Origin of the sequence: Actinoplanes sp. M2I2 (assembly GCF_023544445.1) — a bacterium.
Taxonomy (GTDB): Bacteria; Actinomycetota; Actinomycetes; order Mycobacteriales; family Micromonosporaceae; genus Actinoplanes.
The window spans coordinates 278,403-334,542 of the sequence record NZ_JALPVJ010000001.1; the positions used below are offsets into that span (position 1 = coordinate 278,403).

A 56,140-nucleotide genomic window follows, 5' to 3' on the forward strand; every position below is an offset into this window, starting at 1 on the left:
CGGACCGTCGGGCTCCACGGAGAGATGAGCGCGGTCGCCGACGTGCCGCACCACCTGGTCGGCCAGATAGGCGGCGTTGACCGCCACCGAACCGGGCCCGGCGAGGCCCAGGCCGGCCAGCCGGGTGAGCGCGCGGTCGAGCAGGGCCACGTTGCCGACCGGGCAGAGGGCCTTGGGCACCAGCTCGGTGAGCGGGCGCAGCCGGCGACCCTCACCGGCGGCGAGGATCACTCCGGCGACGGCGCTCACGGCCGATTCTCCCCGGCGCCGGCCGCACCCTCGGCCGGGCCGGGGGCTGCTTCGCCGGGGGCTGCTTCGCCGGGGGCTGCTTCGCCGGGGGCTGCTTCGCCGGGGGCTGCTTCGCCGGGGGCTGCTTCGCCGGGGGCTGCTTCGCCGGGGGCTGCTTCGCCGGGAGCTGCGTCGTCGGGAGTGGTGGCTCGCTGTGGGGCGAGGTCGTATCGGGACAGGAGCTTGATCGTGTTGGCGGTCAGGCGGGGGAGGGCGTCCACCGGGAACCAGCCCACGTCGACGATCTCGCCGCCGTCGATGTGCAGCTCGATCTGCGACGCCGGGACCGTGCCGAACCAGACGGTGTCGACCACGCCGATGGGGTGGACGATCGCGTTGGGCACGCCGGGTGTCAGATCGTCCGGGGAGACGCGGACGCCGGTCTCCTCGAAGAGCTCGCGGGCCGCACCGACGGCAGCCGGCTCCCGGCGCTTCAGCAGGCCCGCGGGCAGGCTCCAACCGCCCTTGGACGGCTGCCGCAGCAGCAACAGGTTGCCGGTCTCTGAGTCGCGGATCACGGCGACCGCGCCCACCAGATACTTCGGAGCGACCAGGATGACGACGGCCCGGCGCAGGGAGCCCGGCATGCGATAGAACGCCTGATATGCGTACGCCCGCACGCGCCGAGGAAAACTCACGACGGTAAGGCTAGCGGGGCGCCGCAGGCGTCTCGGCAGTGGCTCAGTCTGGGTGGTCGACCAGGGCGATGAGCTGCTCGACCACCGTGTCCGGCTCGAGGGTGCGCTCACACACCGCCACCAGCATCGTCTCGAGGTCGGGATAGCCGAGTTCCTCGGCCAGGCGGCGCAGCGGGACCTCGCTGGCCAGGCCCCGGTCGTGCTTGCGGAGCGTCAGCCCGATCGTCGCCCGGCCCAGGCGGACCTTGTCGGCGATGCTGATGCCCGGTTCGTTCTTCTCGTCGAAGTACCGGTTGATCTGCATCTGGGCCTGGCTGGACTTGACGAAGCCGAGCCACTCGCGGCGCGGGCCGCGCGGAGCGTTCGGCTCCACCTCCATATGCCCGTCGGTCTCGGAGAAGATCTCGACCACGTCGCCGTCGCGCAGCTGCGAGCTGAGCGGGGCCAGGCGGCCGTTGATCGTCGACGCCAGGCACTGATCGCCCTTCTGCGGGCTCAGCTCGTAGGCCAGGTCGACCGGGGTGGAGCCGCTGGGCAGCTCGAACGCGTGCCCGTGGGCGAAGACGGTGATCTGGGCCTCGGCCAGGTCGCAGCGCAACGAGGCGAGGAACTGGGCGGCGTCGGTGGTGTCCTGCTGCCAGTCGAGCACGCGTTTGAGCCAGGTCAGCTGGTCGGCGCCCGAGGCCTCGGCCGTCTCGGCGTACTTGGGGTAGCGGTAGGTCGTGGCGACGCCGTACTCCGAGTAGCGGTGCATCGCCTCGGTGCGGATCAGCACCTCGACCAGGCGGCCGTCCGGGCCGGTCACCGTGGTGTGCAGGGAGCGGTAGAGGTTGTTCTTGGGGGAGGCGATGAAGTCCTTGAACCGGCCGGCGACCGGGCGCCAGCGGCCGTGGATCGCCCCCAGCGCGGCGTAACAGTCGGTCTCGGGGCCATCGACGATCACCGCGATGCGGGGCAGGTCGAACGGGACGCTGTGGCCGCCGGCCACCGTGTCCTTCCAGATCGAGTAGTAGTGCCGCGGCCGGGGAGTGACCTCGGCGGTCACACGCTGACGCCGGAGGGCCGTCCGCGCCTTGCCGGTGACCTCGTCGAGGTAATCCGACCAGCCCGGGCGGTTGCGGACGTGCTCGTCGATGCGCGCGAAGGAGTCGGGCTCGAGGTGGAAGAGCACCACGTCGTCGAGGTCGCGCTTGAGCGCCTGGATGCCGAGCCGGTCACACAGCGGGACCAGCACGTCGAGGGTGGCGGTGGCGATGCGGGCGCGCGAGGCGGGGGAGCGGGCGTCGAGCGTACGCATGTTGTGCAGCCGGTCGGCCAGCTTGATCACGAGGACGCGGACGTCCTTGCCCGCGGCCACGATCATCTTGCGGATCGTCTCGGCCTCGGCAGCCTTGCCGTAGAACGCCTTGTCGAACTTGGTCACCCCGTCGACCAGGTGGGTCACCTCGGGACCGAAGTCGCCGTGCAGGGCCTCAAGCGTGTAGCTCGTGTCCTCGACCGTGTCGTGCAGCAGCGCGGCGACCAGGGTGGTCGTGTCCATGCCGAGCTCGGCGCAGATCTGGGCGACCGCGAGCGGATGGGTGATGTAGGGCTCGCCCGACTTGCGCATCTGCCCGCGATGCATGTTTTCGGCGATCGCGTAGCTGCGCCGCAGGACGCCCGCGTCCGCCGCCGGATGAACTTGGCGGTGGGCCCGGGTCAGCGTCGTCACCGGATCGTCGTCGTTGCCGGGGAAACTCAGGAACGAGCGCAAACGCTGAGTGAGCGACAGCTCTCGCTGGGACGTTGGCAGGGCGCGTCCAAGGGCGGCGCCGTGGCCGGCGTCGACGTCCACTGGACACCCCCTCACCACTGGGCCGCCGGAGCTCGCGCGGGGGACCGCGGAAACCGGTGGCCAAATCGTCGTGAAGCCCCGCGAACCACGCCCGGGAATCCACTTGCCTTACAGCCTAAGCGAGCGAGCGTCATCCGAACGGTCAGTTACCGATGAGCGAACGGCCGAGTCTTTTCCGGACGCGGCTGCCTCGGCCCTGGTGAGCAGGGAAGTGAAGCGCGCCGCGCCACGAACCGGTGACACCCAGTCGCCAGAAGTTTCCACCAGCCGGGTGTCGGGGCGTTCGAGCCAGGCGAGGATCCGTTCTGTCTCCTCGGCCGAGGCCGCCGGCACCGGGCCGCGTCCGGGAAGGACTGTCTCCGCTGTCAAGCGTACGGCGTCGAGAGTGGGACGAGGATGCTCGCGCGGCGGCGACGTGGCCGCGGCGGCCAGCCGGCCGTGCCGGACGACGGAGATCTCCCAGCCGCCGACGGTGTCGCGCCGGGCGGCGACGATCTCGGACAGCCGGGTCAGCGCGGTCAGCTTCTGCATGCGGACGGTGGCCCGGAGCAGGGCGATCAGCCGGGACCTGAGGACGGCGGCCTCCTCGTAGCGGCGCTTGTCGGACAGCTCGTCGATGCGGGTCATCAGGGCCTCGACGACCTGCGAGGGATCACCGTCGAGGGCGGTGCGGAACGGCAGCGCGGCCGTTTCCTCGTACGCCTCCGGGGTGATCTTGTGTTCGCAGGGGGCGGGGCAGCGGCCCAGCTCGGCCAGCGCGCACGCCGGCGTCGGGGTGCGGACCGAGAGCTTGTGGCTGCACTGGCGCAGCGGGACCGCGTCGTAGACCCCGGCCGCGGCCAGCTCGGCCGTCCGGCGGGACGAGAACGGGCCCAGATAGGCGGCGCCGTCGTCGGCCAGCGCGCGAACCACCGACAGCCGCGGGTAGGCCTCGGCGGTCAGCTTCAGCCAGACGACCCGTTCGGGATATTTCGACCGGCGGTTGTACGGCGGGGCGTGCGCGGCGATCAGCCGGAGCTCGCGCACCTCGGCCTCCAGCGAGTGGGCGCATTCGACCGCCTCGACCCGGGTGGCCGCGCCGAGCATCTCGGAGATGCGCGCGCGTTTCTCACTGGCGGTGAAATAGCTGCGTACGCGGGTGGCGATGTCTTTGGAGGTGCCCACGTAGAGGGCCCGGTCGTCGGCGGCCCGGAAGACGTAGACGCCTGGGGCGTGCGGGAGCCCGTCGGCCAGGTGGCGCTGGCGGCGCTGGGTGGGCGTGACCGCCTTGGCGAACTCGATCGCGTCACCCAGCGTGTGCACCCGGAAGCTGCCCAGCCGCTCGATCAGGCCGTGCAGCACGTCGACCGTGGCCCGGGCGTCGTCGAGCGCACGGTGGGTGGGCTGGACGGCGGCCCGGAAGAACTGGGCCAGCGTGCCGAGCTTGCGGTTGGGCACCTCGTCGCGGGTGAGCGCCCGGCGGGCCACGGCGGCCGTGTCGAGCACCCGCGGCTGCGGCCAGGTGTAGCCGTGCCGCGCGCACGCCGCCTTGAGGAAGCCGACGTCGTAGGGGGCGTTGTGGGCCACCAGCACCGAGCCGCGCAGGAACTCGAGCAGGCTCGGCAGCACCGCCTCGATCGGTGGGGCCGGGGCCAGCATCGCCTCGGTGATGCCGGTCAGGACGGTGATGAACGGGGGCAGCCGCTCGCCCGGGTTGACCAGCGTCGCGAAGACGCCCAGCTCCTGCCCGGCGCGCACCTTGACCGCGCCGATCTCGGTGATGCCGCCGCCGTCGGCCGCGCCGCCGGTCGTCTCGAGGTCGAGCACCACGAAAGTGGTGTCGGCCAGGGAGAGCGCCGCCGGGTCGACCGTCCCGTCGGCGCTGAGAAGCGTGTCCAGAGTGCCCTGGACATATGCCGGTTGTGCCACGGCGGGGAGATTAGAGAGGGGGTACGACAAGAACGCGCGCGCTCCCCGGAAAACATCACTTGCTTCGACAAGCTTTTCTCCTGGACACGGTGGGAGAATGGGGAGATGTCCGAGCTTCTGCCGTCCGACGACCGCCCCGATCCGGAGGCGGCCGTCCTGGATGCGGAGGTCGCGCTCGAACCCGTTCTCCCGGAGCCGGTCCGTCTGCGGATCACCACCCTGACGGCGGCGGCCCTGCCCGCCCTGCCGGCCGACGAGATGCCGGCGCAGATGCGCAAGGTCGCCCGGTTCGCCCCCAACCGGCGCGCCCGGCTCGGCGGCCGCGAGATAGCCGCCCAGCTCGCCGCCGACCCGCTGTTCCGCCAGCGCATCAGCGGCCGGGTCGTCACCGAGACCGGCGACCTCGGCGCGGCCGTCGCCTCGGGCATGGCCCCCGCCGCGGCCGACCCGGTCGAGGTGGCCGCCCTGGCCTACCTGACCCGGCCCGAGGGCTGGCGCGAGCTGGTCGAGAAGGCCGGCCGGACGGTCCAGGCCGAGGCCGACAGCGCGGCGATCGCCGCCCAGGTGCGCGACGCCGAGCAGCGCGCCGCCCGGGCCGAGCACGACCGCGCGGTGGCCAAGGTCGAGGCCGACAAGCTCCGGGACGAGCTGGCCCGGGTCCGCGAGGAGCTCGGCCAGCTGCGGGAGGAGTCGCGGGCCACCACCAAGGCCCTGCGCGAGTCGCAGGCCGCCCAGAAACGCGCGAGCGACCTGCTGGCCACCGAGAAGGGACGCGCGTCGCGCGTCGCGGCCGACCACGACTCCGAGGTACGCCGCCTCAAGACCCGCCTCGCCGAGGCCGAGGCGCTGGCCGCGACGGGCAAGCAGGCGGCCAAGGACGCCCGGGCGGCCGACGACGCCCGGCTGTGGCTGCTGATCGAGACCATCGGCCAGGCCGCCTCGGGTCTGCGGCGCGAGCTCGCGCTCAACCCGTCCGACCGGATGCCCGCCGATTTCGTCGCCGACGCCGCCGCCGACCGGCCGGGCACGCCCGAGCGGTCGCAGGCGCGGGCCCAGGACACCGACGACCCCGGCCGGCTCGATCAGCTGCTCGCCCTGCCCCGGGCCCACCTGATCGTCGACGGCTACAACGTGACCAAGCGCGGCTTCGCCGAGATGTCGCTCGAACAGCAGCGCAAACGCCTGATCACCGGGCTGGGCGGCATCGCGGCCCAGACCGGCGACGAGGTGACCGTGGTCTTCGACGGGGCCGAGCGGGTGCACGGGCTGCCGCCGGCGCCGCGGAACGTGCGCGTCCTCTTCTCGCGCAAGGGCGACACCGCGGACGAGCTGATCCGCCAGCTGGTGCGGGGCGAGCCGGCCGGGCGCCCGATCGTGGTCATCTCCTCCGACCGCGAGGTCGCCGACGGCGTACGCCGCCATGGCGCGTACCCGATGGGGGCGGACTCTCTGCTACGTCGGCTCTCGCGGTCCTGACCTGCGGTTTCCGGTTTTTGTCATACCCCACCCCTAGCGTGATGGTCACCGATGGTGGTCGGCCCGCGACGATGCTTCCCCCTATGACGTCGCGCCGCCACCCGGGGAGGAGGAGTGATGATCGTCGACTGCGGTCGCTGCGACAAACCGGGCCCCGCTCAGGGGCAGCCTGCCGAGTGCCACGGCTGCCTGGTCGGGACCCTCATGAACACGCCCGACGGCATCGAGGACCTGACGCCGGGTGAGCTCCGGGCCATCGAGGTGTTCGAGCTGGCCGGCTTCGAGGTCGAGCTGCTCGAGACGCCCGACCCGCCGGTGGTCGTCCCCATGTATCCGCGAGCGCGTCACGTGGCGTGATCACGGGTCTCTAGGATGGGCGGTCACGGTGCGTTGGGGAGGTGCGGATGAATCGGCTCTGGGCGGCCGGCACGCTGGTCGTGCTGCTGGTTGCGCTCGCCGTCGTGGCGTACCTGATGATTCCGTGGCACCGTCCGCCCGCCCCGCGCGCCGATCAGATCGACGCCCTGAGCCGGTTGCCCGGCGACAAGGTGGCCCGGGCCCGCGAGTTCCGCTCCGAGCTGCGGCCCGGCAGCTACGCGTCGATGGCTCTGGGCCTGGTCATCGCCCTGGTCGTCGGCCTCACCCCGCTCGGCGCGTGGCTGGTCACCCAGGCCGGACGGCCGTTCGGCGGCCACTGGCTGGCCCAGGCGGTCCTCGGCGGCTTCGCGGTGGTGCTGGTGTCCGAGGTGGTCACGCTGCCGCTCGCGGCCTGGCGGCACACGATCGTCGTGCGCTACGGCATCTCCACGCAGTCGTGGGGAGCCTGGGGCGCCGACCTGCTGAAGTCGTGGGCGGTCGGCGCGGTCATCGGGGGTCTGGCGCTGGCCGGCTTCTACACGGTGACGCACTTCGCGCCGCGCTGGTGGTGGGCGTTCGGCGCGGCCGGGGCGGCCGGCCTGGTGGTGCTGCTCTCGTTCGTGCTGCCGGTGCTGGTCGAGCCGGTCTTCAACAAGTTCACGCCGATGCCCGACGGTCCCTTGCGCACCGAGCTGATCGAGCTGGCGGCCCGTGACGGCGTACCGGTGAAGGACGTCCTCGTGGCCGACGCGTCCCGCCGCACCAAGGCCGTCAACGCCTATGTCTCCGGCCTGGGGCCGACCCGCCGCATCGTCGTCTACGACACCATGCTCACCGAGGCCGAACCGGCCGAGGTCGTCTCGGTCGCCGCGCACGAGCTCGGCCACGCCAAGGACGGCGACGTTCTCACCGGCACGATCCTGGGCGCTCTGGGCACGGCGGCCGCGGTGATCGCGCTCTTCCTGCTGGGCTCGTGGGGCTGGCTGCTCGACCGGGCCGAGGTCGGCTCGATCGGGGAACCGCGCGCCATCGGTCTGCTGATCGCGCTGGTGACGATCGCCGGGCTGATCGCCGGTCCGGCCCAGGCGTTCGTGTCGAGGCGCATCGAGGCCCGCGCCGACCGGCACGCGCTCGATCTCACCGGCGACCCGTCGACGTTCGAGGCCATGCAGCGCCGCCTGGGCACCGTCAACCTGTCCGACCCCGACCCGCCCGCCTGGGAGCACGCCATGTTCGCCTCGCACCCGTCCACGGTCGAGCGGATGGCGGCCGCGCGCGCCTACGCCCGGGGCGCCCGCTGATGGGCCGCACCCTGCTGGTCACCAACGACTTCCCGCCGCGCCCCGGTGGCATCCAGCAGTTCGTGCACAACCTCGCCGTGCGCCAGCCGGCCGGCTCGGTGGTCGTCTACGCCTCCACCTGGCGTGGGACGGACGAGTTCGACGCCCGGCAACCGTTCGAGGTCGTCCGCGAAGAGACCGGCGTCCTGCTGCCGACGCCCGCGGTGGCACGGCGGGCGGCCGAGATCGCGCGTGCCCATGACTGCGACCGCGTCTGGTTCGGCGCGGCCGCCCCGCTCGGTCTGCTGGCCGAGGGGCTGCGCCGCCGGGCCGGCATCGAACGCGCCGTGGCCCTCACCCACGGCCACGAGATCGGCTGGGCTGCCCTTCCCGGCGCCCGCACCCTGCTGCGCCGCATAGCCAGGGGCAACGACGTCATCACCTACCTCGGCGACTATCAGCGCACCCGCCTCGACCGCGCGCTGCACGGCCTCACCTCGCTCGAGCGCCTGGCCCCCGGCGTCGACATCGAGGCCTTCCACCCCGGTGTCGACGGCAGCGAGGTTCGCGCCCGCCACGGGCTGACCGGCCGGCCGGTGATCGTCTGCGTCTCGCGCCTGGTCCCGCGCAAGGGTCAGGACATGCTGATCCGCGCCCTGCCCGCGATCCGCCGCCGTGTCCCCGGCGCCGCCCTGCTGCTGGTGAGCGGCGGGCCGTACCGCAAGACACTGGCCCGGCTGGCCCGCGAGCACGATGTCGAGCGTGATGTCGTCTTCACCGGTTCGGTCCCGTGGTCCGAGCTGCCGGCCCACTACGCCGCCGGTGACGTCTACGCCATGCCGTGCCGCACGCGAGCCGCCGGTCTCGACGTCGAGGGCCTCGGCATCGTCTATCTGGAAGCCTCGGCCACCGGTCTGCCGGTCGTCGGCGGCGATTCCGGCGGCGCGCCCGACGCGGTCCGCGAGGGCGAGACCGGCTACGTGGTCGGCGGCCAGGACGTCGAGGCGATCGCCGCGCGTCTCACCGACCTCCTCACCGACCAGGCCAAGGCCAAGTCCATGGGCGCGGCCGGCCGGGCCTGGGTCGAACGGGAGTGGCGCTGGGAGACCCAGGCGGCCCGCCTCACCAAGCTGCTCGCCCCAGCCTGACCGAACGCCACTTCCGACGCGGACGTCGCGTCTGTGCGGCGTGTGTGGTGGCCCGGCCGGCCCGGCCCCGCCCGGTCCGGCCCTCGCCCGGTCTGGCCCCCGCCCGGTCTGGCCCCCGCCCGGTCCGGCCCCCGCCCGGTCTGGCCTCGTCGCGTCCGGTGAAGGCGTGTCAGAGTGGGCCTATGGATTCGATAGGTCTTGCGGCGATCGCGGTCGTGCTGGTTGTCGGCGTTGTGGTGGGACTGTGGCGCCGGCGCACCGATGGCCGCCTGCGAGACGTGACTCCGGTCGCCGTAGGAATGCCGCGGAGTGCGGTCGTCTCCGCAGACGGGCCGCTCCTCATGCGGGACACCGGCCCGCAGTCACCAGGTGGCATGCGATCGGGTCCAGGCAGGTCGGAACCCGGGCCGTATGTAAATGCCTACGTGTCAAAGGCCGGACCGTCGACAGGTGACGAGCGACCGGGCTCGGAGCGGGCGCGGCTTGGGGAGCCGCGAAAGGGCGAATCCGGGCGATCGTCCGGAAGCGGGCAACCGGCGCCGGAACGGGTGTCGGACGGCGATGAGCTGGCGTCGGACGGCGATGAGCTGGTGTCGGCCGGGGACGGGCTGGGGCCGCAGCTGGTGTCGGCCGAGGACGGGCTCGGGTCGCTGCGGGTGTCGGCTGGTGATGGGTCGGAGTCGCAGCGGGCTTCGGGCGGGGGTGACCTGGGATCGCAGCGGTTGTCGAGTGGGGCGGAGCAGTCTGTGGTGGGTGGTGGCCGCGGGGTGTCGGCCGATGTGCGTGAGGAGCCGGGCGTGATCGAGGAGAACGGCGCCGACCCGAGTGCCGCCGGGGAGCGGCTGGATGCCGCGCTTCTGCGGGACCTCGGGGTCGGCGAAGCCAGGGCGACGCTGTTGCAGTTCTCGTCGGCGTTCTGTGCGCCTTGCCGGGCGGTGCGGCGGGTCAGCTCCGAGGTCGCCGATCTGGTCCCCGGTGTGCAGCACGTCGAGGTCGATGCCGAAAGCCACCTCGACGCGGTACGGGCCCTGGGCATCTGGCGCACCCCTACTCTCCTGGTGCTCGACGCGGACGGCCGCGTGGCCAAGCGCGCCACCGGCGTTCCGGGTAAGCCGCAGCTGATCGCTGCGCTCGGCGACGTCCTCTGACCGGCGCCGCCGGGCCGGCTCGCCGACGCCCGGCCGCGGTGGTGCGCCGGCGGGCTCCGGCGGGCGGGGAAGCCGTCACATGCCGGTGGTCTCGATCAGTTCGGGTGGTCGGGTCGGCTGCGCGGGGGTCGCGGGTGTGGCGCGGGTCAGGTTGCGGGTGCCGGGGATCAGCAGTTGGGACGCGGCTGCCAGGAACAGGACGGCGGCGCAGGCGGTGAGGACCTTGGAGGTGCCGTAGGCGGCTTCCAGGGGGCCGGCCAGCACGTTGCCGACGGGCATGGCCAGGAACGACGCCAGGTAGTCCCAGGAGGAGACCCGGCCCAGCATGCGCTGGGGGACGTGGTCCTGGACGGCGGTCTCCCAGGCCACGTCGAAGAAGATCAGGCCCGCGTAGCCGATGAGGGCGCCGGCGATGACCGCGATCAGTTCGGCGGGCCAGACGTAGGCCAGCGCCCACAACGGCATCAGCAGGAGGGTCAGCCAGCCGGCCCGGAGCAGGCGGCGGGGCTTGTAGCGCAGCGCGATGGCGGCGCCGATCAGGCCGCCCAGGCCTTCGGCGGCGGCGATGAAGCCGGCGGCGGAGGGGCCACCCAGGCGTTCGATGGCCACCACCTGCACCAGCACCAGGATCACGCCGTTGGCGATGTGGTAGACCGAGGCGCCGAACAGGCCGGCGATCAGCCAGTCGCGCCGGGCGATCTCGCGCCAGCCCTCGGCCAGTTCGCTCAGCATCGAGGTGCGGGCGCCGCGCTCGGCGCGGACGCGCAGCATCAGGGCGGCGACCATCGAGGCCAGGAAGCTCAGCGCGTTGACGGTGAAGCCGGCCGAGGCGCCGAACGCCGCGACCGTGACCCCGCCCAGGGCCGGGCCGGCCACCTGGCTGCCGGTCTGCAGCATGCTGAGGGTGGCGTTGGCCGATTGGCGCTTCTTGGCCGGCACCAGCAGGGGGCGCAGCGCCCCGAACGCGGGATCGAAGAAGCTCGCCGCCCCGGTCGAGACGGCGGCCAGGGCGCAGAGCAGCACCTGGTGGTAGCCGTCGCCGGCGAACATCGCCGCCATCGCGCCGGCCGCGAGCAGCCGGACGAGGTCGGAGGCGACCATGACGCGTTGCGGCTGGAGGCGGTCGGCCCAGACGCCGCCGAACAGGGTGCAGACCAGCCGGGCGACGATCGACGAGGCCATGACCAGGCCGAGGTCGCCGGGACCGCCGCCGCCCTGGATGACGGCGACCGCGAGCGCGACTGTCTGAAAGCCGTTGCCGATCCACGAGAGGGTCTGGCCGGTGGCGAGCAGGTGGAAGTCGGGGAGGCGCATGTCGGCCAAACTAATTCACCGTCTAACTATTAGCAATCTAAAAATTAGACGGTGGCATAATGCTGGGATGGCCAAGGGCGAGGACCGGCAGCAGGACAGCGTCGATCATCATGTGGCGAGATGGTCGGTGTTCTGGGAGAACGAACCGGCCTTCGCCCCCGAGGTCGAGGGAGCGCTGGTACGGATGAACTTCATCCAGCGGGAGGCCCGGCGCGCCGACGCCGTCGCCTTCGCCCAAGCGCAGGAGCTCACGGCCGAGGACTACAAGACGCTGCACGTGCTGATGATCCAGCCGTGGCCCATCGAGGCGACGCCGGCGCAACTGGCCGAGGCGGCCAAGGTGACCCGGGCCGCCATGACCAGCCGGCTCGATCGGCTCTTCGCCGCCGACCTGGTGACCCGCGAGAACGACGAGACCGACCGGCGCCGGGTGCTCATCCGGCCGACCGCAGCCGGCCGGGCGCTCTGGAACAAGTACATCTTCGAGGGCATGGCCCGTGATCAGCGTCTGCTGAGGGCTCTCTCGCACGACGAGCTCATCCAGCTCAACGGGCTGCTGCGCAAGGTGGTGCGCGACCTGGAAAGTTGACCGCCGCGCCCGTGATGCCTCTCACCAGGGCTTTCCGCAGGCGAGGTGCGACGCTGTGGGGCATGGAACTGGATCCCCGCGGACAGCGTTTCGCGGCGACGTTGACCAGCATCGTCCTGGTCGTGGTGCTGGCGACGGGCTGGGGATGGCTGGCGCTGGCCCAGGCGGTCGTCTTCGCGATCACCGCCGCCGATCCGCGGCGAGGCCCCTACGCGTACGCCTATCGGGCCCTGCTGCTCCCGAGGCTGGGGCCGCCGGCCGAGCGGGAGCCGGCAACGCCCGTACGGTTCGCGCAGTTGGTCGGTTTGAGCTTTCTGGCTGTCGCGAGTGTCGGTTATCTCTCGGGGCTGACCGTGCTCGGTGTCGTCTTCACCGCGTTCGGGCTGCTCGCGGCCTTCCTCAACGCGGCGTTCGGGCTGTGCCTGGGCTGCGAGGCCTACCTCTCGATCAAGCGCCTCAGCGGCCCGCGCAGCGCCTGAGCAGCCGCGCAGCGCCTGAGCAGCCGCGCAGCGCCTGAGCAGCCGCGCAGCGCCTGAGCAGCCGCGCAGCGCCTGAGCAGCCGCGCAGCGCCTGAGCAGCCGCGCAGCGCCTGAGCGGAGGGGACGCTGATCGACCCCGGGAAACACGACACGCCCGGTGGGGGGACCGGGCGCTGACGTCGTGGGGGAGTGGGGAGGATCAGAACTTGGGAGCGTCGGGCGCCTCGAGCAGGCCCAGCCGGAGCGCCGTCATCAGCGCCTGCGCCCGGTTGGCCGCGCCCAGCTTCTCGTAGAGCTTGGAGATGTGGGTCTTGGCCGTGGACTCCGACACGAACAGCTGCTTGGCGATGCCCGCCACGCTCATGCCGTCGGCCAGCAGGCGCAGCACCTGACCCTCGCGCGGGGACAACTGCGGGCCCGAGGGGGCGAGCCGCCGCTTCATGGCCTCGGCCAGGTCGGCCGCGGTGAAGGCGCTGGGCGCGGAGGCGGCGTGCCGGGCGGCCGCGACCACCTCGTCGGCCGGGGCCGTCTTGGGCACGAACGCGCTCGCACCCGCCTCGAGGGCGCCGAACAGCTGGTCGTCACCGGCGTACATGGTGAGGACGACGATGCCCATGTTGGCGTTGTTCTTCCGGAGCGCCTTGGTGGCCTCGAGGCCGCTGCCGTCGGGCAGGCGGAGATCCATGATCACGACGTCCGGCTGGAGGGCGCCGGCCTGGCGGACGGCCTCGGCGGCCGTGGCCGCCTCGCCGACGACCTCGAACTGGCGGTCGCGCTCGAATGCGTGTCGCAGCCCCTTACGAATCAAGTCATGATCGTCGACAAGGAGAACCTTGGTGCGCGTCGTCGGCGCCGGACTGGTCGACATGCTCGGCTTACTCCCCTTCTGGAGCGGAAACGCTATTCCGCACGCTATCGCGCCTTGCGGAAGATCCCAGCACTACGGCAACGGTTGTCCCGCTGGGGTGTCGCGGCGTGATCTTCAAACGGCCCCGGATCCGTTCGGCCCGCTCGGCCATGATGGTCAAACCGTAACGGCCGTCCGGGCGGTCGTCGGCGAAGCCCCGGCCGTCGTCGGAGACCTCGATCTCGGCGTACGGCGGGTCGATGGTGCAGGTAACCCACAGATTAGAGGCTCCGGCGTGTTTCCGGGCGTTCGTGATCGCCTCTTGGGCGATGCGCAGCAACTCGGCCTCGGTGGCCGCGGGCAGGCGGGCCGTGGACTCGTCGAAGGTGAAGTGCACCCGCAGGCCGGCCGAGGTGCCCAGGGTTCGGGCGTACTCGGCGATCGCGGCGGCCAGACCGCCGTTGCGATCGACCTCGGAGCGCAGCTCGAACAGGCTCAGCCGCAACTCGGTGATCACGCGGGTCACCTCGGCGCGCAGGGACCGGAGCTCCTCGGCCGTCTCCTCGGCGCCCTCGGGCAGGGTGGCCTGAGCGTTGTCGATGCCGTAGCCGACCATCACGAGCTCCTGCGCGACCCCGTCGTGGATCTCGCGGGCGAGCCGCTGGCGCTCCTCATTGGTGGCCAGCGACCGCACGTCGTCGAAGAGCAGGGCGGCCTCCAGCCGCAGGGCGGCCGCCTCGGTCACCCAGGTCACCTCGTTGACGGTTTCCTTGGGGTACGCGTTCGCGACATCACTTTCGAGGATGACCAGGCCGATCGTGCGCACGCCGGCGACCAGCGGCACGACCAGCGACGAGACGTCGCCGCGGCGGCTCGACCGGGCCTGCGAGCGGCTGGCGACCTGGGGCTGCTGACTGGCCCAGGCGTCGGCGATCGCCGAGTCGGCGTCGAGGGTGACCTCCCAGTCGACGCGCTCGACGCCGGTCTGGGCCAGCACGACGAGCCGGCCGCCGCCGCTGGCCGACAGCACCGCCGCGCGGTCGGACGGCTTGACCAGGCGCAACTCCTCGAGGAGGTGCTCGGAGATGCCGCCCGGGTCGAGCGTGGCGCCGGGGAGCGACCGGGCCACGCTGCGCAACTGCGTGAGCAGCCGGGTGGCCTCCGCGTACGGCTGAGGGGTCGGCTCGGACGGCTGCATGAACTGGCGCATCGTGTCGGCCGCGAAGGTGATGATCGCGCCCTGCACCAGCCACTGGCCGCAGGCCGCGAGGAACCCGGGCTGGGTGATCGGGCTGACCTCGCCGACCAGCGTGCCCCCGACGACCATCGTGACCGCCGCGACCCCGAGCAGGGCCGTGCCCTCGGTGGGGCGCCGGCGCAGGGCCGCGGTCAGCAGCGGGACGACCAGGTAGGGCAGGATCGCCTCGGCGCCGAAGCCCGCGTCCAAAGTGTTGTTCAACTCGCTCGCCACGGCCACCGAGCCGGCCGCCAGACCGGTCACAGCCACCTCGGCGAAGCGGCCCAGCGGCGCGAAGAGGTGGTGGTCGGGGGCGATCACCGCGGGCAGGGCGGCCACCGCGAGCAGGGCGATCCAGCCGAGCTGGGCGGGGTCGCCGGTGGCGATCAGCGTGAGCGCCGCGACCAGCGCGAGCATGACGATGCGCGCGGCCACCGCGAGCGGTTGGACGCGCGCGGTGAAGCTGGCAAGGACCGGCACCCCAGGGATGCTAGCCGCAGGTCGGGGACCCGGCTCATCCCGCCCGGCCCGCCCGGCGGGAATGTCGGTGGTGGGAGGTAGCCTCCGTGGCATGGCGGATACCTCGACGCAGTCGATCCAGGTCCATGCGCCCCTCGACCGCGTGGCCGCGGTGATCAGCGACTTCCCGCGCTACCCCGAGTGGGCCGAGGCGATGAAACGGGTGGAGGTCCTCGAGGAGTACGAGGACGGCTACGCCTACCGCGTGCGCTTCGTGATCGACGCCGGGGTCATGGCCGACGACTACACGCTCGAGTACGCGTATGCCGACGACCTGTCCCGCGTCGAGTGGCACCTCGTCGAGCCGTCGAAGACGCAGAAGTCCCAGCGCGGCTCCTACGACCTGGTCGAGGGGGGCGACGGCGCGACCACGGTGACCTACACGCTCGAGGTGGAGCTCTCGATCGGCATGCTCGGCATGTTCCGCCGCAAAGCCGAAAAGATGATCATGGACACGGCGTTGAAGCAGCTCAAGCGCCGGGTCGAAAGTCTGCCGAGCTGACGAGCGGGGGAGTTCCGATGGCCGGATCAGCGCGTGAGGAGGCCGAGCGGCTCGTCGCCTCGGTGCTGGCGCGGGCCGTGACGGGTCAGGCGTTCGGCGAGCGCTGGGCCACCGGCGAGCCCGAGTGCTGCGTGTGCCCGGTGTGCAAGGCCATCGCGGCGATGCGCGACCCGAAACCCGAGACGGCGGCCCGGCTGGCCGGTGGGGCGGGTGACCTCGCGGGGTCGGTCGCGGGCCTGTTGCGCTCGGTCTCGGCGATCGTGGGGGAGCGGTCCCGGCCGGCCCCGCCGCCTTCGCCGCCGCCCGCGCCGAACGCCGACCAGGCCTGGTCCGTGGCGACCCGGGCCGATCACTCCGGTGCCGACCGGATCGCCGCCGACCGCGACAACTCCGGTCAGGCGTGGGCGGCGGCCACCGACGGCGAGCAGTCCGAGGCTCGGGGCAACGACCCGTGGGCCGCCGCGACGACCGTCAGCGCCGCCGGCGTGGCCGCCCGCCACGCCGCCGAGCTCGCCGAGCGGCGGGCCGCCGCACTGCGGGCGGCGGCCGAGGCCGAGCGCCGGGTGGCCGAGGCGGCGGCCCTGGCCAAGGCGCGTCGGGAGGCCGAACGCGCGGCTGCTTCGGCGGCGGGCGAGACGGGCGACACTGCCGGGCCGGTGGCGCGCGACGCCCGCACCCCTCGAAGGTTGGATGTGTGGGCGGCGGCCACGGCCGATGCGGGTGTTGCCCCCGTGGCATCCGGCGCCGCCGTGGATCATGATGTTGCGGGCGACGCGGTCACCGAAGCGCCGAGCAAGGCGGGCGACTCGGGCGCCACCGGGCCGGACGAGGCCGGCGGCGCGCCCGGGGAAGTGACGAGTGAAGCGGCGTCCGGGGACACGGACGCCGAGGGCGACGGCGGGACGGGCGACGAGGCCCGCGACGGCGGCGCGGCATGAGCGACAGATGAGGGGACGGGCAGCGTGACGCTGACCATCGGAGTCGACGTCGGCGGCACCAAGGTGGCCGGTGGAGTGGTCGACGAGCACGGAACGGTGCTGGCTTCGAACCGCCGGGACACCCCCGCCGAGGACCCGGCGGGCACCCGGGACACGATCGTCGAGGTCGCGGCCGAGCTGGCGCGCGAGTTCCCGCAGGCCACCGCCGTCGGCATCGGTGCGGCCGCGTGGATCGACGCGCCCGGCGCCACCGTGCTGTTCGCCCCCAACCTGGCCTGGCGTGACGAGCCGCTGCGGGACTACGTGACCAAGGCCGTCGGCCTGCCCACGGTTCTCGAGAACGACGCGAACGTCGCCGCCTGGGCCGAGTTCCGGTACGGCGTCGCCCGGCACGCCGACGACTCGATGGTCATGATCACCGTGGGCACCGGCATCGGCGGCGGCATCGTGCTCAACGGCAAGCTGTGGCGGGGCGCCAACGGCATCGCCGGCGAGCTCGGCCACATCCAGTCGGTGCCCGACGGCCACCCGTGCGGCTGCGGCCGGCTCGGCTGCCTCGAGCAGTACGCGAGCGGCAACGCGCTGGTCCGGTTCGCCCAGGCCGGGGCCCGGCAGGAGCCGGAACGGGCCGCGCAGCTGCTCGAACTGGCCGGCGGCGACCCGCTGGCCATCGCCGGCCGCCAGATCACCGAGGCGGCCCGGGCCGGCGACGGCGTGGCCCGGGACGCGTTCGCGCAGATCGGCTACTGGTTGGGGGTCGCGATGGCCGACCTGGCGCAGAGCTTCGACCCGCAGATCCTGGTGGTCGTCGGCGGCGTGGTCGACGCGGGCGACCTGCTCATGGTCCCCACCCGGACGACCTACCGCGACCAGCTCAAGCAACGCGGACGGTTCCCGGTGGCCGAGATCGAGGCGGCCGAGACGGGCAACACGGCCGGCGTCGTGGGCGCGGCCGACCTCGCGCGTCGCGTCTGATGCCCGCGCCCCGGCTGCGAGTGGTCAGCTACAACATCCACGGGCTCAAGGACGACCGGGCCGCCCTGATCGGGGTGATCCGCGAGCTCGAGCCGGACGTGCTGGTCGTGCAGGAGGCGCCCCGCCGGTTCCGCTGGCGGCACAAGAGCGCGGCGCTCGCCGACGACCTGGGTCTCGTGGTGGCGGCCGGGGGCCTGCCCTCGCTGGGCAACCTGCTGCTGGTCAGTCTGCGGGTCGCCGTGCACGACACGTGGTGCATGCGTTACCCGCTCACGCCCGGCCGTCATCTGCGCGGGGCCGCGTTCGCCCGCGGCTCGGTGCGCGGCGGCACGTTCACCGTCTCGGGCTCGCATCTGGCCACCGACCCGACCGAGCGCCCGGCTCAGGCGGCCCTCTGGAAGCAGGAGCTGAACAGGGTCGAGGGCCCGGTCATCGCGGCCGCCGACCTCAACGAGGGCCCGGGCGGCGGCGCGTGGCGCACGGTCGAGGACGGCCTGGTCTCCTCGGCCGACGCGCCGCCCACCTTCCCGGCCACGCTGCCCAACCGGCGGCTCGACGGCATCTTCGTCAGCCCGGGCGTCACCATCGACCGGTACGAGGTGGTGGAGTCCGAGCAGGCCCGCCGCGCGAGTGATCATCTTCCTGTCGTCGTGGACGTCCTGCTCCCTTCCGCCTGAGGGGCCGGTCTGGCAATATCGCCGCGTGCCCGACACTCCCGACATCGCCGACCGTCGAGACGCCGTGTGCGTCGTCGGGGCCGGCGCCAGCGGTCTCACCGCGATCAAGAACCTGCGTGAGCAGGGCTTCGAGGTCGACTGCTACGAGCGGGAGACGTCGGTGGGCGGCGCCTGGAACTGGCGGCACGACCGCAGCCCGGTCTACGCCGGCACCCACCTGATCTCCTCGCGGCCGCTGACCGAGTTCCCCGACTTCCCGATGCCCGACACGTGGCCCGACTACCCCGACCATCGCCAGGTGCTGTCCTATCTGGAGCGGTACTCGGCTCACTTCGGGCTCGGGGACAGCGTCTGGTTCGGCACCGAGGTGGTCTCGGTCGCGCCGGTCGGCGACGGCCGCTGGGACGTGACCACGCAGAGCACCGGCGGTGGGTCGTCGCGCGTGCAGCGGTACGCCGGGGTGGTCGTGGCGAACGGGCACAACTGGTCACCGGCCCGGCCCGAGATCCCCGGCGACTTCCGGGGCCAGGTCATCCACTCCGCGCAGTACAAGGACCCCGCCCAGTTGCGCGGCCGCAAGGTCCTCGTGATCGGCGGCGGCAACACCGGCTGCGACATCGCGGTCGAGGCGGCCCAGCAGGCCGGCGCCGTCTGGCACTCCACGCGGCGCGGCTACTGGTACGCCCCCAAGTATCTCTTCGGTCGTCCGGCCGACCAGGTCAACGACCGGATGCTCCAGCTCCGCGTGCCGTTGCGCCTGCGGCAGTGGCTCTATCGCCGGGTGCTCGCGCTGACCACCGGCGACCTGACCCGCTACGGCCTCCCCGCACCCGACCACAAGCCGTACGAGAGTCACCCGATCGTCAACAGCCAGCTCCCGTACTACCTGGGCCACGGCCGGATCACGCCGGTGCCCGACGTGACGGGCTTCGACGGCGCCTCGGCGGTGCTGGCCGACGGCCGCCGCATCGAGCCCGACCTGGTGATCACCGCGACCGGCTACCGGCCCAGTTTCGAGTTTCTCGACCCCGAGTTGCTCGGTACGGCCGAGGACGGCCGCCCCGATCTGCACCTGCACGCGTTCGCCCGCCGGCATCCGACCCTCGCCGTGGTCGGGCTGGTGCAGGCCGACTTCGGGCTGTTCCCGCTGGCGCACTGGCAGAGCGTGGCGGTCGCGCGCTGGCTGCGGCTGCGCGTGACCGACCCCGAGCGCGCCGCCGCGGTGCAGCAGAAGGAGTCGGCCCGGCCGGTCGCGAGCTGGTCGCGCCGCCGGGTCGTGCCGACCACCCGCCACTGGTTCGAGGTGGGCCACACCGACTATCTGCGAGCCGTCGAGGGCCTGCTGCGCGAGATGGAGACGGCATGAGCGACGGCACCGGGCGGCCCCCGGGCGCGGCGATGGACGGACTCCCGGCGCAGGGCCGAGCGGGTCGGCCGACGAGAGGTGCGGGGTCGTGAAGTCCGAGCTGGTGCGGTTCGAGGACTGGACGGACCCGGTGCGGGCGGTCGAGCGGGAGGTTGTCTCGCTCACCGACGGCGCCCGGGGCGATCGGCCGCCGCTGCTGTTCGTGCCCGGTCTGGGCCATGGCGCGTGGGCGTTCGCGGAGCACTGGCTGCCGCGGGCCGCCGAGCGGGGCTTCGCGGCGCACGCGCTCACCCCGCGGGCGGGCGGCGACCTGCGGGCCCAGGTGCACGACGTCGTCCAGGTGGCGGCGTCGCTGCCCCGTCAGGCGGTGCTGGTCGGCCACGGCACCGGTGCGCTCGTGGTCGCGTACGCGATGGGTCGCTATCCGGCCCGGGCCGGTGTGCTGGCCGCCCCTGTGCTGGACGGCTGGCCGACGCTGTGGGCCGCGTTGCGCGCGAACCCGTTCGGCACGCTGCCGGCGCTGTTCGGCGGACGGCTGAGGATGAGCCGCGAGCAACTGTTCGGTCCGGCGATGCCCGCCGAGCAGGCCCGGCCGATCCTCGACCGGGTGGCCGCGAAGCCCGGCCGTGAGCTGGTCACCCACGGGCCGGTGCCGCGCCCGGCGGGTGATCCGCCGGTGCTCGTGGCCGGCAGCCCCGACGACCGCGTCGTACCGCGCGCGTCGCTCGACCGCACCGCGACCCGGTACGGCGGCGCGCCGCTGCTCTTCCCCGGCATGGGCCACGACCTGATGCTGGACGTGACGTGGTCGGAGCCGATCGAGGCCGTCCTCGACTGGCTCGACAAGGAACTGCCCTCAGCGGGACAGTGAGCCTCAGCGGGACAGGGAGCGGGCCGGTTCGAGCTCGGTGAGGTAGGCGCGGGCCCACGCGTGGATGTCGTGGGTGGTCAGGTAGGAGCGCATGGCGCTCATCCGGGTCGCCAGGTCGCCCGGCGTGGCCGCCAGGGCCTGCAGCAGCGTCTCCTTGAGGCCGTCGACGTCGTGCGGGTTGACCAGGAAGGCGTCCCCCAGCTCGGCCGCGGCGCCGGCGAACTCGCTGAGCACCAGGGCGCCGGTGTCGTCGCGCCGGGCCGCCACGAACTCCTTGGCGACCAGGTTCATCCCGTCGCGCAGCGGCGTCACCACCATGACATCGGCGGCCTGGTAGAGCGCGGCGAGGTCGGCCCGGTCGAACGGCTGGTTGAGGTAGTGGATCGCGGGCTGGCCGACCCGCCCGTACTCGCCGTTGATCCGGCCCACCTCGCGCTCGATGCGGTCGCGCAGCCCGCGGTAGTTCTCCACCCGTTCCCGGCTCGGCACGGCCACCTGCACCATCACCGCGTCGCGGACCTTGACCTTGCCGTCGCGCAGCAGCTCCGAGTAGGCCGTCAGGCGGTGCTCGATGCCCTTGGTGTAGTCGAGCCGGTCGACGCTGAGCAGCACCCGCTTGTGCGAGCCGAGGTCCTGCCGCAGCTGTCGCGCCTGGTTGAGCACGTAGGGCCGGGCCGAGAGCGACCGCATCTCGGCCACGTCGATCGACACCGGGAAGGCGCCGGTGCGCACCACGCGGTCCTCCAGGATGATCGCGTCGTCGGCTCCGCGGGCGCCGAGCAGCTTGGCCGCGAGCTGGGCGACGTTGTGCGCCGCCTGCGGCCGCTGGAAGCCGACCAGGTCGGCGCCGAGCATGCCGCGCAGCAGTTCGAGGCGGCGGGGGAGTTGCATGAACAGCTCGGGTGGCGGGAACGGCACGTGCAGGAAGAAGCCGATCAGCACGTCGGGCCGCAGTTCCCGGAGCAGCTGGGGGACCAGCTGCAGGTGGTAGTCCTGCACCCAGACGGTGGCGCCGCGCTCGGCCACCTCGGCGGTCGCCTCGGCGAAGCGCCGGTTGACCGCGCGGTACGTCTCCCACCAGCCGCGGTCGAAGACCGGCTGCTCGACCGCGTCGTGATAGAGCGGCCACAGTGTCGAGTTGGCGAAGCCCTCGTAGTAACCACGCAGCTCTTCCTCGCCCAGCGGGATCGGGCACAGCCGCAGGGGGCCGATGTCGGGCAGCGGCCGGGCGTCGCCGATCGACCCGCCCCAGCCGACCCAGGTCGCCGGGGTCTGCTGGAGGATCGCGCGCAGGGCGCCGGCCAGGCCGCCGGGACTTCGGCGCCATTCGCACGCTCCGTCGGGGGCGACGTTGTCATCGAGCGGAAGGCGGTTGGCGACGACGACCAGCGAGCTCTGGCGCATCACCGAAGGTTATCGGATGACTACTGCCCAGAAGACCGACGGCCATCGATTAAACACGGTTTTAATATGCGAACTTTGTGTCAGACGACCGCGCCGTCGTCGTAGTCGTCCTCGTCGTCGCCGGAGCGCAGCCGCCAGACCAGCATGACCGCGCCCGAGACGATCGCCGCGAAGCCGAGCAGCGTCACGTAGTCGCGCTCGATCGGCAGCACCGTGGGGAACAGGAACAACAGGAAGCCCACGATCACGGCGAGCACGCCGATGACCGCGTATTTCGAGAAGCGGGGCAGCGGCGGCGGAGGTGGCGGGACGTAGCGCTCGTCCTCGTCGTCCTCGCCGTCGTCGGGCAGCCCGGCGCCGAAGCTGTCGAGGCCGTCGAGCAGCGACGGGTCCTGCTCGCCGGCGGGCGGCTGGTCGGTCCGGCGCCGGTTCAGCGAGACGCCGGAGAAGTCGGCCGCGTTGGACAACCCGCCCGTACGGGGCGGCTCGGGCGCCTGAACGCCCTCGGAGGCCGGCCAGGGGGCGGCGGTCGGGTCGACCGCGGTGTGGAAGCCGGCCACGATCTTGGCCCACTCGGCCTCGATGTCGACGTTGTCGCGGGGCGCGGCGGTCGGGTCGGCCGGCGGCGGGGTGGGTGGCTCACCCCCGGTGACCTTGTGCAGATGCTCGCGGGCGACCGCGAGATGGGCCCGGTCGACATAGAGCCGGTCGATCGGCCGCGCGGGCAGGGTCGTGGCCCGCAGAATAGGATTGAGATCGGCCGTGGGCTGCAGATAGGCGGCTATGCCACCGGCTGCGAGCACGTCGAGCAGGTGCTCTCCGACGCGCGGATCCACGTCGCCCGCGACCGCGTAATCGGCCGCGTCGAGCCCGTTGTCCCGCCGCCCGCGGCGGGCACCACCCGCTGTCACCCCTGCACACTCCCTCGCCGACCGTGCCTTGAATGGTGACACGACATGGACAGGTTGCGGGAGTGCGTTGTGGCGCGCCGCCCCGCTTCGTACGCTTCCAAGACGCCCCGGCCGCCCAGGGAAGGACATCGTGTTCTACTGGCTGCTCAAGTATGTGGCCCTCGGGCCCCTGCTCAAGCTTCTCTTCCGTCCCCATGTGCACGGCTTGTCCCACCTGCCCCGGAGCGGGCCGGTGATCCTGGCTTGCAACCACCTGTCGTTCTCCGACTCGATCTTCACACCCCTGGTTGTGGACCGCCGAGTGACCTTCGTCGCCAAAGCCGAGTACTTCACCGGCAAGGGTCTCAAAGGCTGGCTCATGCGTCAGTTCTTCAGCGGCACCGGGACCATCCCGGTGGACCGTTCGGGTGGCAAGGCGGCCCAGGCGGCCCTCGACACGCTGCTGCGGGTGCTGCGCGAGGGTGGCGTGGCGGGCATCTATCCCGAGGGCACGCGCTCGCCCGACGGCCGGCTCTACCGGGGCAAGACCGGTGTGGCCCGCCTGGTGCTCGAGAGCGGCGCCCTGGTCGTGCCGGTCGCCCTGCTCAACACCGACGAGATCCAGCCCACCGGCAGCCTGATCCCCAAGGTCAAGCGAGTGCGCCTGAGGTTCGGCACCCCGCTCGACTTCTCCCGCTACGCCCACGCCAAGGGCGACCGCTTCATCGAGCGAGCCATCACCGACGAGATCATGTTCGAGCTCATGGCGATGTCCGGCCGCGAGTACGTGGACGTCTACGCCTCGAAACTGAAGACGTCCATCGAGTCGCCCGCCCCGGCCAACCACAGTCGCACTGCGCCTGCCGGTGCCGAGGCCGGCGAGAAAGGCTAGGCGTCCCCGGCGCGGTGCACGCCGGCGGAGCCGGGCCGGCTAGTTGAGCATTCCGGCTCGGCGGCGCAGGGCCGGCAGGTCGGTGACCACGATGCGGCGGCCCTCGGTGCGCAGCCAGCCGCGGCTGGCGAACGATCCGATCGCCTGGTTGACGCTCTGTCGCGACCCGCCCGCCATCTCGGCCAGCTGGCTCTGGTTGAGCTCGATCGTGATCATCGGCGCCTGGCTCTCGCCGGCCAGCCGGACGAGGGTCTTGGCCACCCGGCCGGGCAGGTCGAGGAACACGTGGTCGGTGTTCTGCTCGGTCAGCCGGCGGATCAGCGCGCCGACCGAGCGCATCACCGCGTCCAGGATCCGCGGGTTGGCGTGCACCAGGTCGATGAAGGCCGAGCGGGACAGGCTGAGCGCCTGACAGTCCTCGATCGCCTCGGCCGAGGCGCTGCGGGCCGAGGCGTCCAGAAGGGACACCTCGCCGAGGACCTCGGGCGGGCGGGCGACGGTGAGCACGGCGCGCTCACCGGTCGGGGCGGTGCGGAAGATGGCGACGGCCCCGCGTCTCAGAATGATCAGCGATTCGCCGGGGTCGTGCTCGACGAAGATGATCTGTCCTTTGCGGTACGTGCGCGGTACGGCGAGACCGATGACTCGTTGGCGGACGTCCGGCTCGAGACCGGCGAACATGTCCACCCCGGTCAGCGCGTCGCCATTGTCGGGCATGCGATGGTCCACGGCGTCATCCCTCCCCCGGTGGGAGCCGCAGCGGCGAGTGAACCACGTCGGCCCCTCGACGCGAACGATCACTCTTAGCACACAGCAACCCGCCGGCGCCATTTCTGCGCACCTGCACCGCGAGCGCCTCATAGGATCATTCCGTGCGTGTCGCTATCTGTAAACCTCTGAATGCTTTGGGTGAGCACCGGGTCGGGGGACAGGAAGCGACCCGGGCGATTTGACGAAGACGCCCCGGTTGTCCGTCGGGCCCGTTGCGGGCGCCTCGACAATCCCGCGGTGCCGGATGCCGAGCTGCTTCGATCGACGCTGCGGGACGAGTGGCATCTCTTCCCGTCCGAATTGACCGCCCTGGACGACGTCCTCCTGTCGTACGGATGGGAGGTGACCGCCGCCGGCGGCCGATACGTCGTCCGGCTGAGCGACCCCGAAAGCCGGCTCCCCGTCGAGGCCGGTCTGGCCGCCGCCGATCACCTGCGCGGCCACGACGTCCCGGCCGGCGAGCCGGTGCGGACGCTGTCCGGCGGCCTCACCGTCCAGACCGACGCCGGCACGTTCGCGGTGCTGCGCCGGGTGCCCGGCCGCCGGCTCGACGGCGGCGACCCGGTCGACCAGCAGTGGTGGGGTGACCGGCTGGGCGCCGTGCACCGGGTGCTGCAGGGCTTCCACCACCCCGGCCTGCGCCCCTGGCAGCCGCTCGACCCCGCGGCCGGGCACCTGGACGCCGAGCCGTGGCTGCGCGACGCCGTCACCGAGGCGTCGGCCGCGGCCACCCGCCTGACGGTCACCGACCGGCTGACGTACGGGGTGCTGCACGGCGACCCGGCGCCCGGCGGCTTCGTCGTCGACCCGGGCACCGGGCGGGCCGGGGTGTTCGACTGCGGGGCGAGCGGGGTGGGCCCGCTGGCCTACGACGTGGCCGCGGCCGTCGTCTACGCCGGCGGGTTGCCACGGTCGGGCGAGCTGATCGACGGCTACCTGGCGGCCGGCCCGGTCGGGGCCGACGAGCTGCACGCGGTGCTGCCGGTGCTGCTGCGCCTGCGCTGGGCCGTGCAGGCCGATCGGGCGGTCCGCCGCGGCTGGCCGGAGGGGCTGCGACGCGCCCGGGCCGCCCTGGAGTCCCCGGCCGGGTGACGATGGCGGAGGATGGGCCCGGTGGTTTACCGATATTTCTATGACTGCGAGTTCATCGAGGACGGGCGCCTGGTCGACCTGGTCTCGATCGGCGTGGTCGACGAGTTCGGCCGTGAGTTCTACGCGGTCAGCACCGAGTTCGACGACAGCCGCGCGATCCCCTGGGTGCGCCGCAACGTGCTCGACAAGCTGCCGTCGCCGGCCGACCCGGCGTGGCGCTCGCGCGAGCGCATCCGCGACGACCTCTACGCGTTCCTGAAGGAGCCGGTGGCCGGTCGCGACGAGCAGATCGAGCTGTGGGCCTGGTTCGCCGCCTACGACCACGTGGCGCTGGCCCAGCTGTGGGGTGCGATGCCGGCCCTGCCCCGCGACATCCCGCGCTTCACCAAGGATCTGCGCCAGCTCTGGGACGACAAGGGCCGGCCGACGCTGCCGACCATGGCCGGCCGGCACGACGCGCTGGTCGACGCCCGGCACAATCTGGCCCGGTGGCGGGCCATGGGCGGCTGACCACCGCGGGCGTGGCCCGGCTGAACGCTGTTTGACCTCCTCGTACGCGGGAACCGCAAGGACGAACCCACGAGGAGAGGACTGACATGGCCGACACCGATCAGGAACGCCGCGACAAGGTCAAGCAGATGGTCAAGGACGCCCGGATCAGCATGCTGACCACCATGACGGCGGACGGCAAGCACGTGAGCCGGCCGATGGCCCTGCAGGAGGTCGAGTTCGACGGCGACCTGTGGTTCTTCACGTACTCCGACTCCGACCTGGTCGAGCAGATCGCCGTTCACCCTCAGGTGAATGTGTCGTTCAGCGACCAGAAGCAGAACAACTGGATCTCCATCGCGGGCCACGCGGAGCGCACCGACGACCCGGCCAAGGCCAAGGAGCTGTGGAACCCGGTGCTCAAGGCGTGGTTCCCGGAGGGGCTCGAGACGCCCACGCTCACTCTGGTCAAGGTGCATGCCGAGAGCGCCGAGTACTGGGAGGCGGCGCACAGCTCGAAGGTCGTCACTCTGCTGGGGTACGCCAAGGCCGCCGTGACCGGAAAGACCCCGGACGCGGGCGAGAACGAAACAGTGCGGCTTTAGCGGGGCGGCTGCATCCGGGCGGCGGGCGGCGACTAGAGTTCGGGTCGCCCGCCCCGGGCCCGGCAACGCTGCCGACCATCTTCTCCCTGGGGCTCGACGGGCTATCTGCTTCTCGCAAACCCGATACAGGGAGGACGAGCAAACATGCGTATCGGCGTGCTCACCGGCGGCGGCGACTGCCCCGGTCTCAACGCGGTGATCCGGGCTGTGGTGCGCAAAGGCGTCGCCGCGTACGGCCACGAGTTCGTCGGCTTCCGGGACGGCTGGAAGGGCCCCCTCGAGGGTCTGACGAAGCCGCTCGGTATCGCCGAGGTCCGCGGCATCCTGCCCCGCGGCGGCACCATCCTGGGCTCCTCGCGCACCAACCCCTTCAAGATCGAGGGCGGCGTCGAGAAGATCAAGGCGAACCTGGCCGAGCAGGGCGTGGACGCGCTCGTGGCGATCGGCGGCGAGGACACCCTCGGCGTCGCCACCAAGCTCAACGACCTGGGCGTCAACGTGGTCGGCGTCCCCAAGACGATCGACAACGACCTGAACGCCACCGACTACACGTTCGGCTTCGACACCGCGGTCAACATCGCGATGGAGGCCATCGACCGGCTGCACACCACGGCCGAGTCGCACCACCGCACGCTGGTCGTCGAGGTCATGGGCCGGCACGCCGGCTGGATCGCCCTGCACGCCGGCCTGGCCGGTGGGGCCAACGTCATCCTGCTGCCCGAGCGCCCGTTCGACGTCGAGCAGGTCGCGACGTACGTGACGAAGCGCTTCCAGGTCGAGTACGCGCCCATCGTCGTGGTCTCCGAGGGCGCCCAGCCGCTCGACGGCCAGATGTCGCTGCAGAGCAAGGAGCTCGACTCGTTCGGCCACGTCCGCCTGGGCGGCATCGGCCAGTGGCTGGCCGAGCAGCTCGAGGAGAAGACCGGCAAGGAGGCCCGCACGGTCGTCCTCGGTCACATCCAGCGTGGTGGCACCCCGACGGCGTTCGACCGGGTGCTCGCGACCCGGTTCGGCCTGCAGGCCATCGACGCCGTCAACGAGGGCGACTTCGGTAAGATGATGGCGCTGCGGGGCACCGACATCGTGCGCGTGCCGCTGATCGACGGCACCGGCGAGCTCAAGACCGTTCCGCTGTCGCGGTACGAAGAGGCCGAGGTCTTCTTCGGCAGCTGATCTGCCGGCAAGCGTGAGGTAAGGGGCGGCCAAGTGGCCGCCCCTTACTCATCGAAGAGGGTGACGATGACGAAGCACAGTGTCGCGGTGATCGGCGCGGGCCGGCTCGGCGAGCTGGTCCTGGCCGGGCTGCTGCGCTCGGGCCGGCCGGTCGAGCAGGTGCTGGCCACCGCCCGGCGGCCCGAGCGCGCCGCGGAGCTGGCCGAGCGTTACGGCATCCGCCCGGTCTCCAACGAGGCCGCCGTGCTCGAGGCCGACGTGCTGGTCATCGGGGTCAAGCCGCAGGACGCGGGCAAGCTGCTCGAGGACCTGGGCCCGCGGGTGCCCGCCGACAAGCTGGTCGTGTCGCTCTGCGCGGGCCTGCCGACCAGCTTCTTCGCCGAGCGGCTGCCGGCCGGGCTCCCGGTCGTCCGGGTCATGACCAATACGCCGGCCCTGGTCGACCAGGCGATGTCGGTGCTCTCGGGCGGCGCGCACGCGACCGAGGAGCATCTGGCGACGGCCGAGGCGATCTTCCGGCCGATCGGCCGGACCCTGCGCGTCCCGGAGTACCAGCAGGACGCGGTCACCGCGCTCTCCGGCTCCGGCCCGGCCTACCTCTACCTGGTGGTCGAGGCGATGATCGAGGCCGGGGTGCTGCTCGGCCTGCCGCGCACGGTCGCCCACGACCTGGCCGTGCAGACCGCCGTCGGCTCGGCGGTCATGCTGCGCGACTCGGGGGAGCACCCGGCCGTGCTGCGCGAGTCGGTCACCTCGCCGGCCGGCACGACCGCCGCCGCTCTGCGCGCGCTCGAGGCCGGCGGCGTGCGAGCCGCCTTCTCGAGCGCGCTCGAGGCGGCCCGCGACCGGGCCCGCGAGATCGCCGACACCGCGCGCTGAGGCGTGCCTCAGTACCAGATCGCGATCTTGGAACCGTTGTTCTCCTCCGGGGGGCTGGGGTGGCTCAGCGCCGACCCGGTCGCCATCCGGTGGGCCGACCAGGCCACGGCGGCCGCGTCCAGGATGTCGTCCGGCGGCGCCTGACCGGCTGGGCCGAGCTGGTCGGGCAGCACGATCCCGTTCCGGGCCAGCAGCTCCCGGCGCCGGGCCTGACCGGTCCAGGTCTTCTTGGCGTACTGCAGGGGCTCGCCCGCCATCGTGCGGAACGAGACCTCGGGGTGCGCCTCGAAGAGCAGGCCGGGGTGCCGCTCCCAGATCGCGTTGGCCTCGAGCAGCTTGGGCCGTAGGGCCCAGGACTGCCGGCTCAGCCCGGCCCCGGTGAGCTCGCGGCACAGCCGGTTGGCCGTGGTGAAATCGGCCTCCTGCCAGACCGCGCGCGGCGGCACGCGGAAGACGCTGCCGCGGCGAGGGCCCAGCTGGTCCGCGGCGAGCGTGTCGGCGGCCCGCCACCGGTCGGGAAGCATGCCCAGGGGGATGTCCACGCCGATGACCGAGGCGCCGGAGCTGCCGGCCACGATCTCGTACAGCGTGGAGGCCAGCACGGCCCGGCCGAACGAGCCGTCCCGGAGCTCGACACCGACCCAACCGAGCGCGTAAGCATCGACTCCAATCACTCGAATGCTCATCGTCGGCGTGCGGCCTCAGTGACTACGACGTCGGAGATGGTCATGACCGCAGACTACGCGCTGTGTCTATCAGTGTGCACCCCGTAGCCGTCCGGGCGACAAAGTTAAGCGTTCGAGTAATCCCGCCGGACATCTTGACGACGGTGAATCTCTATGACTACCGTCACTCCCACAAACTTTTTGGAAAGTTTCCTAACTGTTCCATGAGGAGACCCAGTGCAGAAATCCCTCCGCCGCGCCACCTGGGCGTCGGCGATCGTGCTGGTGGCCGCCACCGGCGCGATCCCGGCGACTCAGGCCTCGGCCGCTGCGGCCTGTGCCCCCGCGTGGTCTGCTTCCGCCACCTACGTCAAGGACAACGTCGCTTCACAGAACGGCCACAACTACACCGCCAAGTGGTGGACTCAGAACGAGTCGCCCGCCACGAACAGCAGTCAGTGGGCCGTCTGGATCGACAACGGCGTCTGTGGCGGCACCACCACGCCCCCGACCACACCCCCCACCACACCCCCCACCACCCCGCCCACGACGCCTCCGACGACTCCGCCGACCACGCCCCCGACGAGCAACCCGCCGGGCGCCAGTGGCAAGAACGTCGTCGGCTACTTCGCCGAGTGGGGCGTCTACGGCCGGCAGTACTTCGTGAAGAACCTGGTCACGTCCGGTTCCGCGGCCAAGCTGACCCACATCCTGTACGCCTTCGGCAACACCACCGGCGGGCAGTGCTCGATCGGTGACGCGTACGCCGACTACGACCAGGCCTACACCGCGGCGAACAGTGTGGACGGCGTCGCCGACACCTGGGACGCGGGCGCGCTGCGCGGTTCGTTCAACCAGCTGCGCAAGCTCAAGAAGCAGTACCCGAACATCAAGGTGATCTGGTCGTTCGGCGGCTGGACCTGGTCCGGCGGCTTCACCCAGGCCGCCGCGAACCCGACCGCGTTCGCGAACTCCTGCTACAACCTGGTCAAGGACCCCCGCTGGGCCGACGTCTTCGACGGCATCGACGTCGACTGGGAGTACCCCAACGCCTGTGGCCTGAGCTGCGACGCATCCGGCCCGGACTCGTACAACAAGGTGATCAGCGCGCTGCGCACCAAGTTCGGCCAGAGCTCCCTGGTCACCTCGGCGATCTCGGCCGACGGCTCGAACGGCGGCAAGCTCGACGCGGCCGACTACGCGGCCGGCATCTCGAAGCTGAACCTGGTCTTCCCGATGACCTACGACTACTACGGCGCCTTCGCCGCGCAGGGCCCGACCGCCCCGCACTCGCCGCTCACCTCGTACCCGGGCATCCCGAACCAGGGCTTCTGGTCCGACGCGGCGATCCAGAAGCTCAAGAGCAAGGGCGTCCCGGCCAGCAAGATGCTCCTGGGCATCGGCTTCTACGGCCGCGGCTGGACGGGTGTCACCCAGGCCACCCCGGGCGGCTCGGCGACCGGCGCGGCGCCGGGCACCTATGAGGCCGGCATCGAGGACTACAAGGTGCTCAAGAACAGCTGCCCGGCCACGGGCACGATCGCGGGCACCGCGTACGCCAAGTGCGGCAGCAACTGGTGGAGCTACGACACCCCGTCGACCATCGCCGGGAAGATGAACTACGTGAAGCAGCAGGGTCTCGGCGGAGCCTTCTTCTGGGAGTTCTCCGGCGACACCAGCAACGGCGAGCTGATCACGGCCATCAAGAACAACCTCTGAGCTTTCATCTCCTCAGTAAGGAAGCGGGGCACCGGGCGCAAGCTCGGTGCCCCGCTTCCGTACGCTTTCAGGCATGCGCCGAGAGTGGCATCAGCTCAGCTACCCCGGGGTGGGCAACCCGGCTCTGCAGACGTCCCGCCCGTCCACCGACTCCGCCGAGGACGAGGCGCTCGGCCTCGACCGCTGGCGCGACCTGCCCCGGTTGCAGGTGCCGCCTTGGTCCGACCCGAAAGAAGTCGCCTCGGTCTGCCAGGTCCTCGACAACGTGCCGTCGATCGTCGCGCCCTACGAGGTCGACCAGCTGCGGGTCAAGCTGGCCGACGTGTGCGAGGGCCGGGCGTTCCTGCTCCAGGGCGGCGACTGCGCCGAGACGTTCGACAACAACACCGAGAGCCACCTGCTGGCCAACGCGCGCACGCTGCTGCAGATGGCGGTCGTGCTGACGTACGGGGCCTCGATGCCGGTGGTCAAGGTCGCCCGCGTCGCCGGGCAGTACACCAAGCCCCGCTCGGCCCCGACCGACTCGCTGGGGCTGCCGGCCTACCGGGGCGACCTGATCAACTCGCTGGAGGCCAACGAGGCGGCCCGGGTGGCCGACCCGCAGCGCATGATCCGGGCGTACGCCAACTCGGCCGCGGCGATGAACATGCTCCGGGCCTACCTGGCCGGGGGCCTGGCCGACCTGCACGGACTGCACGACTGGAACAAGGACTTCGTGCGGGCCTCGCCGGCCGGCGAGCGCTACGACGCCATCGCGCGCGAGATCGACCGCGCCCTCGACTTCATCCGGGCCTGCGGCATGACCGACAGCGAGGCCCTGCGGACGGTCAGCCTGTACTGCTCGCACGAGGCGCTGGCCCTCGAGTACGACCGCGCCCTGACCCGGGTCAGCGACGGACGGGCGTACGGGTTGAGCGGGCACTTCCTGTGGATCGGCGAGCGCACCCGGCAGCTCGACCACGCGCACATCGACTTCATCAGCCGCATCGCCAACCCGATCGGCGTCAAGCTCGGCCCCGGCACGTCGCCCGAGACGGCCATCGAGCTGTGCGAGAAGCTGAACCCGGAGAACATTCCCGGCCGGCTCACGCTGATCAGCCGGATGGGCAACGGCAAGATCCGCGACGCGCTTCCCTCGATCGTGGAGAAGGTGACCGCGGCCGGCGCCAAGGTCGTCTGGCAGTGCGACCCGATGCACGGCAACACCCACGAGTCCTCCAACGGCTACAAGACCCGCCACTTCGACCGCATCGTCGACGAGGTGCTCGGGTACTTCGAGGTGCACCGCGGTCTCGGCACCCACCCGGGCGGCATCCACATCGAGCTGACCGGCGAGGACGTGACCGAGTGCCTGGGCGGCGCGCAGGGCATCGAGGACCTCGACCTGCCCGACCGGTACGAGACTGCCTGCGACCCCCGGCTCAACACCCAGCAGAGCCTCGAGCTCGCGTTCCTCGTCGCGGAGATGCTTCGTGGTTGATCAGCCCTCTTTCGTCGATCTCCGGTCGGACACCGTCACCCGCCCCACGGCCGGCATGCGGCAGGCCATGGCGTACGCCGAGGTGGGCGACGACGTCTTCGGCGACGACCCGACCGTGCAGGCCCTCGAGCGCCGCGTCGCCGAGATGTTCGGGCACGAGGCGGCGTTGTTCGCGCCGTCCGGCACGATGGCCAACCAGATCGCGCTCCAGCTGGTCGTGGCGCCGGCCCACGAGCTGCTCGTCGGGGCCGACGCGCACGTGGTCACCTACGAGCTGGGCGCGGCCGCGGCCCTCGGCGGCATCTCGACGCGTACCTGGCCGGCCGTCGGCGCCGACCTCGACGTCGACCAGATCGCCGCGATGATCCGCCCGGCCGGCTACCCGTCGGTGCCCACCCACGCCATCGCCGTCGAGCAGACCCACAACCTCGGGTACGGGGGAGTGGTGCCCCTCGAGACGCTGCGGGCGCTGCGCTCGGCCGCCGACACCGCGGGCGTGGCCCTGCACTGCGACGGGGCCCGCATCTGGCACGCGCACATCGCCGACGGGGTGCCCCTGTCGGCGTACGGCGAGGTCTTCGACACCCTGTCGGTCTGCCTCTCCAAGGGGCTGGGCGCGCCGGTCGGCTCGGTGATCGTCGGCAGCGCCGCGCGGATCGCCCAGGCCCGGCTCATCCGCAAGCGGCTGGGTGGCGGCCTGCGCCAGGTCGGCATCCTGGCCGCGGCCGGGCTGTACGCGCTCGATCACCACCTCGAGCGGCTGGCCGACGACCACGTCCGGGCCCGGCGGCTGGCCGAGGCGCTGGCGCCCTACGGGGTGGTCGACCCCGGCCGCATCCGGACCAACCTGGTGCCGCTCGACCTGTCCAAGTCCCGCCTGGACGCGCCGGCGCTGGTCGCCGCGGCGGCCGAGCGGGGTGTGCGGCTGGTCGCCATGTTCCCGACGGTCGCCCGGCTGGTCACCCACCTCGACGTGGACGACGACGGGCTGGACCGGGCGATCGAGGTGCTCGGCGGGCTGCTGCGCGACGCATGAGGTTCCGTCATTCCGTACGCGGCCTGGTCGTCGATCCGGACGACCGGCTGCTGCTCTACGCGACGCCGCTGGGCGGGGCCACGCTGTGGGTGCCGCCCGGCGGCGGGATCGAGGCGGGCGAGACGCTCCTCGAGGCGCTGCGGCGCGAGCTGGCCGAGGAGACGGGCCTGCGGCTGACCGGCACGCCCCCGCACGTGTGGCACCGCGAGACGCCCGGGGCCGACTACGTGCCCGGCTACGACGGCGTAGTCAACGACTACTTCCTGGTCCGGGTGGCCGCGTTCACCCCGCGCGGCACCCTGACGCCCGAGCAGCTGGCCGCCGAGCACGTGGGCGAGTTCCGCTGGTGGCGCCTGCCCGAGATCGCCGCGTCGGCGGACATCTTCTCGCCGCGCGACCTGCTCACGCTCCTGCCGCCGCTGCTGACCGGCCACCCGCCGGCCGATCCGCTCGTCATCGACGGCCGGCCCATCCCGCCACGCCCCGCTTCCTGACGCGCTGGGATTCCTGGGGTGACCGGCTCAGGCCACGCCTTGCTTTCTGACGTGCTGGGATTCCTGGGGTGACCGGCTCAGGCCACGCCTTGCTTTCTGACGTGCTGGGATTCCTGGGGTGACCGGCTCAGGCCACGCCTTGCTTTCTGACGCGCCGGGATTCCTGGGGCGAGCGGCTCAGGCCACGCCCTGCTTTCTGGCGCGCCGGGATTCCTGGGGCGAGCGGCTCAGGCCACGAGCGTGACGACGGGCGCCGGAGCGTACGGGCGGCCGGCGCGGTGGTGGCGGCGGCACAGCACGACGTAGCTGACCTCGGCGTCGGTGTCGCTGTCGCCGGCCGTGTCGGTGTTGCCGACCACCACAGTGTCGCCGTCGCGGACCATGACGCCGCCGGTGACGCGGGCGTTCATCCGGGCCGGCTGACCGCACCAGCACATCGGATAGACCTGCAGCGCCTCGACCACGTCGGCCAGCACGACCAGCCGCGCCGAGCCGGGGAACTGCTCGCCGCGGAAGTCGGACAGCAGACCGAACGTGAAGACGTCGATGTCGTGGTCGTCGACGAGCCAGGCCAGCTGGTCGACCTGATCGGCCGAGAGGAACTGCGCCTCGTCCAGGATGACGTGGTCGACCCGGGCCCCCGGATGGGCCAGCACGACGTGGCCGAGGTCGGTGGCCGCGCCGAACTCGATCGCGTCGGCGCTGATCCCGATGCGCGACGAGACGATGCCCTCGCCGGCCCGGTCGAGCCGGGTCATCAGCAACCCGTTGCGGCCGCACGCGGCGTACGTGTGCCGGTACTGCAGCACCATCGTGCTTTTGCCGCTGTTCATCGCCGCGTACCGGAAATGCAGTTGAGCCACCGAGCCTTCGCCTCCCCAGACCGGGAAGGACAATACCCGCCCCCGACCAGGACGCGGCCGGGACGTTCTCGACCGATGTGGGGGAGGGCCGGTGTCCGGGGTTCGGGAGTTCATCGCCGTGCGTGGAACCGCGCTGTCGCGGGTGGCCTGTCCGCTGACCGGTGGCCATCACGCGGCCGGGGACCTGGGGCGGCGTTCCGGAAGTGGAGCCGGCTACGGCGTGGCCCAGGCGCGGCCTGGCCGCACGCCGCAAAAGCCCTGATACACCAACGGTATCGGACCTTTTGGGCGCACGGCCGGACGACGCCTGGACTTCATCGCACCTCGACCCCACTTTTACGACGGGCCCTGGTGCTGTCGCCGCTGTCGTGAGTGCTGCGGCTGGAGGACGGTGACGCCTAGGGCTACGTCCGGGTGGGCGATCGTCGGCGCGGGGGTGTGATGGTGATCGTCGTCATGGTGCTGGTGGCGCGCCGTCGCCCGCGCAGACGGCCGTGACCGGTGGCTCGGGGCGCCGGGCCGCGGTTGTGCCCTGCGTTTCGGGGCGCCGGGCCGCGGTCATGCAGTGCGTGTACGGGTGGTGGGTCGCAGTTGTGCCGTGCGTTTCGGGGTTGTGGGCCGCGGTCATGCAGTGCGTGTACGGGTGGTGGGTCGCAGTTGTGCCGTGCGTTTCGGGGTTGTGGGTCGCGGTTGTGCCGTCCGTTTCGGGGTGGTGCGTCGCGGTTGTGCCCTCCGCTACGGGGTGTCGGGCCGCGGTCGGCGGCTCGGCGTGCGGGGCGGAGGCGTGGCGCAGGGCGAGGACGACGATCAGCAGGGCGGTGAGCACGAAGCCGGCTGCGACCAGGAACGCCTGGGTGTAGCCGGCGTGCAGGGCGGCGGTGCCGCCGGCGCTGGTCTGCCCGGCTGTCCGGGCGGCGGCGACCGCGGCCAGCACGGAGAGGCCCAGCGCGCCGCCGGCCTGCTGGGCCGTGTTGCTGAAGCCGGAGACCAGGCCGATGTCGACGGGCTCGGCGCCGGCCATCGCCAGCATGATGATCGAGGGGACCGTGACGCCCACCCCGAGCCCCATGACGACCAGCGGCGGCAGCATGTCGGCCCAGTAGGAGGGCGTTGTGGGCATGCTCGCGAGCAGCAGCAGCCCGGCGAACAGGAGCGTCAGCCCCCCGATCAGCACGGGGCGGGGGCCGAAGCGGCCGGTCAGGCGGGGCGCCACGAAGAGTGAGATCAGGCCGATCACGATCGGTGTGGGCAGGAAGGCCAGGCCGGTGCCCAGTGCGTCGTAGCCCATCACCCGCTGTACGAACAGGGCGTTCAGGAACTGGAACCCCATGCCGGTCGCGAAGACGAGGACCACGGCGGCGTTGGCGGTGAGCAGCCACCGGCGGCCCAGGACGGACAACGGGATCAGCGGGCGGCGGGCCAGGTGCTGACGCAGCAGGAAACCGAGGACCAGGAGGACGGCGGTGGCGCCGGTGGCGGCCGCGGTGGGGCCGGCTCCCGGTTCGGCCGTGCGCACGATCGCGTACACCCCGAGGGAGAGCCCCGCCGTGATCAGCAGGGCGCCCGGCAGGTCCAGGCCCTGGCGCAGGCCGGGGCCGGTCTCGCGGGGGAGCAGGCGGCGAGCGGCCAGCCCGACGGCGAGGCCGATCGGCACGTTGATCAGGAAGATGACGGGCCAGCCGAGCGCGTCGGTGAGCAGGCCGCCGAGCACGAAGCCGGCCGCCGCCCCGCCGGCCTGGGTGAAGCTGTAGATGCCCATCGCGCGGGCCTGCTCCGCGGGCTCCGGGAACAGCCGCACGATCATGCCGAGGACGACGGCCGCGGCCAGCGCCCCGCCGGCCCCCTGAAGGAACCGTCCGGCGATGAGCAGGCCGGCCGTGGGCGCGAACCCGCAGAGCAGGCTGGCGACCGTGAAGGCACCCAGCCCGGCCAGGAACACCCGCCACGCGCCGACCAGGTCGCCGAGCCGCCCGGCCAGCAGGAGCAGCCCGGCGAAGGCGACCAGGTAGCCGTTGACGACCCACGAGACGCCGGCGTCGGAGAAGCCGAGGTCGCGACGGATGTCCGGCACCGCGACGGCCACGATCGTGCTGTCCAGGACGATCATCAGGGACATCGCGCACAGGACCGCCAGGGCACCGGCGCGCTCTTTCGGGGAGGCACTCATGGCCCGACCGTAACAGATAATCTGCTAGCGGACTATCCGTTACGGTCGAATCGGCGGGGGCAAGGTACGTCAGCGGCCCCGCGCCCGGCGGACGGGCTGGGGGCCCGGGTCGCGGGTGGTGTCGGCGAGCCGGCCCAGGGCTTCGACGAACGCCGCGCGGGCGGCGTCCGGAAGGCTGCTGAGGGCGTCGGCGTGGACGCGGTCGACGATGCGCTGGCCCTCCTCGGCGGCGAGGCGGCCCTTCTCGGTCACCGCGATGACGCGGGCGCGGCGGTCGGTGGCCGACGGGCGGCGCTCGGCGTAGCCGCGGCGTTCCAGGTCGTCGACGGTGCTGACCATGGTGGTCTTGTCGAGGTCGGCCAGCGCGGCCAGCTGGATCTGCGTGCGCTCCTGCTCGAGGGCGTGCACCAGCACGCATTGCATGCGCGGCGTCAGGTCGACCTCGGCCAGGGCGGCCGAGAGGCGGTTGGTCAGCGCGTGGCCGGCCATGTTGAGCAGGCCGGTGACGTCACGTTCGGTGCGTTCGGGGGCAGCCACCGATCCAGCATAACGTGGGATTATCCGCAACCGGATGATCCGGGGCCGGGACGGTCGGCGGACCTGCCCCCGTGTCGGCCCGCCGCCGACCCGGCGGCTCCGATGTGGACAACGGTACGGTCCGTCGCGGCCCCCTCACAACCGATTAACGATCATCGGGCGACAGGGGTCAGGGGGCCGGGGTCAGGGGGCCAGGGCGCGGTGGATGGCCACGGCCAGTTGCACGCCGGCGACCAGGGCCAGGGCCAGCCACGCCGCGGTGGCGACCGTGATCAGCGGGGCGTAGGCGAAGGCGCCGAGCAGCCCGAAGATCGCCACCAGGACCCGGGTGGGGCGTTCGGCCACCGTCACCACGCCGATCTCCGACATGCCGGCCGCGGTGGCCCGGGCCCGTGCGTACTCCTGGAGCCAGCTCGCCGCGCCGGCCGCGACGACCAGCCAGCCCGGCGCGCCGGCCAGCCAGAAGGCGGCCAGCCAGGCCAGCTCGCCCAGCCGGTCGGCCACCGAGTCGTAGACGTAGCCCAGCCGCGTCGTCCGGCCGGTGATCACCGCCACCGCGCCGTCCAGGCCGTCGGCCAGGGCGGCCGCCAGCACCAGGACGGCGGCCAGGAAGATGCCGGGGCGGTCGAGCAGCCCGACCGACGCCGGCACGGCCGCGCAGATCAGCAGGCCCGCGGTGGTCACGGCCATCGGGCCGATGCGGTGCCGGCTGAGCCAGGAGCCTATGCCGTACGCGATCCGGACCCAGCCCCGCACGAGGACCGAGGCCCGCCGGGGGTCGAAGCCGCCGTGCAGCCCGGACCAGGCTGCCGCGTAGTCGTCCCAGAGCACGGGTTAGGCGGCCGCGGCCACGTCTGGCGGGGCCAGCAGCTGCCAGACCTCGCGCGTGGCGGTCGACCGGTTGAGCGTGATGAAGTGGATGCCGGGGACGCCCTCGTCGAGCAGCCGGGCGCACATCTCGGCGCACACCTCGACCCCCAGCTCGCGTACGGCGGCCTCGTCGTCGGCCACCGCGGCGAAGCGGGCCAGCAGCGCGGGCGGGAACGGGGCGCCGGAGAGCTGGGCTGACCGTTCGATCGTGGCCATCCGGGTCACCGGCATGACGCCGGCCACGATCGGCGCGTCGCAGCCGGTCGCCGCGACCCGGTCGCGCAGCCGCAGGTACTCGTCGGCGTCGAAGAACATCTGGGTGATGGCGAAGTCGGCGCCGGCCCGGCACTTCCGGATGAAATGGGACGTGTCCGTCTCGATGTCGGGCGATCGCGGGTGCTTGTAGGGGAACGCGGCCACCCCGACGCTGAAGTCGCCCGACTCCTTGACCAGGCGCACCAGGTCTTCGGCGTAGAGCACGCCCTCGGGATGACGGACCCAGTCGCCCATCGGGTCGCCCGGCGGGTCGCCGCGCACGGCCAGCACGTTGCGAATGCCCGCCCCGGCCAGGCGGCCGACCACGTTGCGCAGCTCGGCCACCGAGTGGTTGACCGCGGTCAGGTGGGCCATCGGCAGCAGCGTCGTCTCGGTCGCGACCCGCTCGGTGACCTGGACCGTCGTGTCGCGCGTGGTGCCGCCCGCGCCGTAGGTGATCGAGACGAAGCTGGGCCGCAGCGGCTCGAGCTCGCGGATGGCCTGCCACAGCAGCCGCTCACCCTCGGGCGTCTTGGGCGGGAAGAACTCGAACGAGAACGTGGGCTTGGACCCACGCACCAGCTCACCGATCGCCGGAGTAGCGGGAAGACGTGAAGGAAGTCCGAGAGCCACAACAAGACTGTACCGACGGCTTCCGCTAGCGTCGTCCCGTGACCTCCCCCTTGGAAGCCGCTGACCTGCGCGCCCGGGTCGACAAGGCGCTCGCCGCCTTCCTCACCGAGCAGCGCTCCCGCCTCACCGGCATCGACCCCGCGCTGGCCGCCGTGGCCGAGACGCTGGAGGACTTCGTGCTGGGCGGCGGCAAGCGGCTGCGGCCGGCCTTCGCCTATTGGGGCTATCGGGGGGCCGGCGGCGCCGACACCGAGCAGGTCGTGACCGCCGTGTCGGCGCTCGAGCTGGTGCAGGCCAGCGCGCTCATCCACGACGACCTGATGGACCGCTCGGACACCCGGCGCGGCGAGCCGTCGGTGCACCGGCGGTTCGAGGCGCGGCACACGGCGGCCGGCTGGCGGGGCGGGGCAGCGGCCTTCGGCGACAGCGCCGCGGTGCTGCTCGGCGATCTGGCCCTGGTCTGGTCGGACGAGTTGCTGCACACCTCGGGGGTGGGCGCGGCCGAGCTGACCCGGGGCCGGCCGATCTTCGACGAGATGCGCACCGAGGTCACCGTCGGGCAGTACCTGGACGTGCTGACCCAGGCGACGGCCGACACGTCGCTCGAGCGGGCCGGCAAGGTCGCCCGGTTCAAATCGGCGAAGTACACGGTCGAGCGCCCGCTGCTGCTGGGCGCGGCGCTCGCCGGGGCGCCGGCCGAGGTGTTCGACGCGTACTCCGCTTTCGGCCTGCCGCTGGGCGAGGCGTTCCAGCTGCGCGACGACGTGCTCGGCGTGTTCGGCGACCCGGAGCGCACGGGCAAGCCGGCCGGGGACGACCTGCGCGAGGGCAAGCGCACCTATCTGGTGGCGGCGGCCTTCGCGGCGCTGGGCGACGCCGACCGCGCCGAGCTCGACGCCGGGCTGGGCGACCAGGGCCTGGACGACCGCCGGGTGGACCGGCTGCGGGCGTTGATCCGGGACAGCGGCGCGCTGGCGGCCACCGAGCGGCGCATCGACGAGCTGATGACGTCGTCGCTGGCCGCGCTGACCGCCGCGCCGATCGACGAGGACGCCCGCGACGTCCTGCACCGCCTGGCCGACGCGGCCACCCGCCGTACCGTCTAGCTTTTGATCTTGCTGCGGAGCAGGCGGAGCAGGGCGCTGCCCTCGCCGGCGGCCGGGGTGCGCTGAACGCCCCGGCGGCCGAGCCAGACCCAGATCGACAGGGTCAGGAGCACCAGCGCGAAACCGAAGAAAAGGTCTTCGACCGGGGCGTACGCGATCCGCCAGCCGATGATCGCGTCGGGGGAGTACAGCACGATCCCCCGGCCGGTCAGGATGCCGTTCGACAGCAGCTGGAACGTGATGATGATCGGGTAGGTCGCCCAGAAGACCACCTTGGTCAGCAGCCGGGTCCGCAGCACCCACAGGTCGACGAGCACGGCCCCGGCCACGCCGAGCAGGGCGGCGACGGTGTACGTCACTGCTCGTCACCCACCGGCTTGCGGAGCACGGCCCGGGTCGCCTCGAAGCCGAGGATCGCGCAGACCGGCACGATCACGAAGAACAGCACCTCGTCGACCGGCAGCCCGCCCGGCAGGAAGACGCCGGTGATCTGGTCGTGGTCGAACCACCAGTGCCCGGCGGCGATCGCGGCCAGATCCCACAGGACGAAGACGATCGCCACCGGCAGCAGGGTCAGCAACAGGCGGCGCCAGCGGCGCAGCACGTTGACCTTGAGGACCGGCTCCAGCCACACGGCCGCGACCAGGCAGCCGACCAGGACCGCCAGGTATCCGAGGTGACCCATGCGGTCAGAAACCGAGCGCCTGGGCGCGGCGCTTCACCTCGCGCGCGCGGTCACCGCCGAGCCCCTTGGCGCCGTTGCCGTCGAGGGTCTCGTCCGGCTCGTAGAGCCACCGGAGGGCCTCTTCGTCGTTGTACCCGGCGTCACGCAGCAGGGTCAGGATGCCGGGGAGGTGCTTCAGCACTGTGCTGTTGGCCACCAGCTCGGCGGGGACCACGCGGATGCCGTCACGACGGACGGCGAGCAGGTGCCCGTCCCGGATCATCTGGTGCACCTTGCTGATCGACACATCGAGCTTCTCGGAGACGTCGGGCAGGGTGACCCACTCGGTCGGTCCGGCGGTTACGGAATCGCTCACCCCTACAGCGTACGAGAGCGGAGAAGGAACCCGATGAGCCTGCTGCGCAGGACCCGCACGGAAGTGGCCGGCGCGTGGCGTTCGCTGCGCTACGACCTGGGCCGGCCGCCGGCCCGGACGCCCGTTCCCGGCCCGGACGTGACGTCGACCGGGATGAGCACCTGGGGTCTGGAAGGGCTGGTCGACCAGGCCGGGTCCGCGCCCGCACCCCCGGCCCGTCGCCCGCGGCGGACCGCGGCCGTGGCCGCCTTGGCCACCCTCACCGTGCTCGGGGCGGCCGGGGCGTACCTGGTCGTGGTGAACGGGCTGGGCTCGCTGATGGCCGAGAGCCCGGCCGCGGCGGACGCCTTTCCGTCCCGGGCCGCGGTGACGACCGCCGCGGCGATGGGACCCTCGGCGACGGCCGGGCGAGTCGCGACGACCGCGCCGGCCGTGGCCCGGCCCGCGCCGGTCGGATCGTCGACCGTCCTACCGGTCCGGCCGGCCGGACCGGTGCCGGCCGATCGCGGGCCGGCCGATCCCGCGCCGCCCGCCGCCGGGGGGAAGCCCGCGGCACCGCGGGCCACGACGCCGACGACCCGGCGTACGGGTCCGAAGCGGACCGTGAAACCGACGGCTGCGGAGTGTCACTGTGCGGTGCCGGTGCCCACGCCGACCGCGCCGGCCTCGTCGCCGTCGCCCACACCGTCGCCGTCGGAGTCGTGGCCGCCGAGCGCGCACCCGTCGCCCAGCGACTCCGCGGACCAGTCGGCCTCCCCGTCGACGAGCCGATCGTGGGACGGCCGGCGGCATAGGAGGCACCGCTAAATCCGCTTTTGGCCGGGCAGTTCCGGCGTGGGTGACACAGGGCTCCGTACCCGTTCGGACTCAGCTATGACATCCTCGACTGCCCCAAGCGAAAGACACATACACTTCACGCCGATGGACACCACAGTCGCCGACACGTTGATCGGCACGACGATTGACGGCCGCTACCGGATCACCGGTCGCGTGGCCCGTGGTGGCATGGCGACCGTCTACACGGCAGTTGATGAGCGGCTCGAGCGCACCGTCGCTTTGAAGATCATTCATCCGTCGCAGGCGAGCAATGCCCACTTCGTGGACAGGTTCACCGACGAGGCCAAGACGATCGCCCGGCTCACCCATCCCAACGTCGTCGCCGTGTACGACCAGGGCCGGCACCAGGGTCTGCCCTACCTCGTCATGGAGTACGTGCACGGCCGCACGCTGCGCGACCTGCTCACCCAGCGCCGCCGGCTGAGCCCGGTCGAGGCCCTGGCGATCCTCGAGCAGATGCTCGCCGCGATCGCCGCCGCCCACCGCGCGGGCCTGGTGCACCGCGACGTCAAGCCCGAGAACGTGCTGGTGGCCGAGGCGCCCAGCGGTGGCCTGGCCAATCTGGTCGACGCCGTCGTCAAGGTGGCCGACTTCGGGCTGGCGCGCGCCGTCGAGGCGAGCAGCCCGGCCGACGAGTCCGGCCAGCTGATGGCGACCGTGGCCTACGTGGCGCCCGAGCTGGTCACCGACGGGCACGCCGACGCGCGGACGGACGTCTACTCGGCCGGCATCGTGCTCTTCGAGATGCTCACCGGGCGGGTGCCGTTCGACGGTGACGACCCGGTCGCGGTCGCCTGGCAGCACGTCGACAACGACGTGCCCGCGCCCTCGAGCGTCGTCAAGGGCCTGCCCAAGGTGCTCGACGACCTGACCGCCCGGGCCACCCGCCGCGACGCGGGCGCCCGGCCGACCGACGCCGGCGCGCTGCTGACCGAGGTGCAGACCGTCCGCGACGACCTGGGCGCGGCCAATGTCGAGACCGCGCTGCTGCGCCAGGTCCCGCCCTCGCGTTCCGCGGTGACCGACGCGACCGCGGTCGTGCCCGCCGTCGGCGCCGGTGACCGTCCGCCGTGGGCCCGGCTGCCCAACCAGGCCCCGCGCGGCCAGGAATACACCGCGGGCCGGTTGCCGCGCTCGGCCCGGCACGGCGGCCCCGACCGGCGCCGCATCCTGCTGTCGGCCGCCGTGGCCGTCATGGTGCTGGTCGTCATCGGCAGCACGTGGTGGGTCACGCTGGGCCGCTACACCGACGCTCCCTCGCTGGTCAATCAGACCCGGGCCCAGGTCGAGCTGAGCGTGCAGCAGGAGGGCTTCGAGGTTCTCTACGGCGACGGCGCCTACAGCGAGACGGTGCCCAAGGACACGGTGGTGTCGCAGGATCCGGAGCCCGGCGGCAAGGTGGTCAAGGGCGGCATCATCACGGTGACGCTGTCGCTCGGCCCCGAGCGCTTCCCCGTGCCCGATCTCGCCGGCGCCGAGCTGGCCGCCGCCCGGGGCGAGATCGAACAGCTCGGCCTCAAGCTGAAAGAGGGTGCCGGGCAGTACAGCGACACGGTGCCCGAAGGCGCGGTCATCTCCTCCGACCCCAAGACCGGCACGCAGCTCAAGCGGGGTGCCACGGTCACTGTCGTGGTCAGCAAGGGCCGCGCCCCGATCCGGGTGCCCGACCTGAGCGGCAAGAACATCAACGACGCCCGTAACGAGCTGGCCGGGCTGGGGCTGACCGCGGTCGAACGGTACAAGGACAGCGACCAGCCGAAGGACTCGGTCATCGGGCAGACGCCCAAGGCCGGCACGGGCGCCAACAAGGACGACGAGGTCACCCTCGACGTCAGCAAGGGCCCGCCGCTGGTCACCGTGCCCGACCTGACCAACCAGCCCTGTCAGCAGGCCAAGCAGTCGCTCGAGGGTCTGGGTCTGCGGGTCCGGATCGATTTCAACGGCGACGCCTTCGTCCGCAGTCAGCAGCCGGCCGGCAACACCCAGGTCGAGCCGCAGTCCGAGGTCGCCCTGCAGTGCTTCTGATTGAGGAATCTTTCGGTTTTCCGCTGCGGGGAGACACAGCCCGTCCGGTCGGGTCTCACACGAAGACAGCGGGCGGGCTGGCCAAGGCCGCCCTCCCGTATGTCGACGCGGCGGGGTCCGAGACGTTGCAGGTCTACGTGTCGAACTCGCGTGGCTGGGCCCTGCCCCCGGGTGACCCGAAGCAGGATGTGTTGTTCCGCGACGGCATCGGCAGCCGCGGGATCCCGGCCTACATCCACGCCTCGCTGCTGGTGAACCTGGGCTCGCCGACGGAGCTGACCGTCGAGAAGTCGATCGCGGTGCTGGCTCACGCGCTCGAGCGGGGCAAGGCGATCGGCGCCGCCGGCGTGGTGTTCCACGCGGGCAGCGCGGTCGAGGAGGCCCATGAGGACAAGGCTTTCCACCAGCTGCACGAGGCGCTGCTGCCGCTGCTCGAACGGGACGGCATGCCGCAGCTCCTGGTCGAGCCCAGCGCGGGCGGCGGGCGCAGCCTGGCCTCCAAGGTGCAGGATCTCGCCCGCTACCTGGAGGCGGTGGAGAACCATCCCGGGCTCGGCGTCTGCTTCGACACGTGTCACGCCTGGGCGGCCGGTCACGACCTGGCCACACCGGGCGGCATGACCGAGACGCTCGACGCCCTGGTGGCCACCGTCGGTCCCGGTCGTCTGCGGTTGATCCACGCGAACGACTCCAAGGACGAGTGCGGCTCCACCCGGGACCGGCACGAGTCGATCGGTCAGGGGCGTATCGGGCCGGCCGCGTTCGCCGAACTGCTGGCGCATCCGGCCACCGCCGGCCTGCCGGTGATCGTCGAGACGCCGACGGTCGATCACGAGGGTCACGCCGCCGACATCTCCCTTCTGAAGTCTTTGCGACCGTCGGTCTGACCCCGGACTCGATTCAAGCCGCTTGACGGGTCGCAAGATGTCAATGATTGGTTGACATGCTGCTTATGCTCATCGCATGGCTGACCTGACCGATCTGCGGGCCGTTCCCGCCGCCCGGGCCCGGCTCGACGCCGAGGAGCTCGACCTGATCGACCGGGCCCGGCGCGAGGGTGCGACGTGGGGCGAGATCGCGTCGGCGCTCGGTCTCGGCAGTCGTCAGGCTGCCGAGCAACGGCGGCTGCGGCTGGTCGGGGTCGTCCGCACCTCGCCGGCCACCGACGAGGCCTATGGCGAAAGCATCGCCGGCCTGCGGAAAGCTGCCCTGGAGCTGCATCGCCGGGTGGGCGCCGACCGGCGATGGGACCGTCGTTTCACCCGGGCGGTCCTGGTTCGCGAGACCCTCGCCGCGGTTCCCGGCGCTTCCGGTGGCGCCTTGTTCGCGTTGGCCGAGGCGGTGATGGCCGACCTCGACGCCCTGACCGGTCCGGACGGCGCGACCGGGCCGGGTGCCGCTGGGGCTTCCGCGGCTCGTGCGCTTCCGGCGCCGACGCGCGCTGCCGTGGATCGGCTGCGCGGGGCGCTGGCCGCCGCGTCACCGCGACATTGACAGATGGCGGCTCAACTCCGCAGGATATGAGTCCTAGTGGCTCAACCTCGGGGGTCTCATGCGGCGCAACGCGTCCCTGTTTGTGCTGATCTCCCTGCTGTCCGGCTTCGGCAGCACGGCCATGACCCTCGCCGCCGGCCTCTGGGTCCTCGACCTCACCGGCTCGGTGAGCCTGGCCGCGCTGACCGCCGTCTGTGTCTATGCGCCGACCTTGGCCGCCCCCTGGCTCGGCGCCCTGGTCGACCGGCTGCCCCGCCGTCCGCTGCTCATCGCCGTCGATCTGTCCCTGGGCGTGCTGCTGCTGGCGTTGCTCCTCGTCCGGTCCGCCGCCGCGGCGTGGCTCATCTTCGCCGTGCTGCTGGCCCGCGGGGTCAGCTATGTGCTGATCGACGCCGGGGAGACGGCCATCCTGCCGTCGGCGCTCTCCCCGGGGATCCTGGCCGACGTCAACGGCTGGCGCTCCAGCGCCCAGGAGGGCATGAAGCTGGTCGCGCCCCTGGCCGGCGCCGGCCTGTACGCGTGGCGGGGCCCGGCCGCCGTGATCCTGCTCAGCGCCGCGCTGCCCCTGCTGACCGCCGCCTGCTACGCCTTGGTCCGGCTGCGCGCCCCGGAGCACACGACGATCACCGCCACCGCCACCGCCACCGCCACCGCCACCGCCACCGCCACCGCGGCCGCCGCCACCGCGGCCGCCGCCACCGCCACCGCCACCGCCACCGCGGCCGCCGCCACCGCCACCGCGGCCGCCGCCACCGCCGCCACCGCGGCCGCCACCGCCACCACCGACGACGACGACGCCGACGGCGGCGCCCGTCCGGACCGGGACGGGAGCGCCGTCGGTCTGCGGGGCGGGGGCGTGGGTGACCGGGGCTTCCGGGGCGGCTTGCGGGCGCTGTTCGGGGTGCCCGGCGTGCGGGTCCCGGTGCTCGTCGCGGGCGTGGCCATCGGCGCCTCCGGTCTGAAGGACGCGGCGGTGCTGGCTCACCTCGTCCACGATCTGGGCCTGCCCGCGACCCGGCTCGGCTTTCTCGGCTCCGCTCAGGGCGCCGGCTCGATCGTCGCCGGTCTGGTGGTGGGCCGGGTGCTGGCCCGGCTGGCGCCCGTCGTGGTGGCCGCGATCGGCGCTGTCGTCTTCGCCGCCGGCTGCCTGGCGCAGGCGTTGCCCTGGTGGCCGTCGATGATCGTCGGCAGCGCGCTGATCGGCCTCGGCCTGCCCTGGTCGCTGATCGCCGCCGTCACCGCCGTCCAGACGTCGACGCCGGACCACTTGCTGGGCCGGGTCGCCGCGACCTCCAACACGGTCATGTTCGGCCCGGTGGCCCTCGGCATCCCGCTCGGCGCCGCCGCGGTGCACCTGGGCGCCGTCCCGCCGCTGGTGGCCGCCGCCGTGATCAGCGCCGCCACCGGCGTCCTGGCCCTCGGCCGGAGGAGCAGGCACCAGGCCCCGCGCTTGGCGTGATCTCATCCCCCGAACAGGGCGAAGATGGTCCAGGTCGGGCAGTCCGCGTCCTGTTCGGCCGGGCGAAGCGGAAGCCGCAGGCGTGGGCGAACAAACCGGCGGGCCGGGTGCGGGGCGCCGGTAGCCGAGCGGCGACCGGGCAATGGCCGGGCAGGGTCGAGGCCGGGCACGTCGGTGTGCCCGGCCTCCGGTCGACCGTTCAGAAGCTCTTGCGGACGGCCTTGCGATAGTCGCTGTTCAGGCGGCCGATCAGGTGCAGCGGGATGCCCTTGGGGCAGACCTGGGAGCACTCGCCCATGTTGGTGCAGCCGCCGAAGCCGGCGTCGTCCTGGGCCTGCAGCATGTCGATCACGCGGGTGTCGCGCTCGGGCTGGCCCTGGGGCATCAGGCCGAGGTGGGCGACCTTGGCCGCGGTGAACAGCATGGCCGAGCCGTTCGGGCAGGCTGCCACGCAGGCGCCGCAGCCGATGCAGGTGGCCGCCTCGAACGCCAGGTCGGCGTCCTTCTTGGGCACCGGGGTGGCGTGCGCCTCGGGGGCGGCGCCGGTCGGGGCGGTGATGTAGCCACCGGCCGCGACGATCTTGTCGAGGGCGCCGCGGTTGACGACCAGGTCCTTGATCACCGGGAAGGCGGCGGCCCGCCAGGGCTCCACGTCGATCGTGTCGCCCTGCTTGAAGTGCCGCATGTGCAGCTGGCAGGCGGTGGTGGCCTTCTCGGGGCCGTGCGCCACGCCGTCGATCACCATGCTGCATGCGCCGCAGATGCCCTCACGGCAGTCGTGGTCGAACGCGATCGGGTCGTCGCCGTCGAGGATGAGCTTCTCGTTCAGCACGTCGAGCATCTCGAGGAAGCTCGCGTCGGGGGAGATGTCCTTGACGTCGTAGGTCACCATCCGGCCGCCGTCGGACGGTCCCTCCTGGCGCCATACGCGTACCTGGATGTCCATTACTTGTAACTCCGGGTGCTCGGGTGAACGTACTCGAATTCGAGCTGTTCCTTGTGGAGGGTGGGCTTGGCGCTCTCGCCGGTGGCGTACTCCCAGGCCGCGACGTAGCTGAACTCGTCGTCGTGGCGCAGGGCCTCGCCGTCGGCGGTCTGCGACTCGCCCCGGAAGTGGCCGCCGCACGACTCACGCCGGTGCAGCGCGTCGATGCACATGAGCTCGCCGAGCTCGAAGAAGTCGGCGACCCGGCCGGCCTTCTCGAGGTTCTGGTTGAGCTGCTCGCCGGTGCCGGGCACCTTGACGCGCTGCCAGAACTCCTCGCGCAGGCTCCGGATGAGCCCGATGGCCTTGGTCAGGCCCTCCTCGGTGCGCTCCATGCCGCAGTACTCCCACATGATGTGGCCCAGCTCGCGGTGGAAGCTGTCGACCGTACGGTCGCCGTCGATCTCCAGCAGGCGCTTGATGCGGCTCTCGACCTCGGCCCGCGCCGCCACGACCGCCTCGTGATCCTCGGCCACCTTCTCGAAGGGGCCGGCCGCGAGGTAGTTGCCCAGCGTCGTCGGCAGGACGAAGTAGCCGTCGCCCAGACCCTGCATCAGGGCGGACGCGCCGAGCCGGTTGGCGCCGTGGTCGGAGAAGTTGGCCTCGCCGACCACGAACAGGCCGGGGATCGTCGACTGCAGGTCGTAGTCGACCCAGAGACCGCCCATCGTGTAGTGCACCGCGGGATAGATGCGCATCGGCGTCTCGTACGGGTCCTCGCCGGTGATCCGCTGGTACATCTCGAACAGGTTGCCGTACTTGGCCTCGACGGCCTTCTTGCCCAGCCGCTTGATCGCGTCGGCGAAGTCGAGGTAGACGCCCAGGCCGCCGGGACCGACACCGCGGCCCTCGTCGCAGACGTTCTTGGCGGCGCGCGAGGCGATGTCGCGGGGGACCAGGTTGCCGAAGGACGGGTAGATCCGCTCCAGGTAGTAGTCGCGGTCCTCCTCGGCGATCTGGGACGCCGGCTTCTGGCCGTCCTCGGCCCGCTTGGGCACCCAGACCCGGCCGTCGTTGCGCAGCGACTCGCTCATCAGCGTGAGCTTGCTCTGGTGCGTGCCCGACTCGGGGATGCACGTCGGGTGGATCTGCGTGTAGCAGGGGTTCGCGAACAGCGCGCCCTTGCGGTGCGCCCGCCACGTCGCCGTGACGTTGCAGCCCTTGGCGTTGGTCGAGAGGAAGAAGACGTTGCCGTAGCCGCCCGAGGCCAGCACGACGGCGTCGGCCATCTCGGTGGCGATCTCGCCGGTGATCATGTCGCGGACCACGATGCCGCGGGCCTTGCCGTCGACGATGATCAGCTCGAGCATCTCGTGGCGGCTGTTCATCTCGATGTTGCCCAGGCCGATCTGGCGCTCCATCGCCTGGTACGCGCCGAGCAGCAGCTGCTGACCCGTCTGGCCGCGGGCGTAGAACGTCCGGGAGACCTGCGTGCCGCCGAACGAGCGGTTGTCGAGCAGGCCGCCGTACTCGCGGGCGAACGGGACGCCCTGCGCGACGCACTGGTCGATGATGTTCACCGACACCGTGGCGAGCCGGTAGACGTTCGACTCGCGGGCGCGGAAGTCGCCGCCCTTGACGGTGTCGTAGAACAGCCGGTAGATCGAGTCGCCGTCGTTGCGGTAGTTCTTCGCGGCGTTGATGCCACCCTGCGCGGCGATCGAGTGCGCCCGTCGCGGGCTGTCCTGATAGCAGTACGACTTGACGTGGTAGCCCGCCTCGGCCAGCGTGGCCGCCGCGGAGCCGCCGGCCAGGCCGGTGCCGACCACGATGACCGTCAGCTTGCGGCGGTTGGCCGGGTTGACCAGCTTGGCGTTGAACTTGCGCCGGTCCCAGCGGGTCTCGATCGGACCCTCGGGGGCGGCGGTGTCGACGATCGCGTCGCCGTCGTTCCAGAAGTCACCCATGTTCAGTCCACCAATCCGACGAGAACCGCGAACGGCACCGAGAGGTAGCCGACGACCAGCACCAGCGACAGCACCAGGGCGGTCGCGCGGGCGTAGAGCTCGCCGCGCGGGCTCTGCTGGCCGAACGTGCGGACGGCGCTCCAGAGGCCGTGCCGCAGGTGGAAGCCGACCGCGACGATCGACAGCGTGTAGAAGAGCGTCACGTACCAGCGGGACGGCGCGAAGTCGGCCGCGACGTTGGCGTACGCCTCACCGGCGACCCCGTTCGGGTTCAGTGTCCCCGTCGTCAGGTCGAGGATGTGGTAGATCACGAAGAGCAGGATGATCACGCCACCCCAGCGCATCGTGCGGGCGGCGTAGCTGCCCTGCACCTTCGGGCGGTGCGCGTACTTCACCGGTCGAGCCTGCCGGGCCCGGCGCGCCAGGATCGTCGCCGCCACGATGTGCCCGAGCACGGCCACGGTCAGCACGGCCCGCTGGATCCACAGGTACCAGGCCTCCGGCAGCAGAGGCGTGCCGATGGTCCGCAGCCAGTGCGCGTAGTGGTCGAAGGTCTCGGCGCCGAAGAAGATCTTCAGGTTGCCGATCATGTGCGCGTACAGGAAGCCGACCAGCAGCAGGCCGGTCACCGCCATGAAGATCTTGAGGGCGACCGAGGAGCGCCGCCGCGTCGTTTTGCCCGGCGCCGGCGTAACCGCCGGCGTCTTCCGGGTCGAAGTATCTACCGCCACACTCTGGACGGTAGGGACCGCGCGACGATTCGTCTAATGCATGATCGACGCAGTCATCATAGAGATAGGCTATCGAGGTGCAGCTCCAGCAGCTTCGGTACTTCCTCGCAGTCGAACAAACCCGGCATTTCACTCAAGCGGCTGACAATCTGGGCGTCTCCCAGCCGACTCTCAGTAAGCAAATTCACACGCTCGAAGCGACTCTCGGCGCACCGCTGTTCGAACGTATCCGGGGCGGCGTGACCCTGACCGCCGCCGGCCGGACGTTGCTGCCCCTGGCTCAGCGGATGGTGACCGACGCCGACGCGGCCCAGGAGGCGGTCGCCGACATCGTCGGCCTCCGGCGGGGCGAGGTGCGGCTGGGCGCCACACCGAGCCTGTGCTCGTCGCTGGTGCCCGAGGTGCTGCGCACGTTCCGCTCCCACCACCCCGACATCCAGCTGTACGTCAACGAGGGCGGCTCGCAGGACCTGATCGGGAACCTGCAGGCCCACACGCTCGACCTGGCCCTGATCGTCCAGCCCGGGGAGGGCGTCGACGAGTCCCTGAGCGCCTCACCCGTCCTGCGCGAGAGCCTGGTCGTGGCCTCGGTGGCCGACGGGCCGCCGCCGACCGCCAACGCGCAGATCGCGCTGGCCGAGCTGGAGCACACGCCGCTGGTGATGTTCCGGGCCGGCTACGACATCCGCGGCGTCACCCTGGACGCCTGCCGCAAGGCCGGCTTCACCCCGAAGTTCGCCGTCGAGGGCGGCGAGATGGACGCGGTGCTGGCCTTCGTCGAGGCCGGGCTGGGCGTGGCTCTCGTCCCGAGCATGGTGCTGGCCAACCGGCCGCTGCTGCGAGCCACCCCGCTGGCTCCGCCGGGCATGCGCCGCACGATCGCTCTGGCTCACCGCCGGCACGCGGTGCTGCCGCACGCCGCCGAGGCGCTGCGGGCCACCCTGCTCCACCATGTGGCCACTCAGGAGTTGCCGCTGGGGGTCCGCCCGCTCTGAGGAGCCGGGAAGGAGCTGTTGCCGGGGGCCGCCCGCTGGGGAACCCGGGTCAGAAGCGCGAGCCGGCCAGCCATCGCTCCCACAGCGCCGGGTCGCCGGCGAGCTCGGGGGCGGGGAGGCGGCGGTTGAGGACCAGCAGGAGTTCCCGGGCCGGGGCGGTGACGGTGACGTCGGCCGGGCGGTCGTCCTCGGTCCAGGCCGGGCCGTCGGAGGTGAGCGTGACGTGCCAGGTGCGGGACAGGTCGGTCGCGCGGAACCGGAGGGTCTCGCCGTCGCCGCGCAGCGCCCCGATCACCTCGAAGGTGAGCAGCGAGTCGGCTATCCCGTCGGCGGCCAGGTCCGGGGCCAGGTCGCCGTCCTGGGCCGCGTCGAAGCGGTGGATGATCTGGTCGTGCACCATGCGCCGCAGCCAGAAGCCGGCCGTCTGGTGTCTCGGGTGCCAGGTCCACACCGCGCCGTCGAAGCCGTGCGAGCTCACGGCCGCGTTCAATCGCCGGGCGCCGTCGAGCAGCCACGGCGTCCAGGCCGCCGGCTCGGCCGGCGCGTCGATCCGCTCGTACCGGGCCGGGGCGCCGGTCTCGATGATCGTCGCGGCGAAGCGGTGGCCCGTGCCGACATGGCTGACCAGGTCGCGCACGGTCCACTCGGGACAGGCCGGCACGATCGCTCCGGGATCCTGACCGGCCGCCGCCGGGCCCAGGCGCCCGGCCTCGGCCTCGAGTTCCGTCGCGTACCGCTCGGGGGCCAGCCAGTCCATGAGCTCGACCCTATCGTCGTTCGCGCTTGCGAACAGTTCTGACGATCGGGAGCGGGCGCGGCCTCATGTCCTGCCGGGCATCGAAAGAGTCGAGGATCGGCGCCCGGCCGCGGCGGTCGTCCGGGGCGGCCCTCATGGCGAGTCACGTGGCGCAGTTCCTCGTCGGTGACGAGCAGTGGTCGCCGACTCCGCCGGCGCCGCGCCGCTCGATCGTCGTCGGTGGCCGACCGGTCATCGCCTGGCGTAGCCGACAGGTCGTCGTCCGGGGCACGGGGTGACACGTCGGCCGGTGGGCAGGTCGGGCGCCGGGGCGGTCAACACATGGATGGCCGTAAATTCTGTGGGCGATGGCACCGTTCCGGGAACTCGGCACTATGTATTTACTCACAGTGATGAACCGTTCCGATCGACCACGCTGCGCTTCGGGTCCGGGAGCGATCTCCAGCGGCCAATGAAGTGATGAGCATCGATGTCCGCAGGTCTGCGACCGGTGCCGCCGGAAGGCTGTTGCTACTGGTGAAGATGGGAAATCGATGGTGAACGCGATGGCGTGGCCGCAGGGTAGGTGAGGGGCCACGCTCTGTCTATCGGCAATGTGCCAATACGGGGCCGACCGTTGTCGGCCGCCGATATGTGATTACTATTCGCTCACGTTGTAGCGAGGCAGCTCGATGCGCCGATCTTGATCGCAGCCGCGATCCGGACGATCGGACGGCGCCGGACGAGCCGGAGGTAGAGGGAGAGGTGGGTGCGATGTCGGAAATGCCGCGGGGCAACCCGCGACCGATGGACGAGCCTGTCACTCACCACGGACCGCCCGGTGGCGGCGTCGGCCGTGTCCTGCTCGCCGCCGCTATCGTGCTGCTGCTGGTCGCCGTGGCCGGCGGCACGACCTGGTGGATGTACACCCGTGACCCCGCTCCGACGTCCAACACCGCCACCCCGACCCGCACGCCGTCGGCCTCGGCCTGCCCGGGCGTGAAGCTGCGCGTCGTCGCCGCCCCCGAGATCGCGCCGGTGGTGAGCGCCGCGGCCAAGACCCTCGACGACGACGAGCGCAACCCGTGCGACCCGATCGAGGTCGTCGCCGAGGAGCCGGGCTCCACCGTGTCGTCCGCGGCCAAGCCCGACGTCTGGATCCCGTCCAGCAGCGCCTGGGTGGGCATCGCCAACGCCGGCGGCGCCGCGTTCACGGCCGAGGGCAAGCCGATGGCCCACTCGCCGATCGTGCTGGCCGCCCCGACCGCGGTGACCGAGGGCCTGGCCAAGGGCGACCAGACGTCGTGGGCCCAGCTGACCGGGGCCGTGGCCGCCGGCAAGGTCGCCGCCGTCACCATGCCCGACGCGCAGGCCAGCACGATCGGCCTCCTCTCGGTGTACGGGGTCAACGCGGCGATGGCCCGCACGACGCCCGACAGCGGCATCGCCCAGCTGCGGGCGCTGACCCTGCGCAGCCGGCTCAAGGAGGCCTCGGTCGACCCGACCCAGCTGATGACCCGGCTGGCCGAGCAGTGGAACACCAACGGCGTGGTCTACGACGTCGGCGTGTTCCCGATCACCGAGCAGCAGCTGCGCACCTACCAGCGGGGCAAGCACACCGTTCAGCTCAAGGGCGCGTTCCCGGCCGACGGCATGGTCGAGGCCGACTACCCGTTCGCGGTCGCCAAGAACAACCAGGACACCGAGCTGACCGCCCAGCTGCGCGCCGCGATCACCCGCTCGTCGCTCACCAAGGCCGGCTTCCGCCCGGCGCCGATGCCCAACACGCTGCCGCTGCCCGAGAAGCCGGCCGCACTGCTCGCCCCGGCCACGATGTGGAGCGGATACAAGTCGCTCAGCACGCAGGTGCTGCTGCTCATCGACGCCTCCGGCTCGATGAACAAGAAGATCGCGGCCCCCGGTGGCCGCACGACCACCCGGGCCGGGCTGCTGCGCGAGTCGGGCCGGTTCGCAGCCGAGCTGTTCGCCGAGGACACCAACGTCGGGATGTGGTTCTTCGGCCAGCCGACGCCGACCAGCCCGCCGCACAAGGAAGTCGTGTCCTACGGGCCGGTCACCGGGCCGGTGAACGGCAAGCTCCGCCGGGACGCGCTGGCCAAGGCGATGGAGGACTACCGGGCGGCCGACAACTCCGGCACCCCGCTCTACAAGTCGGTGCTCGACGGCGTGGCCGAGATGCGCGAGAAGGTCTCGCCCGGCACGGTCACGCTGGTCGTGGTCCTGACCGACGGCGAGGACGGCGAGTCGACCTTCAAGATGACGCAGGCCCAGTTCATGGCCAAGCTGGCGGCCGAACAGGACCCGAGCCGCCCGGTCCCGGTCCTCGCCCTCGGCTACGGCCCCGACGTCGACATGAAGGCGTTGTCCGACATGTCCGAGGCGACCGGGGGCAAGGCGTTCCCCGCCACCAACCCGGCCGACCTGTCGTCCGCCATCGCCAAGGCGTTCCTGGCCGCTCACGCCCCGCGGTGATCCGGCGCGCCGGCGTCAGCCGGCGACCGGGCCGATGCGGTCGGCCACCATCTGGGCCGACAGCGTCACCATCGGCAGGCCGCCGCCCGGATGCACCGAGCCGCCGACCAGATGCAGGCCGGCCACGGGTCCGTGGTTGACCGGCCGCATCAGCCCGCCGGCCGTGCCATAGATGGCGCCGCCCGGGGCGGCCGTCGCGGCGGCCAGATCGGCCGGCGTGCGGGTCTCCCGGAAGACCAGCCGGTCGCGGACGTCGAGACCGCGCCGGGCCAGCACGCCGAGCACATGATCGGCGTACGCCTCGGCCAGCCCGGGCCGTCGCCAGTCCACCGCCCGCCAGTCCGTGCCGTGGCGGGGCGCGTTGATCAGCACGAACCAGGCCTCGCAGCCGGCCGGGTGCACCGCCGGATCGTCGGCCCGGGTGACGAACACGGTCGGGTCGTCGGCCGGTCGCGCCCGCCGCGACGCCGACCCGAAGATGTCGTCGAACTCGCGGTCGTAGTGCGACGGGAAGAACACCGTGTGGTGGGCCAGCGACGGCGTCTCGCCGCGTACGCCCAGGAGCAGCACGAAACCGCCCAGGCTGCGGTCGGTGAGCCCGGCCAGCCGCCGCGGTGACGGCAGCAGATCGCGGTAGACGGTCAGGGCGTCCACATTCGACACCACCGCGTCGGCCGGCGCCACCTCGCCGCTCGCCAGCCGGACGCCGGTGACCCGGCCGTCCTCGGTGGTGATCTTCCGGACTTCGGCGTCGCGCACGATCCGTACGCCCGCCGCGGAACACCGTGCGGTCAGGGCCGTGGCCAGGGTGCCCAGCCCGCCGGGCACGTACCAGCCGCCGAACGCCAGCTCCGCGTAGGGCACGGCGGCCAGCGCGGCCGGCGCCCGTCGCGGATCGGCTCCGGTGTAGGTGGCGTACCGGTCGAGCATCGTCCGCAGCCGGGGGTCGCGCAGGTAGTGCCGGCCGAGCGCGCGCAACGACCGGCCGGGAGCGATCGCGGCCAGGTCGCCGACCCGCCACGACAGC

The 56,140-nt window shown here is 72.2% G+C and carries 55 protein-coding genes and 1 pseudogene (2 of these 56 only partly in view); 32 read left to right on the plus strand and 24 right to left on the minus strand.

Annotated features, from left to right (window positions below):
* The 4 genes and pseudogenes from HJC40_RS01400 to HJC40_RS01415 form a co-directional block, all read right to left on the minus strand.
* Nucleotides 1-249, minus strand: the start of a protein-coding gene (locus HJC40_RS01400; protein ID WP_249997757.1) for a sugar phosphate nucleotidyltransferase. Its footprint begins 585 nt before the window's first position; only the first 249 of its 834 coding nucleotides appear in the window; it begins with the start codon at nt 247-249; its stop codon lies off the left edge, out of view.
* A gap of 194 nt (nt 250-443) precedes the next feature.
* Nucleotides 444-875: pseudogene (locus HJC40_RS01405) on the minus strand (NUDIX hydrolase); the annotation flags it as partial.
* 94 nt (nt 876-969) lie between these two features.
* Nucleotides 970-2,760: a bifunctional (p)ppGpp synthetase/guanosine-3',5'-bis(diphosphate) 3'-pyrophosphohydrolase gene (locus HJC40_RS01410; RefSeq protein ID WP_249997758.1), complete on the minus strand. Its 1,791-nt coding sequence runs from the start codon at nt 2,758-2,760 to the stop codon at nt 970-972.
* Between the two features lie 108 nt (nt 2,761-2,868).
* On the minus strand, nt 2,869-4,668 hold the full coding sequence (locus HJC40_RS01415) for a DEDD exonuclease domain-containing protein (RefSeq protein ID WP_249997759.1): 1,800 nt from the start codon (nt 4,666-4,668) through the stop codon (nt 2,869-2,871).
* 105 nt (nt 4,669-4,773) lie between these two features.
* Here HJC40_RS01415 and HJC40_RS01420 point away from each other — a divergent pair, with 105 nt between their 5' ends.
* The 5 genes from HJC40_RS01420 to HJC40_RS01440 all read left to right on the plus strand — a co-directional run bounded on the left by HJC40_RS01420 (nt 4,774) and on the right by HJC40_RS01440 (nt 10,077).
* Complete coding sequence (locus tag HJC40_RS01420) at nt 4,774-6,144, plus strand: NYN domain-containing protein (protein ID WP_249997760.1); 1,371 nt, start codon at nt 4,774-4,776, stop codon at nt 6,142-6,144.
* A 117-nt stretch (nt 6,145-6,261) separates the two neighbouring features.
* The gene (locus tag HJC40_RS01425) at nt 6,262-6,501 is read left to right on the plus strand and encodes a hypothetical protein (protein WP_249997761.1); all 240 of its coding nucleotides are present in this window, start codon (nt 6,262-6,264) and stop codon (nt 6,499-6,501) included.
* 47 nt (nt 6,502-6,548) lie between these two features.
* The gene (locus tag HJC40_RS01430) at nt 6,549-7,802 is read left to right on the plus strand and encodes a M48 family metallopeptidase (protein WP_249997762.1); all 1,254 of its coding nucleotides are present in this window, start codon (nt 6,549-6,551) and stop codon (nt 7,800-7,802) included.
* Nucleotides 7,802-8,929 (plus strand): glycosyltransferase family 4 protein, encoded by a 1,128-nt coding sequence (locus HJC40_RS01435; protein ID WP_249997763.1) that lies wholly within the window; start codon nt 7,802-7,804, stop codon nt 8,927-8,929. Before HJC40_RS01430 ends, HJC40_RS01435 begins: the two co-directional genes overlap by 1 nt.
* A 548-nt stretch (nt 8,930-9,477) precedes the next feature.
* Nucleotides 9,478-10,077, plus strand: coding sequence for a thioredoxin family protein (locus tag HJC40_RS01440; protein ID WP_249997764.1), 600 nt, complete (start codon nt 9,478-9,480; stop codon nt 10,075-10,077).
* Nucleotides 10,078-10,152: 75 nt separating this feature from the next.
* Here HJC40_RS01440 and HJC40_RS01445 read toward each other — a convergent pair whose 3' ends face one another.
* Nucleotides 10,153-11,391 carry an MFS transporter gene (locus HJC40_RS01445; protein ID WP_249997765.1) on the minus strand — a complete coding sequence of 413 codons (1,239 nt, stop codon included), beginning with the start codon at nt 11,389-11,391 and terminating at the stop codon, nt 10,153-10,155.
* 67 nt (nt 11,392-11,458) lie between these two features.
* On the opposite strand from HJC40_RS01445, the gene HJC40_RS01450 reads away from it, so the two are divergent.
* Nucleotides 11,459-11,980, plus strand: a complete 522-nt coding sequence (locus tag HJC40_RS01450; RefSeq protein WP_249997766.1) for a MarR family winged helix-turn-helix transcriptional regulator — start codon at nt 11,459-11,461, stop codon at nt 11,978-11,980.
* A gap of 62 nt (nt 11,981-12,042) precedes the next feature.
* Complete coding sequence (locus tag HJC40_RS01455) at nt 12,043-12,459, plus strand: DUF4395 domain-containing protein (RefSeq protein ID WP_249997767.1); 417 nt, start codon at nt 12,043-12,045, stop codon at nt 12,457-12,459.
* Between the two features lie 199 nt (nt 12,460-12,658).
* On the opposite strand, the gene HJC40_RS01460 is transcribed toward HJC40_RS01455, so the two are convergent.
* Nucleotides 12,659-13,327, minus strand: a complete 669-nt coding sequence (locus tag HJC40_RS01460) for a response regulator (protein ID WP_020512124.1) — start codon at nt 13,325-13,327, stop codon at nt 12,659-12,661.
* A 7-nt stretch (nt 13,328-13,334) separates the two neighbouring features.
* On the minus strand, nt 13,335-15,023 hold the full coding sequence (locus HJC40_RS01465; RefSeq protein ID WP_374271044.1) for a GAF domain-containing sensor histidine kinase: 1,689 nt from the start codon (nt 15,021-15,023) through the stop codon (nt 13,335-13,337).
* A gap of 91 nt (nt 15,024-15,114) precedes the next feature.
* Between HJC40_RS01465 and HJC40_RS01470 the strand changes: the two genes are divergently transcribed.
* The 6 genes from HJC40_RS01470 to HJC40_RS01495 all read left to right on the plus strand — a co-directional run bounded on the left by HJC40_RS01470 (nt 15,115) and on the right by HJC40_RS01495 (nt 20,391).
* Nucleotides 15,115-15,564 carry an SRPBCC family protein gene (locus HJC40_RS01470; RefSeq protein WP_249997768.1) on the plus strand — a complete coding sequence of 150 codons (450 nt, stop codon included), beginning with the start codon at nt 15,115-15,117 and terminating at the stop codon, nt 15,562-15,564.
* 17 nt (nt 15,565-15,581) lie between these two features.
* Complete coding sequence (locus tag HJC40_RS46530) at nt 15,582-16,502, plus strand: hypothetical protein (RefSeq protein WP_374271045.1); 921 nt, start codon at nt 15,582-15,584, stop codon at nt 16,500-16,502.
* 24 nt (nt 16,503-16,526) lie between these two features.
* Nucleotides 16,527-17,477, plus strand: a complete 951-nt coding sequence (locus HJC40_RS01480) for an ROK family glucokinase (RefSeq protein WP_249997769.1) — start codon at nt 16,527-16,529, stop codon at nt 17,475-17,477.
* Nucleotides 17,477-18,154, plus strand: a complete 678-nt coding sequence (locus HJC40_RS01485) for an endonuclease/exonuclease/phosphatase family protein (RefSeq protein ID WP_249997770.1) — start codon at nt 17,477-17,479, stop codon at nt 18,152-18,154. Before HJC40_RS01480 ends, HJC40_RS01485 begins: the two co-directional genes overlap by 1 nt.
* Nucleotides 18,155-18,179: 25 nt before the next feature.
* On the plus strand, nt 18,180-19,520 hold the full coding sequence (locus HJC40_RS01490) for an NAD(P)/FAD-dependent oxidoreductase (RefSeq protein WP_249997771.1): 1,341 nt from the start codon (nt 18,180-18,182) through the stop codon (nt 19,518-19,520).
* A gap of 88 nt (nt 19,521-19,608) precedes the next feature.
* Complete coding sequence (locus HJC40_RS01495) at nt 19,609-20,391, plus strand: alpha/beta fold hydrolase (RefSeq protein ID WP_249997772.1); 783 nt, start codon at nt 19,609-19,611, stop codon at nt 20,389-20,391.
* A 3-nt stretch (nt 20,392-20,394) separates the two neighbouring features.
* Here HJC40_RS01495 and HJC40_RS01500 read toward each other — a convergent pair whose 3' ends face one another.
* Together HJC40_RS01500 and HJC40_RS01505 are read right to left on the minus strand one after the other, a co-directional pair.
* Entirely contained in the window at nt 20,395-21,795 is a 1,401-nt protein-coding gene (locus tag HJC40_RS01500) for a trehalose-6-phosphate synthase (RefSeq protein WP_249997773.1), read from the minus strand.
* Between the two features lie 80 nt (nt 21,796-21,875).
* Nucleotides 21,876-22,706, minus strand: a complete 831-nt coding sequence (locus tag HJC40_RS01505; protein ID WP_249997774.1) for a DUF308 domain-containing protein — start codon at nt 22,704-22,706, stop codon at nt 21,876-21,878.
* 130 nt (nt 22,707-22,836) lie between these two features.
* Here HJC40_RS01505 and HJC40_RS01510 point away from each other — a divergent pair, with 130 nt between their 5' ends.
* On the plus strand, nt 22,837-23,577 hold the full coding sequence (locus HJC40_RS01510; RefSeq protein ID WP_249997775.1) for a lysophospholipid acyltransferase family protein: 741 nt from the start codon (nt 22,837-22,839) through the stop codon (nt 23,575-23,577).
* Between the two features lie 39 nt (nt 23,578-23,616).
* Here HJC40_RS01510 and HJC40_RS01515 read toward each other — a convergent pair whose 3' ends face one another.
* Nucleotides 23,617-24,294, minus strand: coding sequence for a Crp/Fnr family transcriptional regulator (locus HJC40_RS01515; RefSeq protein WP_284042512.1), 678 nt, complete (start codon nt 24,292-24,294; stop codon nt 23,617-23,619).
* A 291-nt stretch (nt 24,295-24,585) separates the two neighbouring features.
* On the opposite strand from HJC40_RS01515, the gene HJC40_RS01520 reads away from it, so the two are divergent.
* From HJC40_RS01520 to proC, 5 genes are all read left to right on the plus strand, one after another.
* On the plus strand, nt 24,586-25,440 hold the full coding sequence (locus tag HJC40_RS01520) for a phosphotransferase (protein WP_249997777.1): 855 nt from the start codon (nt 24,586-24,588) through the stop codon (nt 25,438-25,440).
* A 21-nt stretch (nt 25,441-25,461) separates the two neighbouring features.
* Nucleotides 25,462-25,950 carry a polyadenylate-specific 3'-exoribonuclease AS gene (locus HJC40_RS01525; protein WP_249997778.1) on the plus strand — a complete coding sequence of 163 codons (489 nt, stop codon included), beginning with the start codon at nt 25,462-25,464 and terminating at the stop codon, nt 25,948-25,950.
* Between the two features lie 86 nt (nt 25,951-26,036).
* Nucleotides 26,037-26,534, plus strand: coding sequence for a pyridoxamine 5'-phosphate oxidase family protein (locus HJC40_RS01530; RefSeq protein ID WP_249997779.1), 498 nt, complete (start codon nt 26,037-26,039; stop codon nt 26,532-26,534).
* A 144-nt stretch (nt 26,535-26,678) separates the two neighbouring features.
* Entirely contained in the window at nt 26,679-27,707 is a 1,029-nt protein-coding gene (locus tag HJC40_RS01535; protein ID WP_249997780.1) for a 6-phosphofructokinase, read from the plus strand.
* Nucleotides 27,708-27,773: 66 nt separating this feature from the next.
* On the plus strand, nt 27,774-28,586 hold the full coding sequence (gene proC, locus HJC40_RS01540) for a pyrroline-5-carboxylate reductase (protein ID WP_284042514.1): 813 nt from the start codon (nt 27,774-27,776) through the stop codon (nt 28,584-28,586).
* Nucleotides 28,587-28,594: 8 nt separating this feature from the next.
* Here proC and HJC40_RS01545 read toward each other — a convergent pair whose 3' ends face one another.
* Entirely contained in the window at nt 28,595-29,260 is a 666-nt protein-coding gene (locus tag HJC40_RS01545; protein ID WP_249997782.1) for a DUF429 domain-containing protein, read from the minus strand.
* 228 nt (nt 29,261-29,488) lie between these two features.
* Between HJC40_RS01545 and HJC40_RS01550 the strand changes: the two genes are divergently transcribed.
* The 4 genes from HJC40_RS01550 (at nt 29,489) to HJC40_RS01565 (ending at nt 33,980) form a co-directional block, all read left to right on the plus strand.
* A complete protein-coding gene (locus tag HJC40_RS01550; RefSeq protein WP_249997783.1) occupies nt 29,489-30,970 on the plus strand; it encodes a glycosyl hydrolase family 18 protein in 1,482 nt (493 codons plus the stop codon).
* 73 nt (nt 30,971-31,043) lie between these two features.
* Entirely contained in the window at nt 31,044-32,450 is a 1,407-nt protein-coding gene (locus tag HJC40_RS01555; protein ID WP_249997784.1) for a class II 3-deoxy-7-phosphoheptulonate synthase, read from the plus strand.
* Nucleotides 32,443-33,486, plus strand: coding sequence for a GntG family PLP-dependent aldolase (locus HJC40_RS01560; RefSeq protein ID WP_308200819.1), 1,044 nt, complete (start codon nt 32,443-32,445; stop codon nt 33,484-33,486). The genes HJC40_RS01555 and HJC40_RS01560 overlap by 8 nt, the downstream gene beginning before the upstream one ends.
* Nucleotides 33,483-33,980, plus strand: a complete 498-nt coding sequence (locus HJC40_RS01565) for an NUDIX domain-containing protein (protein WP_249997785.1) — start codon at nt 33,483-33,485, stop codon at nt 33,978-33,980. Before HJC40_RS01560 ends, HJC40_RS01565 begins: the two co-directional genes overlap by 4 nt.
* Before the next feature lie 227 nt (nt 33,981-34,207).
* Here HJC40_RS01565 and HJC40_RS01570 read toward each other — a convergent pair whose 3' ends face one another.
* The 5 genes from HJC40_RS01570 to metF all read right to left on the minus strand — a co-directional run bounded on the left by HJC40_RS01570 (nt 34,208) and on the right by metF (nt 39,305).
* Complete coding sequence (locus tag HJC40_RS01570) at nt 34,208-34,843, minus strand: thymidine kinase (RefSeq protein WP_249997786.1); 636 nt, start codon at nt 34,841-34,843, stop codon at nt 34,208-34,210.
* A 454-nt stretch (nt 34,844-35,297) separates the two neighbouring features.
* On the minus strand, nt 35,298-37,010 hold the full coding sequence (locus HJC40_RS01575) for an MFS transporter (protein ID WP_249997787.1): 1,713 nt from the start codon (nt 37,008-37,010) through the stop codon (nt 35,298-35,300).
* Nucleotides 37,011-37,079: 69 nt separating this feature from the next.
* Nucleotides 37,080-37,547 (minus strand): MarR family winged helix-turn-helix transcriptional regulator, encoded by a 468-nt coding sequence (locus HJC40_RS01580; RefSeq protein ID WP_249997788.1) that lies wholly within the window; start codon nt 37,545-37,547, stop codon nt 37,080-37,082.
* Between the two features lie 183 nt (nt 37,548-37,730).
* Complete coding sequence (locus HJC40_RS01585; protein WP_249997789.1) at nt 37,731-38,378, minus strand: CDP-alcohol phosphatidyltransferase family protein; 648 nt, start codon at nt 38,376-38,378, stop codon at nt 37,731-37,733.
* A gap of 3 nt (nt 38,379-38,381) precedes the next feature.
* Complete coding sequence (metF, locus tag HJC40_RS01590) at nt 38,382-39,305, minus strand: methylenetetrahydrofolate reductase [NAD(P)H] (RefSeq protein ID WP_249997790.1); 924 nt, start codon at nt 39,303-39,305, stop codon at nt 38,382-38,384.
* 50 nt (nt 39,306-39,355) lie between these two features.
* On the opposite strand from metF, the gene HJC40_RS01595 reads away from it, so the two are divergent.
* The gene (locus tag HJC40_RS01595; protein WP_249998205.1) at nt 39,356-40,411 is read left to right on the plus strand and encodes a polyprenyl synthetase family protein; all 1,056 of its coding nucleotides are present in this window, start codon (nt 39,356-39,358) and stop codon (nt 40,409-40,411) included.
* On the opposite strand, the gene HJC40_RS01600 is transcribed toward HJC40_RS01595, so the two are convergent.
* Genes HJC40_RS01600 through HJC40_RS01610 form a run of 3 tightly spaced genes read right to left on the minus strand, consistent with a single transcriptional unit; the run spans nt 40,408 to nt 41,451 of the window.
* Nucleotides 40,408-40,770 carry a lycopene cyclase domain-containing protein gene (locus HJC40_RS01600; protein WP_249997791.1) on the minus strand — a complete coding sequence of 121 codons (363 nt, stop codon included), beginning with the start codon at nt 40,768-40,770 and terminating at the stop codon, nt 40,408-40,410. The genes HJC40_RS01595 and HJC40_RS01600 overlap by 4 nt on opposite strands.
* A complete protein-coding gene (locus tag HJC40_RS01605; RefSeq protein WP_249997792.1) occupies nt 40,767-41,096 on the minus strand; it encodes a lycopene cyclase domain-containing protein in 330 nt (109 codons plus the stop codon). The genes HJC40_RS01600 and HJC40_RS01605 overlap by 4 nt, the downstream gene beginning before the upstream one ends.
* Before the next feature lie 4 nt (nt 41,097-41,100).
* Nucleotides 41,101-41,451 (minus strand): Rv2175c family DNA-binding protein, encoded by a 351-nt coding sequence (locus tag HJC40_RS01610; protein ID WP_249997793.1) that lies wholly within the window; start codon nt 41,449-41,451, stop codon nt 41,101-41,103.
* Nucleotides 41,452-41,484: 33 nt separating this feature from the next.
* Between HJC40_RS01610 and HJC40_RS01615 the strand changes: the two genes are divergently transcribed.
* The 5 genes from HJC40_RS01615 to HJC40_RS01635 all read left to right on the plus strand — a co-directional run bounded on the left by HJC40_RS01615 (nt 41,485) and on the right by HJC40_RS01635 (nt 47,266).
* The gene (locus HJC40_RS01615) at nt 41,485-42,258 is read left to right on the plus strand and encodes a hypothetical protein (RefSeq protein ID WP_249997794.1); all 774 of its coding nucleotides are present in this window, start codon (nt 41,485-41,487) and stop codon (nt 42,256-42,258) included.
* A gap of 114 nt (nt 42,259-42,372) precedes the next feature.
* Nucleotides 42,373-44,313 (plus strand): Stk1 family PASTA domain-containing Ser/Thr kinase, encoded by a 1,941-nt coding sequence (gene pknB, locus HJC40_RS01620; protein ID WP_249997795.1) that lies wholly within the window; start codon nt 42,373-42,375, stop codon nt 44,311-44,313.
* Complete coding sequence (locus HJC40_RS01625) at nt 44,304-45,200, plus strand: deoxyribonuclease IV (RefSeq protein ID WP_249997796.1); 897 nt, start codon at nt 44,304-44,306, stop codon at nt 45,198-45,200. The genes pknB and HJC40_RS01625 overlap by 10 nt, the downstream gene beginning before the upstream one ends.
* Before the next feature lie 76 nt (nt 45,201-45,276).
* Nucleotides 45,277-45,807 carry a hypothetical protein gene (locus HJC40_RS01630; RefSeq protein ID WP_249997797.1) on the plus strand — a complete coding sequence of 177 codons (531 nt, stop codon included), beginning with the start codon at nt 45,277-45,279 and terminating at the stop codon, nt 45,805-45,807.
* A gap of 58 nt (nt 45,808-45,865) precedes the next feature.
* Nucleotides 45,866-47,266: an MFS transporter gene (locus HJC40_RS01635; protein WP_249997798.1), complete on the plus strand. Its 1,401-nt coding sequence runs from the start codon at nt 45,866-45,868 to the stop codon at nt 47,264-47,266.
* A gap of 199 nt (nt 47,267-47,465) precedes the next feature.
* Here HJC40_RS01635 and HJC40_RS01640 read toward each other — a convergent pair whose 3' ends face one another.
* From HJC40_RS01640 to HJC40_RS01650, 3 genes are read right to left on the minus strand one after another with little or no spacing between them, the layout of a single operon-like run.
* Nucleotides 47,466-48,212: a succinate dehydrogenase/fumarate reductase iron-sulfur subunit gene (locus HJC40_RS01640; protein WP_249997799.1), complete on the minus strand. Its 747-nt coding sequence runs from the start codon at nt 48,210-48,212 to the stop codon at nt 47,466-47,468.
* On the minus strand, nt 48,212-50,158 hold the full coding sequence (locus HJC40_RS01645) for a fumarate reductase/succinate dehydrogenase flavoprotein subunit (protein ID WP_249997800.1): 1,947 nt from the start codon (nt 50,156-50,158) through the stop codon (nt 48,212-48,214). Before HJC40_RS01645 ends, HJC40_RS01640 begins: the two co-directional genes overlap by 1 nt.
* A gap of 2 nt (nt 50,159-50,160) precedes the next feature.
* On the minus strand, nt 50,161-50,889 hold the full coding sequence (locus HJC40_RS01650) for a succinate dehydrogenase cytochrome b subunit (protein ID WP_308200820.1): 729 nt from the start codon (nt 50,887-50,889) through the stop codon (nt 50,161-50,163).
* A gap of 71 nt (nt 50,890-50,960) precedes the next feature.
* On the opposite strand from HJC40_RS01650, the gene HJC40_RS01655 reads away from it, so the two are divergent.
* Nucleotides 50,961-51,884, plus strand: a complete 924-nt coding sequence (locus HJC40_RS01655; protein WP_374271055.1) for a LysR family transcriptional regulator — start codon at nt 50,961-50,963, stop codon at nt 51,882-51,884.
* Nucleotides 51,885-51,933: 49 nt separating this feature from the next.
* On the opposite strand, the gene HJC40_RS01660 is transcribed toward HJC40_RS01655, so the two are convergent.
* Nucleotides 51,934-52,641, minus strand: coding sequence for a maleylpyruvate isomerase family mycothiol-dependent enzyme (locus HJC40_RS01660; protein WP_249997802.1), 708 nt, complete (start codon nt 52,639-52,641; stop codon nt 51,934-51,936).
* A gap of 134 nt (nt 52,642-52,775) precedes the next feature.
* Between HJC40_RS01660 and HJC40_RS01665 the strand changes: the two genes are divergently transcribed.
* Nucleotides 52,776-52,919: a hypothetical protein gene (locus HJC40_RS01665; RefSeq protein WP_249997803.1), complete on the plus strand. Its 144-nt coding sequence runs from the start codon at nt 52,776-52,778 to the stop codon at nt 52,917-52,919.
* A gap of 475 nt (nt 52,920-53,394) precedes the next feature.
* Entirely contained in the window at nt 53,395-55,113 is a 1,719-nt protein-coding gene (locus tag HJC40_RS01670; protein WP_249997804.1) for a substrate-binding domain-containing protein, read from the plus strand.
* A gap of 15 nt (nt 55,114-55,128) precedes the next feature.
* On the opposite strand, the gene HJC40_RS01675 is transcribed toward HJC40_RS01670, so the two are convergent.
* Nucleotides 55,129-56,140 carry the 3' portion of an NAD(P)/FAD-dependent oxidoreductase gene (locus HJC40_RS01675; protein WP_249997805.1) on the minus strand. The gene runs 425 nt beyond the window's last position, so the window shows 1,012 of its 1,437 coding nt (coding positions 426-1,437); its start codon lies off the right edge, out of view; it ends in the stop codon at nt 55,129-55,131.

What these genes read in the sequence shown, in the direction of transcription:
- HJC40_RS01420 (WP_249997760.1), top strand. Translation starts at nt 4,774, where the DNA reads ATGTCCGAGCTTCTGCCGTCCGACGACCGCCCCGATCCGGAGGCGGCC.
- HJC40_RS01425 (WP_249997761.1), top strand. Translation starts at nt 6,262, where the DNA reads ATGATCGTCGACTGCGGTCGCTGCGACAAACCGGGCCCCGCTCAGGGG.
- HJC40_RS01430 (WP_249997762.1), top strand. Translation starts at nt 6,549, where the DNA reads ATGAATCGGCTCTGGGCGGCCGGCACGCTGGTCGTGCTGCTGGTTGCG.
- HJC40_RS01435 (WP_249997763.1), top strand. Translation starts at nt 7,802, where the DNA reads ATGGGCCGCACCCTGCTGGTCACCAACGACTTCCCGCCGCGCCCCGGT.
- HJC40_RS01445 (WP_249997765.1), bottom strand. Translation starts at nt 11,391, where the DNA reads ATGCGCCTCCCCGACTTCCACCTGCTCGCCACCGGCCAGACCCTCTCG.
- HJC40_RS01450 (WP_249997766.1), top strand. Translation starts at nt 11,459, where the DNA reads ATGGCCAAGGGCGAGGACCGGCAGCAGGACAGCGTCGATCATCATGTG.
- HJC40_RS01455 (WP_249997767.1), top strand. Translation starts at nt 12,043, where the DNA reads ATGGAACTGGATCCCCGCGGACAGCGTTTCGCGGCGACGTTGACCAGC.
- HJC40_RS01460 (WP_020512124.1), bottom strand. Translation starts at nt 13,327, where the DNA reads ATGTCGACCAGTCCGGCGCCGACGACGCGCACCAAGGTTCTCCTTGTC.
- HJC40_RS01470 (WP_249997768.1), top strand. Translation starts at nt 15,115, where the DNA reads ATGGCGGATACCTCGACGCAGTCGATCCAGGTCCATGCGCCCCTCGAC.
- HJC40_RS46530 (WP_374271045.1), top strand. Translation starts at nt 15,582, where the DNA reads ATGGCCGGATCAGCGCGTGAGGAGGCCGAGCGGCTCGTCGCCTCGGTG.
- HJC40_RS01485 (WP_249997770.1), top strand. Translation starts at nt 17,477, where the DNA reads ATGCCCGCGCCCCGGCTGCGAGTGGTCAGCTACAACATCCACGGGCTC.
- HJC40_RS01500 (WP_249997773.1), bottom strand. Translation starts at nt 21,795, where the DNA reads ATGCGCCAGAGCTCGCTGGTCGTCGTCGCCAACCGCCTTCCGCTCGAT.
- HJC40_RS01515 (WP_284042512.1), bottom strand. Translation starts at nt 24,294, where the DNA reads ATGCCCGACAATGGCGACGCGCTGACCGGGGTGGACATGTTCGCCGGT.
- HJC40_RS01530 (WP_249997779.1), top strand. Translation starts at nt 26,037, where the DNA reads ATGGCCGACACCGATCAGGAACGCCGCGACAAGGTCAAGCAGATGGTC.
- HJC40_RS01535 (WP_249997780.1), top strand. Translation starts at nt 26,679, where the DNA reads ATGCGTATCGGCGTGCTCACCGGCGGCGGCGACTGCCCCGGTCTCAAC.
- proC (WP_284042514.1), top strand. Translation starts at nt 27,774, where the DNA reads ATGACGAAGCACAGTGTCGCGGTGATCGGCGCGGGCCGGCTCGGCGAG.
- HJC40_RS01555 (WP_249997784.1), top strand. Translation starts at nt 31,044, where the DNA reads ATGCGCCGAGAGTGGCATCAGCTCAGCTACCCCGGGGTGGGCAACCCG.
- HJC40_RS01565 (WP_249997785.1), top strand. Translation starts at nt 33,483, where the DNA reads ATGAGGTTCCGTCATTCCGTACGCGGCCTGGTCGTCGATCCGGACGAC.
- HJC40_RS01575 (WP_249997787.1), bottom strand. Translation starts at nt 37,010, where the DNA reads ATGAGTGCCTCCCCGAAAGAGCGCGCCGGTGCCCTGGCGGTCCTGTGC.
- HJC40_RS01605 (WP_249997792.1), bottom strand. Translation starts at nt 41,096, where the DNA reads ATGGGTCACCTCGGATACCTGGCGGTCCTGGTCGGCTGCCTGGTCGCG.
- HJC40_RS01615 (WP_249997794.1), top strand. Translation starts at nt 41,485, where the DNA reads ATGAGCCTGCTGCGCAGGACCCGCACGGAAGTGGCCGGCGCGTGGCGT.
- pknB (WP_249997795.1), top strand. Translation starts at nt 42,373, where the DNA reads ATGGACACCACAGTCGCCGACACGTTGATCGGCACGACGATTGACGGC.
- HJC40_RS01630 (WP_249997797.1), top strand. Translation starts at nt 45,277, where the DNA reads ATGGCTGACCTGACCGATCTGCGGGCCGTTCCCGCCGCCCGGGCCCGG.
- HJC40_RS01635 (WP_249997798.1), top strand. Translation starts at nt 45,866, where the DNA reads ATGCGGCGCAACGCGTCCCTGTTTGTGCTGATCTCCCTGCTGTCCGGC.
- HJC40_RS01640 (WP_249997799.1), bottom strand. Translation starts at nt 48,212, where the DNA reads ATGGACATCCAGGTACGCGTATGGCGCCAGGAGGGACCGTCCGACGGC.
- HJC40_RS01645 (WP_249997800.1), bottom strand. Translation starts at nt 50,158, where the DNA reads ATGGGTGACTTCTGGAACGACGGCGACGCGATCGTCGACACCGCCGCC.
- HJC40_RS01660 (WP_249997802.1), bottom strand. Translation starts at nt 52,641, where the DNA reads ATGGACTGGCTGGCCCCCGAGCGGTACGCGACGGAACTCGAGGCCGAG.
- HJC40_RS01665 (WP_249997803.1), top strand. Translation starts at nt 52,776, where the DNA reads ATGGCGAGTCACGTGGCGCAGTTCCTCGTCGGTGACGAGCAGTGGTCG.
- HJC40_RS01670 (WP_249997804.1), top strand. Translation starts at nt 53,395, where the DNA reads ATGTCGGAAATGCCGCGGGGCAACCCGCGACCGATGGACGAGCCTGTC.